The sequence below is a fragment of the Megalodesulfovibrio gigas DSM 1382 = ATCC 19364 genome (genome assembly GCF_000468495.1).
GTDB lineage: Bacteria > Desulfobacterota > Desulfovibrionia > Desulfovibrionales > Desulfovibrionaceae > Megalodesulfovibrio > Megalodesulfovibrio gigas.
The window spans coordinates 2,188,493-2,246,163 of record NC_022444.1 but is presented as its reverse complement, the minus strand read 5'-3'; the positions used below and the strand labels follow the sequence as shown (position 1 = coordinate 2,246,163).

Annotated in this window: 47 protein-coding genes and 1 tRNA gene (1 of these 48 cut by a window edge); 24 read left to right on the top strand and 24 right to left on the bottom strand. The window is 62.7% G+C overall.

Annotation, left to right across the window (positions count from 1 at the left end):
* A protein-coding gene (locus DGI_RS09860) for a hypothetical protein (RefSeq protein ID WP_021760844.1) crosses the window boundary here: on the bottom strand, window positions 1-299 show its 5' portion. 139 nt of this gene lie to the left of the window's left edge; the window shows 299 of its 438 coding nt (coding positions 1-299); the start codon lies at window positions 297-299; its stop codon lies off the left edge, out of view.
* Between the two features lie 148 nt (window positions 300-447).
* Here DGI_RS09860 and DGI_RS09855 point away from each other — a divergent pair, with 148 nt between their 5' ends.
* The 3 genes from DGI_RS09855 to DGI_RS18780 all read left to right on the top strand — a co-directional run bounded on the left by DGI_RS09855 (window position 448) and on the right by DGI_RS18780 (window position 2,456).
* A complete protein-coding gene (locus DGI_RS09855; protein WP_144284165.1) occupies window positions 448-1,041 on the top strand; it encodes a hypothetical protein in 594 nt (197 codons plus the stop codon).
* Between the two features lie 88 nt (window positions 1,042-1,129).
* A complete protein-coding gene (locus tag DGI_RS18785) occupies window positions 1,130-2,059 on the top strand; it encodes a hypothetical protein (RefSeq protein ID WP_027193248.1) in 930 nt (309 codons plus the stop codon).
* Window positions 2,040-2,456, top strand: coding sequence for a PqqD family protein (locus tag DGI_RS18780; protein ID WP_021760841.1), 417 nt, complete (start codon window positions 2,040-2,042; stop codon window positions 2,454-2,456). The genes DGI_RS18785 and DGI_RS18780 overlap by 20 nt, the downstream gene beginning before the upstream one ends.
* Before the next feature lie 9 nt (window positions 2,457-2,465).
* Here the strand turns inward: DGI_RS18780 and DGI_RS09840 are convergent, their stop codons facing one another.
* The 4 genes from DGI_RS09840 to DGI_RS09825 form a co-directional block, all read right to left on the bottom strand.
* Window positions 2,466-3,128: a potassium channel family protein gene (locus DGI_RS09840; protein ID WP_021760840.1), complete on the bottom strand. Its 663-nt coding sequence runs from the start codon at window positions 3,126-3,128 to the stop codon at window positions 2,466-2,468.
* Between the two features lie 30 nt (window positions 3,129-3,158).
* Window positions 3,159-4,520, bottom strand: coding sequence for a TrkH family potassium uptake protein (locus DGI_RS09835; protein WP_021760839.1), 1,362 nt, complete (start codon window positions 4,518-4,520; stop codon window positions 3,159-3,161).
* Window positions 4,521-4,677: 157 nt separating this feature from the next.
* Window positions 4,678-5,355, bottom strand: coding sequence for a DUF47 domain-containing protein (locus tag DGI_RS09830; RefSeq protein ID WP_021760838.1), 678 nt, complete (start codon window positions 5,353-5,355; stop codon window positions 4,678-4,680).
* A 32-nt stretch (window positions 5,356-5,387) separates the two neighbouring features.
* The gene (locus DGI_RS09825; protein WP_021760836.1) at window positions 5,388-6,623 is read right to left on the bottom strand and encodes an inorganic phosphate transporter; all 1,236 of its coding nucleotides are present in this window, start codon (window positions 6,621-6,623) and stop codon (window positions 5,388-5,390) included.
* A gap of 248 nt (window positions 6,624-6,871) precedes the next feature.
* Between DGI_RS09825 and DGI_RS09820 the strand changes: the two genes are divergently transcribed.
* Window positions 6,872-8,677: a sensor histidine kinase gene (locus DGI_RS09820; protein ID WP_021760832.1), complete on the top strand. Its 1,806-nt coding sequence runs from the start codon at window positions 6,872-6,874 to the stop codon at window positions 8,675-8,677.
* Between the two features lie 124 nt (window positions 8,678-8,801).
* Here DGI_RS09820 and DGI_RS09815 read toward each other — a convergent pair whose 3' ends face one another.
* Window positions 8,802-12,383: a two-component regulator propeller domain-containing protein gene (locus tag DGI_RS09815; protein ID WP_021760830.1), complete on the bottom strand. Its 3,582-nt coding sequence runs from the start codon at window positions 12,381-12,383 to the stop codon at window positions 8,802-8,804.
* Window positions 12,384-12,592: 209 nt separating this feature from the next.
* Entirely contained in the window at window positions 12,593-12,853 is a 261-nt protein-coding gene (locus DGI_RS09810) for a ferredoxin (RefSeq protein WP_021760828.1), read from the bottom strand.
* Between the two features lie 121 nt (window positions 12,854-12,974).
* On the opposite strand from DGI_RS09810, the gene DGI_RS09805 reads away from it, so the two are divergent.
* From DGI_RS09805 to DGI_RS09770, 8 genes are all read left to right on the top strand, one after another.
* Window positions 12,975-14,159: an AI-2E family transporter gene (locus DGI_RS09805; protein ID WP_051286626.1), complete on the top strand. Its 1,185-nt coding sequence runs from the start codon at window positions 12,975-12,977 to the stop codon at window positions 14,157-14,159.
* Between the two features lie 120 nt (window positions 14,160-14,279).
* On the top strand, window positions 14,280-15,806 hold the full coding sequence (locus DGI_RS09800; RefSeq protein WP_268741853.1) for an alkaline phosphatase: 1,527 nt from the start codon (window positions 14,280-14,282) through the stop codon (window positions 15,804-15,806).
* Between the two features lie 92 nt (window positions 15,807-15,898).
* On the top strand, window positions 15,899-17,059 hold the full coding sequence (locus DGI_RS09795; RefSeq protein ID WP_021760822.1) for a YibE/F family protein: 1,161 nt from the start codon (window positions 15,899-15,901) through the stop codon (window positions 17,057-17,059).
* Between the two features lie 133 nt (window positions 17,060-17,192).
* Window positions 17,193-18,389 (top strand): MFS transporter, encoded by a 1,197-nt coding sequence (locus DGI_RS09790; protein WP_021760820.1) that lies wholly within the window; start codon window positions 17,193-17,195, stop codon window positions 18,387-18,389.
* Window positions 18,390-18,500: 111 nt separating this feature from the next.
* Window positions 18,501-19,748, top strand: coding sequence for an EAL and HDOD domain-containing protein (locus DGI_RS09785; RefSeq protein WP_021760818.1), 1,248 nt, complete (start codon window positions 18,501-18,503; stop codon window positions 19,746-19,748).
* Window positions 19,749-19,824: 76 nt separating this feature from the next.
* Window positions 19,825-20,535, top strand: coding sequence for a Smr/MutS family protein (locus DGI_RS09780; RefSeq protein ID WP_021760816.1), 711 nt, complete (start codon window positions 19,825-19,827; stop codon window positions 20,533-20,535).
* 120 nt (window positions 20,536-20,655) lie between these two features.
* Window positions 20,656-21,153: a DinB family protein gene (locus DGI_RS09775; RefSeq protein ID WP_021760814.1), complete on the top strand. Its 498-nt coding sequence runs from the start codon at window positions 20,656-20,658 to the stop codon at window positions 21,151-21,153.
* Window positions 21,154-21,491: 338 nt separating this feature from the next.
* On the top strand, window positions 21,492-22,094 hold the full coding sequence (locus DGI_RS09770; RefSeq protein WP_034607889.1) for a class I SAM-dependent methyltransferase: 603 nt from the start codon (window positions 21,492-21,494) through the stop codon (window positions 22,092-22,094).
* A gap of 93 nt (window positions 22,095-22,187) precedes the next feature.
* Here DGI_RS09770 and lon read toward each other — a convergent pair whose 3' ends face one another.
* From lon to DGI_RS17230, 9 genes are all read right to left on the bottom strand, one after another.
* Complete coding sequence (gene lon / locus DGI_RS09765; RefSeq protein ID WP_021760812.1) at window positions 22,188-24,647, bottom strand: endopeptidase La; 2,460 nt, start codon at window positions 24,645-24,647, stop codon at window positions 22,188-22,190.
* Window positions 24,648-24,855: 208 nt separating this feature from the next.
* Entirely contained in the window at window positions 24,856-26,112 is a 1,257-nt protein-coding gene (gene clpX, locus DGI_RS09760; RefSeq protein WP_021760811.1) for an ATP-dependent Clp protease ATP-binding subunit ClpX, read from the bottom strand.
* A 15-nt stretch (window positions 26,113-26,127) separates the two neighbouring features.
* Window positions 26,128-26,745: an ATP-dependent Clp endopeptidase proteolytic subunit ClpP gene (gene clpP, locus DGI_RS09755; RefSeq protein WP_021760810.1), complete on the bottom strand. Its 618-nt coding sequence runs from the start codon at window positions 26,743-26,745 to the stop codon at window positions 26,128-26,130.
* A gap of 239 nt (window positions 26,746-26,984) precedes the next feature.
* Window positions 26,985-28,298, bottom strand: a complete 1,314-nt coding sequence (gene tig, locus DGI_RS09750) for a trigger factor (protein ID WP_021760809.1) — start codon at window positions 28,296-28,298, stop codon at window positions 26,985-26,987.
* A gap of 80 nt (window positions 28,299-28,378) precedes the next feature.
* A tRNA-Leu gene (locus DGI_RS09745) sits at window positions 28,379-28,463 on the bottom strand.
* A 157-nt stretch (window positions 28,464-28,620) separates the two neighbouring features.
* Window positions 28,621-29,127 carry a hypothetical protein gene (locus tag DGI_RS09740; RefSeq protein WP_021760808.1) on the bottom strand — a complete coding sequence of 169 codons (507 nt, stop codon included), beginning with the start codon at window positions 29,125-29,127 and terminating at the stop codon, window positions 28,621-28,623.
* Between the two features lies 1 nt (window position 29,128).
* Window positions 29,129-29,545 (bottom strand): hypothetical protein, encoded by a 417-nt coding sequence (locus DGI_RS09735; RefSeq protein ID WP_021760807.1) that lies wholly within the window; start codon window positions 29,543-29,545, stop codon window positions 29,129-29,131.
* Complete coding sequence (locus tag DGI_RS09730) at window positions 29,542-31,227, bottom strand: ArnT family glycosyltransferase (protein WP_021760806.1); 1,686 nt, start codon at window positions 31,225-31,227, stop codon at window positions 29,542-29,544. The genes DGI_RS09735 and DGI_RS09730 overlap by 4 nt, the downstream gene beginning before the upstream one ends.
* Window positions 31,228-31,419: 192 nt before the next feature.
* Window positions 31,420-32,781 carry an OmpA family protein gene (locus DGI_RS17230; RefSeq protein WP_051286624.1) on the bottom strand — a complete coding sequence of 454 codons (1,362 nt, stop codon included), beginning with the start codon at window positions 32,779-32,781 and terminating at the stop codon, window positions 31,420-31,422.
* 413 nt (window positions 32,782-33,194) lie between these two features.
* On the opposite strand from DGI_RS17230, the gene DGI_RS17225 reads away from it, so the two are divergent.
* Window positions 33,195-35,090 carry a PEGA domain-containing protein gene (locus DGI_RS17225; protein ID WP_021760803.1) on the top strand — a complete coding sequence of 632 codons (1,896 nt, stop codon included), beginning with the start codon at window positions 33,195-33,197 and terminating at the stop codon, window positions 35,088-35,090.
* Window positions 35,091-35,256: 166 nt separating this feature from the next.
* Here the strand turns inward: DGI_RS17225 and DGI_RS17960 are convergent, their stop codons facing one another.
* Window positions 35,257-35,778, bottom strand: a complete 522-nt coding sequence (locus DGI_RS17960) for a C40 family peptidase (protein WP_158407316.1) — start codon at window positions 35,776-35,778, stop codon at window positions 35,257-35,259.
* A 333-nt stretch (window positions 35,779-36,111) separates the two neighbouring features.
* On the opposite strand from DGI_RS17960, the gene DGI_RS09705 reads away from it, so the two are divergent.
* The 5 genes from DGI_RS09705 (at window position 36,112) to argB (ending at window position 42,253) form a co-directional block, all read left to right on the top strand.
* Window positions 36,112-37,404, top strand: a complete 1,293-nt coding sequence (locus tag DGI_RS09705) for an NAD(P)/FAD-dependent oxidoreductase (protein ID WP_021760801.1) — start codon at window positions 36,112-36,114, stop codon at window positions 37,402-37,404.
* A gap of 271 nt (window positions 37,405-37,675) precedes the next feature.
* Window positions 37,676-38,221, top strand: coding sequence for a hypothetical protein (locus DGI_RS09700; protein ID WP_021760800.1), 546 nt, complete (start codon window positions 37,676-37,678; stop codon window positions 38,219-38,221).
* A gap of 121 nt (window positions 38,222-38,342) precedes the next feature.
* A complete protein-coding gene (locus DGI_RS09695; RefSeq protein ID WP_021760799.1) occupies window positions 38,343-39,803 on the top strand; it encodes a DegQ family serine endoprotease in 1,461 nt (486 codons plus the stop codon).
* Between the two features lie 130 nt (window positions 39,804-39,933).
* Window positions 39,934-41,334, top strand: coding sequence for an ATP-dependent protease ATPase subunit HslU (hslU, locus tag DGI_RS09690; RefSeq protein WP_021760798.1), 1,401 nt, complete (start codon window positions 39,934-39,936; stop codon window positions 41,332-41,334).
* A 34-nt stretch (window positions 41,335-41,368) separates the two neighbouring features.
* On the top strand, window positions 41,369-42,253 hold the full coding sequence (gene argB, locus DGI_RS09685) for an acetylglutamate kinase (protein ID WP_021760797.1): 885 nt from the start codon (window positions 41,369-41,371) through the stop codon (window positions 42,251-42,253).
* Between the two features lie 225 nt (window positions 42,254-42,478).
* Here the strand turns inward: argB and DGI_RS09680 are convergent, their stop codons facing one another.
* Complete coding sequence (locus DGI_RS09680) at window positions 42,479-43,093, bottom strand: Uma2 family endonuclease (RefSeq protein WP_021760796.1); 615 nt, start codon at window positions 43,091-43,093, stop codon at window positions 42,479-42,481.
* A gap of 379 nt (window positions 43,094-43,472) precedes the next feature.
* Between DGI_RS09680 and DGI_RS09675 the strand changes: the two genes are divergently transcribed.
* Window positions 43,473-44,057, top strand: coding sequence for a hypothetical protein (locus DGI_RS09675; RefSeq protein WP_027193390.1), 585 nt, complete (start codon window positions 43,473-43,475; stop codon window positions 44,055-44,057).
* Window positions 44,058-44,127: 70 nt separating this feature from the next.
* On the opposite strand, the gene DGI_RS09670 is transcribed toward DGI_RS09675, so the two are convergent.
* Complete coding sequence (locus DGI_RS09670) at window positions 44,128-46,281, bottom strand: polysaccharide lyase family 8 super-sandwich domain-containing protein (RefSeq protein WP_021760794.1); 2,154 nt, start codon at window positions 46,279-46,281, stop codon at window positions 44,128-44,130.
* Window positions 46,282-46,442: 161 nt separating this feature from the next.
* Between DGI_RS09670 and DGI_RS09665 the strand changes: the two genes are divergently transcribed.
* Genes DGI_RS09665 through DGI_RS18775 form a run of 4 tightly spaced genes read left to right on the top strand, consistent with a single transcriptional unit; the run spans window position 46,443 to window position 51,071 of the window.
* Entirely contained in the window at window positions 46,443-47,561 is a 1,119-nt protein-coding gene (locus DGI_RS09665) for a glycosyltransferase family 4 protein (RefSeq protein WP_158407315.1), read from the top strand.
* Complete coding sequence (locus DGI_RS09660; protein ID WP_021760792.1) at window positions 47,558-48,964, top strand: flippase; 1,407 nt, start codon at window positions 47,558-47,560, stop codon at window positions 48,962-48,964. The genes DGI_RS09665 and DGI_RS09660 overlap by 4 nt, the downstream gene beginning before the upstream one ends.
* Window positions 48,961-50,034, top strand: a complete 1,074-nt coding sequence (locus tag DGI_RS09655) for a glycosyltransferase family 2 protein (RefSeq protein WP_021760791.1) — start codon at window positions 48,961-48,963, stop codon at window positions 50,032-50,034. Before DGI_RS09660 ends, DGI_RS09655 begins: the two co-directional genes overlap by 4 nt.
* The gene (locus DGI_RS18775) at window positions 50,031-51,071 is read left to right on the top strand and encodes a polysaccharide deacetylase family protein (RefSeq protein ID WP_021760790.1); all 1,041 of its coding nucleotides are present in this window, start codon (window positions 50,031-50,033) and stop codon (window positions 51,069-51,071) included. Before DGI_RS09655 ends, DGI_RS18775 begins: the two co-directional genes overlap by 4 nt.
* 151 nt (window positions 51,072-51,222) lie before the next feature.
* Here DGI_RS18775 and DGI_RS09645 read toward each other — a convergent pair whose 3' ends face one another.
* The 5 genes from DGI_RS09645 to typA all read right to left on the bottom strand — a co-directional run bounded on the left by DGI_RS09645 (window position 51,223) and on the right by typA (window position 56,371).
* The gene (locus DGI_RS09645) at window positions 51,223-51,918 is read right to left on the bottom strand and encodes an amino acid ABC transporter permease (protein ID WP_021760789.1); all 696 of its coding nucleotides are present in this window, start codon (window positions 51,916-51,918) and stop codon (window positions 51,223-51,225) included.
* A gap of 9 nt (window positions 51,919-51,927) precedes the next feature.
* The gene (locus tag DGI_RS09640) at window positions 51,928-52,629 is read right to left on the bottom strand and encodes an amino acid ABC transporter permease (protein ID WP_021760788.1); all 702 of its coding nucleotides are present in this window, start codon (window positions 52,627-52,629) and stop codon (window positions 51,928-51,930) included.
* A gap of 97 nt (window positions 52,630-52,726) precedes the next feature.
* Entirely contained in the window at window positions 52,727-53,542 is an 816-nt protein-coding gene (locus DGI_RS09635; protein ID WP_021760787.1) for an ABC transporter substrate-binding protein, read from the bottom strand.
* Window positions 53,543-53,617: 75 nt separating this feature from the next.
* Window positions 53,618-54,346, bottom strand: coding sequence for an amino acid ABC transporter ATP-binding protein (locus DGI_RS09630; RefSeq protein ID WP_021760786.1), 729 nt, complete (start codon window positions 54,344-54,346; stop codon window positions 53,618-53,620).
* 183 nt (window positions 54,347-54,529) lie between these two features.
* Entirely contained in the window at window positions 54,530-56,371 is a 1,842-nt protein-coding gene (gene typA, locus DGI_RS09625) for a translational GTPase TypA (RefSeq protein WP_021760785.1), read from the bottom strand.
* A gap of 221 nt (window positions 56,372-56,592) precedes the next feature.
* On the opposite strand from typA, the gene DGI_RS09620 reads away from it, so the two are divergent.
* A complete protein-coding gene (locus DGI_RS09620) occupies window positions 56,593-57,606 on the top strand; it encodes a diguanylate cyclase (RefSeq protein ID WP_021760784.1) in 1,014 nt (337 codons plus the stop codon).
* Window positions 57,607-57,671: the final 65 nt, after the last annotated feature.

Here is a 57,671-nt window from a genome sequence, read left to right as displayed (position 1 = left end):
TGGGCCGTGGCCTGCTTGCTGGCCGGATCGATATACCAGTACCAGGTGGCAGCCCCGCCCAGAAAGACCACCATCAGCCGCTGCGCCTCGTTGGAATACACCTTGCGCTGGCATTGGGCGATGGACATGTCCTGCATGCAGGCCATGTCCTTTTCCTCCACCAGGGCAAAGCCGCGCAAGTCCGGCATGGGGCGCATGGTGTCTATGCGCACCGCTTCCTTGGGAATTTCCAGCGCATCGAACGCGCCGGCCGGCGCGGCCCAGACCATGGCCACAACAAGAGCGAGAATAAGGCGCATGTGGAATCCTTCTGAAAGAATGTTTGCGCTGCCTTGTATTCTAGTGCGCCGGCCGGCAATTGGCAAGGCAGGATCAGAACAGTCAAGGTGCCCAAAGCGCATGGACATTTTTCCGCAAAGTCGCTATCGTCCTCCCATGAAAAAATTGTTGCTGCCACTTCTTCTGTTGCTGGTGTTGCCAGGAACGGCGCAGGCGCAGTTGCCTTCGGAACTGTTCGGCATTGTGCTGGGGGAACCGGTGGAGAAATACCGATCCCTCCTGAACATGGAAACCGATGCGCGCGACCGGGACGCCCTGTACGTTAACGAAGTGGATCTCAAAAGCGACCTGCTCCCCGGGATTCGCGGCGGCAGTATTTCATACGGCAACTGCGCCAATCCTGGCGTGGTGGTGGGCGTGAAGCTCAAACTGGACGATCCGGCCCAGAGCACCTTCAATGCCCTGTACACCCGCTACGAAAAAGCCTTCGGCAAGCCCGACGAGTACCAGGGCGACGCCTTCAGGACCGTCATCGCCTGGAAATGGCGGTTCCGTAAGGACAACATGGAGGTGCAGGTGGTGCTCACCTGGTCCAAGGATCCAGAAATGCGCCCCGGCACATCCATCAAATTGCGCCAGCGCACCCTGTGGGAGGCGGAATACTTCTGCCAGCAACAGCAGCGCGGCAAGAGCGGGAGCACAGATGCCGGCACCCCCCTCGCCCCCCAGGATCTGGACCGGTTCCTGCCGAAGACTCCGTAACCCGTACCCTCGCGCATCTCTGGCCGCGCCCCGCTGATCCCCCCATGATCGCGCCCGGGCAGAGGTGGTGCGCCTGGACGATGTGCCTATGGTCGCAGCACCCTCCGTGCATTGGGCCTGGCAAGGGCTCTGCTTTGCCTTGCCGGCCGACTGGGACGTCACCGTGCTGGAGAAGGCCTATCTCCGGGCCGACGACGCTGCCGGACCGCGGCTGGAAATCGTCTGGCGGCAGAACACGCCCATGGCCGAGGCGGCCCTGCGCTCCCGCCTGCAACGGCTGCTGCCTGATGCAACCTTCGATTTTTCCTCCGGCCCGACCCTGCACGCGCTCCCAGGCGTGCTGGCCTTTCGCTTTGCGCGGCCGCCCGAATCCCGCAGCCCTGCCGGCGTGGGTCTGGTGCTGGATCTGCCTAACCAACGCTCGGCCATGCTGCTGGTGCATCAGCCCCATCCCGACGGCGAAACGCTTCGGGCCGACTGCACCGCCACCGCCGCGCTGCTGGGCAGCCTGACCGTGGCGCCCGCCGGCGCACTGCAGCCATGGCAGGCCTTCGGCCTGCGGCTGGCCGTGCCGGCGACGTATGCGCTGCAACGCTTTCATTTTCAGCCGGGGCATTTTCATCTGCAGTTCAACGGCCCGGCCCGGGGGCTGTTGCGACGGCCCGAAGGCATCGTCACCTTTGATCGATTGGGGCCGGCCAGCATGCTCTTGCGCGGTCGATCTCTCCAGGAATGGGCCGCCACCTTTCATCCCGGCCTGCCCCTGGACGAGCGCACCCGGGTTGCCCACCCCGGGCCATGCAGCGCCCGCTGGCGCGCCTGTTCGCGCTGGTCCGAAACACAAACCGGGAACTGGTGGCGGACCATCTGGGGAGACCCCGGAGACGACATGGTCCTTTCGTTATGGCTTGATGACGAGGACACCAAGATCATGGCCCTGCTTGCCCGCGGCGCACCTGCCCGGGAGGAACCCCTGCTCCGGGAGCTGTGCGCCCACTATGCCATCGTCCCTGCATGATCCCAGCGCCCCCCCCACCCGGGAGCAGGCCATGGCTGCCGTGCCTGTACCGCATGAACAGGTGGAGACGGTGGTGACCGAAGCCGGCGCCACCCGGCTGGTGTTTCCCCTGGCGCATCGGCCGTGGGTCAAGCGCTTGGCTGCGTTCACCCGCACTGCCTTACCCTCGGCCGGCACCAAGGCCCTGGAACTGGACGAACTCGGCGCCTGGACCTGGCGGCTCATCGACGGGCAGCGCACCGTGGCCGACATCTGCGCCGAATTCGCCGCATCCTGGCGACTGCACCCGCGGGAAGCCGAACTGGCCGTCACGGCCTTCCTCCGCGAGCTGGGCAAGCGCGGTCTGGTGCTGCTGCGAATGCAGAAAGTGGATGGCCCGCGCACCCGGGAGAAGTGATTTTGCCCCTCAGCTCTCGATGCGGTCCAGGCGATCTTCCGCCCCGATGATGAGCAGCATATCCCCGACATTGAGCACCTGATCCGCCTTGGGAATGTAGGAATAGTCCTTTTCATCCGGACGTTTGATGCCCACCACCTGAAGGTGGAAGCGGTTGGTGAGGTTCAGATCGCGCAGGGTGCTGCCGGCCCACTTTTCCACGATCACTTCCTGCAGGGCCACCCCGCTGCCCAGGGGAAAATAGTGCACCAGACCCGGCACGGCCAGGTGGTGGGCAATCTGTTTGGCGACGTACTGTTCCGGAAACACGACAAAATCCGCGCCCAGCTTGCGCAGGATCTTCTCGTGCTCCTCGCTGATGGCCTTGCACCAGACCTGCGGCACGCCCAGTTCCTTGAGATTCAGGGTGGCCAGCACGCTGGCTTCCAGGGAATGCCCGCTGGAAACAACCGCGTGGGTCAGATCGCCAAATCCCAATTGGCGCAGGGCGGCCTTGTCCGTGGCATCCGCATGGTACACATGCTCCAGGATGTCGCGCATGGCGCCCACCCTGCTTTCGGAACGGTCCAGCCCAATCACCGTCACCTTCATCTCCACCAGCCGCTCGGCCAGGGCAGACCCGAACTTGCCCAGGCCCACAATGCCCACTTCCAGCCCTTTTTTTGCTGCCATCGCAAACGCTTCCTGTCGCAAGTGCCTGAATCAGCCGATCATGCAGCGCTCATCGGCCCAGCGGTACCGCGGCGACCGTTGCCAGCTCTGCATGACGGAAAGGAACACGATGGGCCCCAGCCGGCCCGTGAACATCAACAGCATGATCACCACCTTGCCCGGTGCGCTCAGGGTGGGCGTGACACCCGTGGAGAGCCCTACGGTGCCGAAGGCCGACACCGCCTCGAAGGCCAGATCCAAAAACCGTTCCCGCACCATCCTGTCCGTCCCGCCTGCCTCGGTGATACATAACGCCATGATGGCCGCCAGCACGGCGAGCACGGAAAAGATGGTCAGAATGATGGCTCTGTTCAGGGTATCGGCATCCACGGCCCTGTTTCCCACCACGGTTTGTTCGCGCCGCCGCAGTTGGGAACCGATGAACCCCAGAATCACACGAAACGTGGTGGTCTTGATGCCACCGGCCGTGGACCCCGGCGAACCGCCCACGAACATCAGAAACATCATGAACAACAAGGTGATGCTCGAAAGGCTGGCGATGTCCACGGTATTGAATCCGGCGGTGCGGCAGGTGACGGACTGGAACAACGCCGCCAGCAGAAAATCATCCGTTTCCAGATGGCCGATGCGGATGTCCGTCATCACTTCCATAAACAGAATGGCCACCCACCCGCCCACGATGAGCCAGGCCGAGGCGCGCAGCACCAGCCGCGTGTGGAAACTCAACCGCGGCTGCAAGGTCATGTGCCGGTGCCGCAATCGACGGGGCAGCACCATGGCCAGTTCCGTGAGGGTGGAAAACCCCAGCCCGCCGAGGATAATAAGGAGCATGACGATGCCATTCACCGCCCAATCGCCCCGCCACTGCATCAGGCTGTCCGAATACAGCCCGAATCCGGCGTTGCAAAAGGCGGAAATGCTGTGGAACACGGCGCCGAAGACGGGAAATCCCTGGGGATCCGCCAGGTGCAAGGCCAGGGCCCCCAGGGCCTCGATGCCAAACACGCCGGCAAACAGCGCCACCAGGAACCGGCCCAGGTGGAAGCCCTGGTCGTGCAGCAGGGTCTGTCCCACGGCAATGCGATCCGTCAGGGACACCCTGTGTCGCCACAGATAGAATGCCAGACTGGCGAAGGTCATGATGCCCAGCCCGCCGGCCTGGATGAGGGACAGCAGTACCCCATGCCCAACAGGACTGAAGGCTGTGCCCGTATCTACCACAGCCAGGCCGGTGACGCACACGGCAGAAGTGGCGGTGAACAGCCCGTCCAGCAGGGAAACCTCCGTGCTGCCTTCACTCACCGGATGCGCGAGCAGAATGCCGCCCAGAAGAATGGCGGCGGCAAAGCTCACGATGGGGAGCATCAACGGAGAAGCAAGGGATACCCGCATGCATGCCCGGACCTGTTCGCTCGTTGCCTCGGCTCAAACAAGCGGAAGCGCCAGCCATATGCCACTGAATCCCAATACTGTCCAGCCGCCCGGCAATCAAGCAATGGAGCGGCTGGGCAGATGGGTGCGGAATGGCCCGGCAGGGGCATGCGCGGTGCTACTTGGCGATCATGGCGCGCAACAAATCGGCACAGCCCTCGGTATTGTGGCTGACGGAGTACATTTCTTCCACAAATTCAAGGAGCTGGTGGAAATCCTTGAATCCTACCTCGGCATTGTAAATGTGTGAGGTGATGCTGTGATACCGCTTGAAGACCACTTTGTGGCTGGTCCTGACAGTGCGGATCAGGTTCTTGGTGACGGCCCTGTCGTAGTGCTTGCCGTGGAGCAATTCCACAGTGGACTCCAGGGCAGGCCGCAGCAGCTTGACGGTCTCCGTCACCTCCCCCACAAACTCCAGCATTTCCTTGTGAAATTCCAGCGGGATGGCCAGTGGACGCACAAAGAGCACGTTGAGGGCTTTTTGCCCTTCATCAAGAATGTTGTCCTGCCGTCTGGTGTAGTCGAAAAACACCGTCCGATCCACGGGCAGAAACAGCCCCCTGGGTAAGTGATTGCGGATGGAGCGTTTGATCTTATCCGCCTGATCTTCCAGCACATCCACTTCACGGGTCAGGTCCTCAAATGCCTTGCAGTGCCCTTCGCCGCCAATGTAGCATTCAAGTGACTCTTCCATGAGCTTCACGCCATCGGAGATCTTGTCGTAATGATCAAGCAACTGCCGCAATGGAGAATGGCTCGAAAGCAGCCCAAAAAACGGAACACGCAGAAACATGATGGGTCTCCTTGAGAGTCAGGCAGAATGCACTACAATATCATCCAGCGCAGCAGCTGGAAAATAACAATACAGGTAAACGCCGCCACCGGCACCGTGAGCACCCAATACAGCACAATCTTGAACAGGATGCGGAAATCCACCGCTCCAAACCCGCGGGCAAGCCCCACGCCCACCACAGAACCCACCGCCGCATGCGTGGTGGAGACGGGCAACCCCAGCACCGACGCGCCAAGCACGGTGGTGGCGGCGCCGAACTCCACGGAAAAGCCCCGGCTGTTGTTGAGTTCTGTTATTTTTTCGCCCATGGTCACCATCACCCGTCGGCCAAGCAAGGCAATGCCCAAGGCAATGCCGCCGCCACCGATCATCAGCAGCCAGATGGGCACTTCCACCTGCGAGGCCAGGGAATGATCTCGCGCCACCATATACACCGCCGCCACGGGCCCAATGGCGTTGGCCACGTCGTTTGCCCCTTGCGTCAAGGCCACAAAACAGGCCGTTCCCACCTGCATGCGGCTGAAAATCGTCTCCACGCCAGCATAGCACGCCGATAGGTTCCTGCACCAGATGATGACGAAATACCGGCCCACATACCAGGCCAGGGCAGAAATCCCCAGGGCAACCAGCAACTTGATTTCCGCAGCCCAGGTCAGGGCCTTCCCGGCCGGCGTCTTGTACATCAGCGAGAACACCACCAGGGACGCGGTGATGGCAATCCAGATGGGCGCCCAGCGCCGCGCCTGAGGAATGATCTGCGGATGGTGAAAAATCTTCTTACGGATGAGACTGAAAACAACAAACCCCAGCAGCCCACCAAAAAACGGCGAGATGATCCACGAAATCACAATGCCGACCATTTTCAGCCAGTTGACAATATCCGGTCCGCCTGCAACCAGGCCGAAGCCAAGAATGGACCCCACAATGGAATGCGTGGAGGAAACCGGCAACCCCGTCAACGTGGCTGCCAGCACCCAGAGGGCTGCGGAAAGCAGCGCCGCAAACATCCCAAGAACCAATATCTTGGGATCACTGATCATGTCGATATTGATGATGCCCTTGCTGATGGTAGCCGTCACGTGCGAGCCCAGCAACACCGCGCCGGCAAAGTTCAACACCCCGGCAATCAACAAAGCCTGCCGAACAGTGATGGCCTTGGCGCCCACGGAGGACGCCATGGCGTTGGCCACGTCGTTTGCGCCAAGGTTGAAGGCCATCAAAAAGCCTGCAAGCATGGCCAGCACAATGAAAATTTCGTAAAATGTCATGCATGGTTCCAGGCGGTGGGCTTGGCAGTGTTGGGGAGTCCGCTGGTTTCCTCGCCCCTGTGCATTCCGCGCTGCATTACCCTTGGCCGCTTTGTGTGTCAAAAGGTTTGTCACCGAATCGTAACAAGCCGGGCGTATCGCTTGTTTATGTTACAGTTTAGTGACATATTGCGCCACAAGCAACGAATAATCACGACAATACAATAAAATAAATGATGAATAATTTTTGTCACAATCACTCGCCACAGATGCAGGCCGGCACGCGCACCCTTTCCTTCCGCATGCGGATGTTCATTTCCTTTGGGTTGTTGGCCATTGTGTGCCTGGCCCCCATGCTGGTGTATTTCCATTCGTCCATGGGAGTCATCGCCATTCAGGATGCCGAAGACCGCGCCAGGCGGGACATGCGGCTCTTGCTGTGGCTGCTGCAGCAGCACGGTCCTTTTGGGGTGGAAGAGGACCTGGACGCATGGTGCAAGGCGGCAGGGGCGCAGCTCGGATTGCGCATCACCTACATGGAGCACGGCGTGGTCCTGACGGACTCGGAGATCGGCAGCGCCAGGCTGCCGTTTCTGGAGGATCACTCCTCGCGCCCCGAGGTGGAACAGGCACTGAAACATGGCGAAGGCCTGGCCATGCGCCAAAGTGCCACCCTGGGCAAAAGCCTGGTGTACGTGGCGCGTCTGGTGGAGCCCGGCCTGCAGGGCGAGCGAGGCGTGCTGCGTCTGGCCATCCCCTTGTCCCAGGTGCAGGCGCAGGAAGGCCGCCTGCTGCAGGCCATCAATTGGCTTGTTCCCCTGAGTCTGGGGGCCATGCTGCTGCTGGGCTTGTGGCTGTCGCGTTCCCTGGCGGCGTCCATCCTGAAGTTTTCATGCACCGCCCTGGCCATCGGCAACGGGGACTACTCCCGCAGACTGTACACCAGCCCGGGCCGCGAGTTTCTCCCGCTGCAACAGTCCGTCAACACCATGGCGGAGCAAATCCAGGCCACTATTCTGGGCCTTGCGGAACAAAAGGGGCAGCTGGAGGCGCTTTTCAACGGCCTGGCCGAGGGTGTACTGCTGCTGGACGCCTCCGGCACGGTGGAGTCCTGGAACAATGCCTTCCGCCAGGTTTTCAAGGACATGCCCCCAAAAGCAGGCCGGCACCTGCTGGAAATCACCATGGAGCCTGCCTTGCAGCACGCCGTGCACCGCATTGTCGCGGGTGAGATAGCCGCGGTCACCATGGCCTTGCCCCGGGGAGACAGGGAATACGAAGTGTCCATCACCCCCTTTCGGGATGCCCATGCCGTGCGCAAGCTGGTGCTGGTGTTTCGGGATGTGACCGAAGCGCACCGCCTGGAGCGGGTGCGGCGGGACTTCATCGCCAACGCCTCGCACGAAATGCGCACCCCCCTGACCACCATCGCCGGCTATGCCGAAACCATGCTCGAACAGGAACCCCTGGACCAGACCATGGCGCGAAAGTTTCTGGGAATCATCCACAAGGCAGCCTGGCGCATGGCCGGGTGCGTGGACGGCATGCTGGCCCTGTCCCGCATCGAGGCCGGCGCCTGGCATGCAGACATGGCCTCCCACTCCCTGGCGGCACTGCTGGAGGAAGGCGTGGAGGAAATCCGGCCCAATGCCGAGCGGCATGCCGTGCAGGTGACATGGCATCTGGAGGACGATCAGATGCTCGTGTATGCGGATGAGGAAGGCTTCAGGACCGTGCTCAAAAACCTGCTGGAAAACGCCGTGCGCTACAGCCCTGCCGGCGGAGTGGTGACTGTGAAGGCCAGCCGTGCCGAAGACCGCGTGCGCATTGCCGTGGCGGATCAAGGCCCCGGGGTACCTTCAGAAATCCGCGGCCGGGTTTTCGAGCGGTTCTTCCGCGCCGCAGACCAGCAAGGGCGACGCTCCGGCGGGGCGGGGCTGGGCTTGGCCATCTGCAAGCACATGGTCCAGAGCATGGGCGGGACTATTCGGGTGGAGGGATCAAGCCGGCCGGATGGGCAGGGGGCCACCTTTGTGCTGGAACTGCCCAGCCCCCAAAATGGATTCGAAATTTAACTATAACAAGCCATTAGAGCACGTTTTTTTGAAAAAGACCTTCGGGGGAAAACCTTTCTAAAGAAATGTTCTTCCCCCGAACCCAAAGACTTTTTATTATGATNTTTTTCAAAATTAAAATGCTCTAAACACTGCCATCCTGCGCAAGCGCCGGCAAGTCCACCTGCACCACGGTGTAGCGGCCTTCCTCGCTCGCCACGGTGAGCAGGCCGTCGTGCCGCGCGACGATGTTGGAGCTGATGGAGAGTCCCAGCCCGGTGCCCTCGTTGCGGGGCTTGGTGGTAAAGAATGGCTGGCAGACCTTGCCGAGGTGTGCCGCCGGGATACCCACGCCCGTATCGTGCACCTCCAGCCGTACATGGTCGGACTTTTCATCCGGCACATACACCCGCACCGTGCATGTCAGCCGAGTGGCATCGTCCTTGAGGCGTTTTTCCTTCAGGGCATGGAACGCGTTGGACAGCAGATTCAACAGCACCTGCTGCAATTCCCGGGCGCGGCACTGCACGTGGGGTAGTGTGTCAGGCAGTTCCACTTCCACGTGGAACCCTTCCTTTTCGAAGCGATAGCGGGAAAGGGACAGGCTGTCTGTCACCACCTCGCGCAGGTCTGCGGGCTTGGGTTTTTCGCGGTCGCTTCTGGAGTAGGACAGCAGCCCCCGGGCAATGGTGGCCACGCGATCCGCAAGCAGCAGGATCTTCTGCGTCATGTCGGGGATGTCACTGCCATAGCCGTCCTGAAGCAGTTGCGTGTAATTGATGATACCGGTGATGGGATTATTGATTTCATGGGCCACGCCCGCGGCCAGCTCGCCGATGCTGGCCAACTGCCCGGCGCGCAGGGCTTCGGCCTCCAGCTGTTTTTTCTCCGTCACATCCAGAGCAATGCCGCACAGGGCATAGGGTTCGCCATGGGCATCGCGAAAGGCCACCTGTTGCACCAGGAGCAGACGGTTGGCGTATGCCATTTCAAAGATGGCACTTTTGCCCAGGTCCCAGGCTTCCTGGTCGGCCGCGCTCAGCAGAGCGACAGTCTCCTTGTCGAATATCTCGGCATCCGTCCGCTCATGCACAATATCCTGACATGTCTGGAAAAAATTCTCGAATTGCGGATTAATGAGCGTGTAGCGCCGCAGGGCATCCTTGAGGGCAATGGCGCATGGCGCGTGCTGCATGATGCCCTGCAGTTGCGCATGGGTGATGGCCAGGCTCTTGGTGCGTTCGGCCACCAAATCCTCCAGCCGCCTGTTGTGCTGCTTGATGAGCCGCACGCGCAACGAATAAAACAAATACAGCGCCGTCAGGGCTGCCACCCCCAGCAGCACGCGGAACCATGCCGTCTGCCAGAACGGCGGCAGAATGTGCACCACCAGTTGCAGTTCCTGAGGATTCCAGGCGCCGTCGCTGTTGGCTGCCCTGGCCCGGAAGCGGTATTGCCCCGGTTCGATGCTGGTGTAGCTGGCGCTCCAGCCTGGACGGGTGGTGATCCAGTCCTGGTCGAATCCCTCCAGCATGTAGGCCACGGTATTCTTGAAGGGGGCTGAGAAATCCAGGGCCGCGAAGGAAAAACGGAACAGGACATCCCGATGCGACAGCGTCACCTCGCGCAGCAGTGTGACGTTCTCCTTCGTCGCCATGGGCGCATTCATGATGGAAACGCCCGTCAGCACCACCGGCGGCAGGTGCGGGTTGGGAAGAATGCGGTCCGGATGAAACCAAGTGAGTCCTTTGAGACCGCCGAAAAACATTTCCCCCGTGGCGTTGCGGAAGGCACTGCGCTCCATGAACTCGTACCCCTGGAGGCCCTCCAGGGGGGTGTAGTTGCGTACCTCGCGGGTCATGGGGGTAAATCGGCTCAGGCCCTTGAAGGTGCTGACCCACAAATCGCCCACACCATCCTTGAGCATGGCGGCAATGAACAGATTGGGGAACTCGCAGCCTTGCGCCGGGGTGAAGGGAAAGAACTGTTCCGCGGCCAGATCGAACAGGCACAGCCCGCTGTTGGTGCCCACCCAGAGCGTGTCTGGCCCGGGCCCGGCCAGCAGGGCGGTGACTTTGTCATCCAGCAGGCTGTGAGGATTCTTGGGGTCGTGCTCCCAATGGCGGAAGCGGCCGGTTTCCCGATCCAGCAGATGCAGGCCGCCGCTGGTGCCGAGCCACAGACGGCCGCCGTGCTCCAGGATGACGCGCACCCGCTTGTGTTGCAAGGCATCCGGATTGCCGGGATCGGCATCGAAGCGTTCCACCAGTCCGGTGCGTTTGTCCAGGCGGTTGAGGCCTGCCTTGCTCAGGCCGATCCAGAGACTGTCCTGCCCGTCGTCATATATGCAGTAGACATTGTTGTGGCCGAGGGACTGCGGATTTTTCTTGTTGTGCGCATGCTGGATGAACTCGCCGGTGGTTCTGTCCAGTTGCAGCACGCCGGCGTCGGAAGTGCCCAGCCACAGACGGCCCTCCTTGTCCAGGGCCAGGGAGCGCACCTCCTGCGCAGGGAAGGAGCCCATACCGGCGCGGTAGACTTGCACCTGGCGGGTGGCGAGGTCCACCCGGTTCAGACCGCCATAGGTGGTGCCCAGCCACAGGATGCCGTGTTCGTCCTGCAGCACGGCATTTACGTTGCTGTCTGAAATCCAGTCTTCGTGCCAGGGCTCGCTCCGGATGAGATGAAACTCCTGGGTGCGCGGATTCATCTTGCACAGGCCTTCGGTGTACGTGCCCAGCCAGAGGATGCCGGAATCGTCTTCCAGCATGCTGTACACATCGTCGCTGCTCAGGCTGTGCGGATCAAAGGGATTGCGCCTGTATCGCAAAAAGCTGTCGGTTTCGCCGGCAGTTGCCGCAGGCAGGCGGCGTGCCAGGCCGGCATCCGTGCCCACCCACAGAATGCCCCGGCTGTCCCGGAACAGAAACTTCACCGAATCGCCCGCCAGATACGACGCCCCCTCCCCTGCTGCAGGGTCCAGGTGGTACAGTCCATCGCTGCCGCCGATCCAGACGCCATCGCGCGATTCGGTCAGCAGGCATTGGATGGTCCCCACAGCCAATGGCTTTCCCGACGCACCAGGAGCCTGCCCGTACTCGGCCAAAACCTCCCCTTGGGGGGTCAGGCACAGCAGCGATTCTTCGCTCCCGGCCCAGATGCGGCCGTGCTCGTCCTGGGCCAGGGCCTTGACGGCCCGCAGGTGCACCGGCGAACCATCGGCACGGCTCGGCTCCAGATGCACAAAGGAGCCATCCGGCTGCATCCGGTCGATGCCATTGGATGTTCCCACCCACAACACCCCCTGGGCATCCACCAGCAGGGCCTCTATTTCGTTGCTGGAGAGACTGCCGGGATTGTTCGGGTCGTGCATGAACGCGGTGAAGCTGTCGTCCTCACGATTATAGCGATTCACCCCTCCCGCGCTGGTGGCGGCCCACAGGACGCCTTGCGCATCGACCACGAGGGTGCGGATGCCGTCGTCCGACAGCCCTCGACCGGACTCGTCCCGGGACTGGTAAACATGAAAATTGAGGCCGTCGTACCGGTTCAGGCCATCGTAGGTGCCGAACCACAAAAACCCTTGCGAATCCTTGACGGATGAGAGCACCGAGGCCTGGGACAGCCCCTGCTCCAGGCCGATGCGCTCGAACCGGAGGTCCACCGGCAAGGTGGAGGCCGTGCCCGGACCGGCCAGTCCCGCGCCCATGACGACCAGCAGCACCATCAGGACAAGAACGCGTTTCGCGTGCCCGTGTTGGGCTGGGTGGCGCAGGCCGGGGGATGCAACACGAGGCGGGCGCATTGCGTTTTCAGCAGCAAAAGGTGCTGGCGAATCGTGGCGTATAAATCATCTGCACCACCAACCACATCTGCCCGCGCTTGTCCAGCACCCCGGATTCCGGCGGAGAATACCCATTTCTTTCGGGGGGGTGATCAGACATCCTGGCATTCTTCATCATCAAAGCTGATGCAGTCCTGGGGGCAGAAGCTGATGACTTCCTGGGCTTGATCCTGGGGCACGAGCTCCTTGAGCAGGCGGGGGCGCTCCGTGTTCTCGTCCCAGCCGAAGACGTCCGGGGCCAGGCTGGTGCAGGCTTCGCAGGCGGAGCAATCGCCGAGATCCATGGTGATGCGGCGCAGGCGGGGGGCGACGACAGTGGAAGGCTTTGGGGACATGGGGGGCGTGGGGGACATGGGGGGGCGCTCTCCTGTGGTTCATGTCTTGGTATTGCGGCGTTCTTTTGGTAGAATAGCCCATCCGCCGGGTTCCGCAAGGGCGGAAAGCCTGTTCCCTCATCCTTTCAGGAGATTTTCCGTGACCACCCCCCAAACGGATGCCGCCGAAGCCCCGTCGCCAGTTGAACTCCCCGCCCCGCCATGCGAGGTGCATGCCTCCCAGGGATGGATGCAACTGTTCTTTCATCGTGGCATCCGGCCCTTTCTGCTGCTGGTGCTCTGCTATGCCTTGTACATGGCGTACGGCGTGCTGGAGCCCTTCCTCACGCAGCTCATCCTGGCCACGGTGCTGGCGGGATTGTTCTCCCCGGTCCAGGAGCACCTGTCCACACGACTCAAGGGCCGGCGCAGCCTGGCATCCTTGTGCGTGGTGCTGCTCATCTGTCTGGTGATCATCCTGCCCCTGTACCTGGTAACGGCAGCCATGGTGCAGCAGGGGCTGGAGTCCAGCGCGAAGGTGAAGGAATGGGTGGACCAGGGCGGCCTGGACGCCTACACCACCAGCGACTGGAAATCCCAATGGCAAGAATGGGTGGCAGCGCACGTGCCCTATGTGAACGTCAAGGAGCTGGATTTGGAAGGCAATCTGCTGACCATCTTCCGCACCGCCTCGGAACGCTTTCTGGCCCAGGGGGCGAATCTGATCGGCAACGCCGCCGGCCTGCTCTCCAATTTCTTCATCACCATGTTCCTGGTGTTCTACCTCTCCCGCGACGGCGCCGCGCTGATCAAAAAAATCAAGGCCCTTTCACCGCTGCGCGAAGAGCAGGAAGACCGCATCATCGCCCGGGTCCGGGCTGTGGCGCGCTCCGTGCTGCTGGGCTCCCTGGCCACCGCGGTGCTGCAGGGCATTGCCGGGGCCATCGGCTTTGCCATTGTGGGCATCCCTGCGGCCTTCTGGGGCGTGATGCTGGGGTTTGCATCCTTCATTCCCGTGGTGGGCACGGCCCTCATCTGGATCCCCGCCGTGGCCTATCTGGCGTTGATGGGTTCCTGGACCATGGCCATCTTCCTGGCCATCTGGTGCGCCGTGGTGGTGGGATCCATCGACAACTTTGCCCGGCCCTATCTGATGCAGGGCGAGGCGGAGATGAGCCCGTTTTACATCTTCCTGGCCCTGCTGGGCGGCTTTCAGACGTATGGCATCCGCGGCCTGCTGTATGGCCCGCTGGTGCTGGGCTTCGCCATGGTGATGCTGACCATCTATGAAGAGGAATTCCGCGAACAACTGCCAGTGGATGCGCTGGAGCCGCCCGGGGAGTGACGCCGCAGACGGGCGGCGCAACAAGTTCACCTGGTCGTCACGGTATCTCCACATTCACCGTGCACAAGAGCGGTGTTTGAGCCTCTTCATAGAATTTTTTTTGCATTGGAGGAGAAATCCATGATCGCGCGCTTCCCGGGCATGACCCGCCTGGCCCGTGTCGTTTGCATGGCGGCTCTGGCCGCCTGCGTGGCCTTGCCTGCCGCTGCGGCCCCTGCTGCGCAGCAGGCCAAGTACATCTTTCTGTTCATTGGCGACGGCATGGGCATGCCCCAGCGCACTGCCGCCGAACAGTTCCAGGGCAAGCCCCTGGTCATGAACACCTTCCCGGTGCAGGGCATCGCCGCCACGGATGCCGTGGATCGCTTCATCACCGATTCCGGCGCCGCCGCCACCTCCATGGCTTCCGGCGTGAAGACCCTGGTGGAAAAGATCGGCGTGAACACCGCCCTCAAGCCCGTGAAGACCGTGGCGGAAATGGCCAAGGATCGCGGCATGAAGGTGGCCATCCTCTCCTCCGTGTCCATCGACCACGCCACCCCGGCCTGCTTCTACGCCCATGTGCCCAGCCGTGGCGGCTACCATGAAATCGACATCGCCCTGGCCAAGTCCGGCTTCGATTTCTTCGGCGGCGGCGACATGCGTGACCCCGACGGCGCCCGCGCCAAGAAGAAGGACGAATCCTACCAGCCCCTGGGCGACGCCGTGGCCATCGCCAAGGAAAACGGCTACAAAATCATCACCAGCAAGCAGGACTTCATGGCCCTGAAGCCCAGCGACGGCAAAGTCATCGCCTGGAATGACTGGCGCCAGGACGCCGGGGCCCTGCCCTACCAGATCGACACCCGCGCCGAAGATATCAACATCGCCGAATTCACCGAAAAAGCCATCGAAATGGTGGACAACCCCAAGGGCTTCTTCATGATGGTGGAAGGCGGCAAGATCGACTGGGCCTGCCACGCCAACGACGCCGCCGCGGCCATCCACGACACCCTGGTGTTCGATCAGGCCATCCAGAAGGCTGTGGACTTCGCCAAGAAGCACCCCAACGAGACCCTGATCCTCGTCGCCGGCGACCATGAATGCGGCGGCCTGACCCTGGGCTACGCCGGCACCAAGTACGACACCGACTTCGAAGTGCTGGGCTCCCAGAAAATCTCCTTCCAGAAATTCGACGCCGAAATCTTCAAGGACTTCCAGGGCGACTTCGACGCTGCCAAGGCCCTCATCACCGAACACTTCGGCCTGAAGTTTGAAGGCGACGCCAAGAAGGACGTGCTGGTCCTTTCCGAATACCAGATCAAGTTGCTGCAGGACGCCTTCGAAGCCACCAAGATGGGCAAGAAGGAACGCGACGCCAACGAAGAAACCTACGTCCTCTACGGCGGCTACAATCCTCTGGGCGTGGCCATCACCCACGTGCTGAACCAGAAGGCCGGCCTGTCCTGGACCTCCTTCTCCCACACCGGCGTGCCCATCTCCGTGTCCGCCATGGGCGCCGGCGCCGACAAGTTCACCGGCTCCTACCACCTGGCCGACATTGCCCTGCGGACCATGGAAGTGATGGGCGAGCCCGGCAAGCCCGTGATCATGGAATCCGCTGCTGCTGCCCCCGTGGCCGTGCCTGCCGCCGTGGCCGCCAAGTAGTACAGTAGTACCCATTCCTCTGTTGCACCCTCATGCCGGGCGGCGAGGCCACATGCCTTGCCGCCCGGCCTTGTCTTGCGGAGCCTCCCATCATGATTCCCTCTGCCCCCTGCAGCATTCGCCGCGATGCCCTGGTGGTCGCATTTTTTGTCCTTGTCTGCACCGCGTTGCTGTTCCTCCCCACCGGCTTCGAGGAACGCAGCCAGGGCGGGGATGCCGAGCGCATCCGTGGCCGCATCATCCACGTGGACGACACCCATGTGCAACGCTTCGGCATTCTGCGTCAGGGCGAGCAGCTCGTCATCGTGGAGGCCCTGGAGGGCCGCTTCAAGGGGCAGCAGTTCCGGGCCCAGAATATTTTGCAGGGCCGCATGGATCTGGACAAGCTCTACCAGCCCGGAGACACTGCCTTGCTGGTGCTGACCATCAATGGCGAGGGTGAAGTCATCTTCGTCAACCCGCAGGACCATTATCGCCTGGGGCTGGAATTCCTGCTCCTGGGGCTCTTTGCGGTGCTGCTGCTCGCCTATGGCCGCTGGACCGGCCTCAAGGCGCTGCTGTCCTTTGTGCTCACGGCCCTGATGCTCTGGAAGGTGCTGGTGCCCAGACTGCTGGCTGGCTGGGACCCGTTCTGGCTTTCCATCGCCGTGGTCACCTTCCTGACCATCTCCATCATCACGCTGGTGGCCGGCCTCACCCGCAAGGCGCTGGTGGCCCTGCTCGGTTCCCTGCTGGGCATCCTGTGCAGCGCGGCGCTGGCCTATTACTTCACGCTGCAGTTCCGGGTGCATGGGGCGGTGCTGCCGTTTGCGGAAACCATGTTGTACTCCGGCTTCGGGCATCTGGATCTGGTGAAGCTCTTTGTGGGATCGGTCTTCATCGCCGCCTCGGGCGCAGTGATGGATCTGTCCATGGACGTGGCTGCGGCCATGGATGAAGTGGTCTGCAGCAAGCCGGACATCACCCGGCGGGAGGCCCTGCGCTCGGGGCTCAATGTGGGCCGGGCCGTGGTGGGAACCATGACCACCACCCTGCTGCTGGCCTATTCCGGCGGCTACATCACCCTGCTCATGGCCTTCATGGCCCAGGGCGTGCCGCTGACCAACCAGTTCAACCTGCTCTACGTCTCCGCCGAGGTGCTCAAGACCCTGGTGGGCAGCTTCGGGCTGGTCACGGTGGCGCCCTTCACGGCCGCCATCGGCGCGCTGTTGTTCGTGCGGCATGCCCCTGCCTGTGCCACCCCTGAACGCTGAGTGCCGGCCACGTCCCTGCACCGCGCAGGAAGGCCGCGCAGATTGTCGTTGCTTTCTCGCGGGATTCAGCTAGGCTGAACGGCTTTGGATTGTCGCTCCCACTCGCGGGAGCACGGATGCTCCAGGTTGCCACATGTCCATCACCTTCCCAACGTCCGATCTGCGCCCTGCCCTGCCCTGGCTCACGGCCGTGGCCGGCATGTTTTTTTTGAACTTCGGCGCGCGCGTCATCTTCCCGCCCCTGTTTCCGGCCATTGAGGCGGACATGGGCTTCAGCCATGCGGAAGCCGCACGCATGCTGCTGATTTTTTCCGTGGGCTACAGTGTCTCGCTGTTCTTTTCCGGCGCCGTGGCCTGTCACATGCGACACCGGACCATGGTCTGCGTCTCCACCTTTTGCATGGGTCTGGTGATGCTCCTCACGGGCCTGTGCCATGACGAGTGGCTGCTCTTCGCCGGGCTGCTGCTCTTCGGCGTGTTCGGGGGCTGGTACTTGCCGTCCGGGCTGGCCACGCTCACCTCCCTGATTGATCCGCAGCATTACGGCCGGGCCATGGCCATCCACGAGGTGGCGCCCAACCTGAGCTTCATCCTCACCCCGCTGCTGGCCGAGACCGTGCTGCGTGTGGCGGACTGGCGGGCCGTGCTCATGCTTTTCGGGACCCTGATGATGGTCGCCGCCCTGGTCTTCTTCAAATGGGGACGCGGCGGGGAGATGCGCGGCGCGCCGTTGCGCGTGGCCAACGCTCGCCGGCTCGTCGTGCGGCCCACCTTCTGGGCGCTGCTGTGCCTGTTTGCCGTGGCCGTGGGCGCCAGCATGGGCCCCTACGCCATGCTGCCGCTCTTTCTGCACGAAATACACGACTACACGCGCAGTCAGGCCAACCAGTTGCTGGCGGTGTCCCGACTTTCCGGACCGGTGATGGTGCTGTTCGCCGGCGTGGCCACGGACAGGCTGGGCGCACGCCGCACCATTGCCGTGTATCTGATCTTTTCCGCCATCACCACCGCCGCGCTGGGATACGCCCAGGGCTGGTGGCTGGTGGCTGCGACGGTGCTGCAGCCGCTCAGTTCAGTGATCTTTTTTCCCGCAGGATTCGCATACATCTCCCGGCTGTTTGCGGAAGAGGACCGGGGCCTGGCCATCTCCCTCATCGTGCCGGCGGCCATTGTCATCGGCAACGGGTTGGTGCCCCTGGCCCTGGGGTGGATGGGCGACCGCCACTGGTTCCACCTGGGATTCTACTCCATCGGAGCCCTTGCCTGCTGTGGCCTGCTGCTGGTGCGACTGCTGGAGGAATCCCCCGCTGCCGGGTCACCAACGGCGTAACTTGGGAGTTTTCAGCAGGGCGCAGTTGTGTTGTAGTGCAGCCAGCCCGCAGGCCCAGGCCCGCCCTCCCCTTCGCGGGACTCCATGATGATTTAGCAAGGCAGGAGTATTGTGGAAATTCTTGCGAACCACCAGGCCTTCCAGTCGATCTTCGTCGCCCGGCAAGCCATCTATGACCGCAACGGCAAGGTGTACGCCTACAAACTGCTCTTTCGGGACAGCGCCGAGGCGCAGCAGGCCGTGTTTGATGATCCGGACAAGGCGACGGCCCAGATTATCGCAGACGGCTACGCCCTGGCCCGGCATGGCGTACGGCCCGAGCTACCCCTGCTGATCACCCTGCCGCCCAACCTGCTGCGCAAGGAAATTGCGATGGCGCTGCCCCCGGAGCAGACCATCATCCAGGTGATGGACGCCAAGACTCCGGACCGCACCACCCTGAATGCCTGTGCCCTGCTCAAGGAGGCCGGATTCACCATTGCCCTGTCCCTGCCGTCCTATGCCGCGCTCATCGAACTGGCGGACATCGTGTCCCTGGATCTGCGCGGGCGCGAAGACGGGGATGTTATCAAAATGGTGCAGCGTCTTTCCGGATTTTCCAACCTGCACATGATGGTGGAAAAGGTGGAAGACAAACGCACCTTCCAGATGGCCCGCAGCGCCGGGTTCCACTATTTCCAGGGATATTTCTTCGCCCGGCCGATGGTGGTGCCCGGCCGCAAGCTCCAGCCTGCCGCCGCGGCAAAAATACAACTCATCCAGGAAGTCTCCAAAGAAGACTTTGAGCTTACCGCCCTCTCGCGCATCATCGGCGCAGACCCGTCCCTGAGCCTGCGCTTGTTGCATTTCATCAATTCCGCCTCCATGGCCAGGACCAAAAAGGTCGAGTCCATTTCCCAGGCCGTCACCCTGCTGGGCCAGCGCCCCCTGCGGCAGTGGCTCATGGCGGTGCTCCTGGCAGACATGAACCAAACGGCCGAGACGGAAGAGCTGTACTACATGAGCGTGCAGCGCGCCCGGTTTCTGGAACTGCTGGCGGAATGCACCACCCGTCCGCCCCTCCCCAAGGACGCCCTGATGCTGGTGGGCCTGTTCTCCAAGCTGGATGCCCTGCTGCGCATTTCCATGGAAGAAATTCTTAATGGCGCACCCCTGGACGACGCCGTCCGCGCCACCCTGCTTGGCACGCACGCGGCATCCCAATGGCTCACCCTCAGCGAAGCCGTGGAAGACGGCCGCTGGGCAGACATGCAACAGACCCTGACGACGTTCGGCCTGTCCCCGGTCAAGGCTGCCGTGGCCTACAACAAGGCCTCGGTCTGGGCCTCGGAACTGCTGCAGGACACCCAACTGTCGTAAACTCACTGTAAAAACACACAACACAACGCCCCCGTACAGGGCTTGACCTGAGGCAACTTCCGCCTATCCTCTGCCCATGGCCAAATCTCCCCCCGACAATCCCTTTGCCAGCCTGGACCGCCGCCAGTTCCCCAAGCGCCGCGGACCGGAAAAGCCCGTGCATGAGCCGCGCATTGCCGCGGTTGTCCAGGACCACCCCGACGACGGCTCCCTGTTTGGCCACGCCATGCAGGACGTGGCCCCTCTGGGTGGCAAGGCCCGCAACGCGCCAAATCTGGCCGCCCCGGCCCCGCCGCCGCCCCCGCCAGACCCAGACGAGGAAGCCCGCCGCGCCCTCAAGGCCCTGGTGACTGGCGAGGCGGAATTCACCCTGGAACATCTGGATGAATACCTCCTGGGCTACATTGCCCAGCTGGATCGTCGCATCCTGCAGCGCCTGCGCAATGGCGAGTACAGCCCCGAAGCCCATCTGGATCTGCATGGCCTGAACACCCTGCAGTCTTTCGATTCCCTGGTGGCCTTCATCCGCCATCATTACATGCACAGCAAACGGTGCGTGCTGGTGGTCACCGGGCGAGGCAAAAACTCCCCCGACGGGCAAGGCATCATCAAGGATCGCGTCCAGGGCTGGCTCACCCGGGATCCCTTCAAGCGCGTGGTGCTGGCCTTCTGCACGGCCCTGCCCAAGCACGGCGGCGCCGGCGCCATCTATATCCTGCTCAGAAAATTCAACAAGACCAAGGGAAAAATCGCCTGGGAACGGACGATCTGGGACGAAGACGTGTAGGGCAAGTTATCTTTGAAAGGAACTCTCGGAGGACACCCTTTCTGGTCTTTCCAAGAAGGGGGCTTGGGGGAAAGGTTTCTGAAAATTATGGTGATTCAGGGAAACTATTTGGAGTTCGCCATGCTATCCATGTTTTCATCCCTGGCCCGGTATAATGGCTGGGCCAACGCCATCCTGTTTGAAGACGCCGCCAAGGCCGATCCGGCCTGCCTGATGGCGGCCCGGCCGGTGGACTTTGGATCCATGTTTGGCGTGCTCAACCATGTGCTGCTGGCGGACCGGCTCTGGCTGCACCGCCTCACGGGTGAGGGCGTGGCCCCGGCCGGCGTGGGCGGTCTCGTGGCGGATTCCCTGGAGGCCCTGCTTGCCCTGCGCCAGGCCGAGGATGCCCGGCTGCTGGCCTTTGCGGCCGGCCTGTCCGCCTCCCGACTTGAGGAAACGCTGCACTACCACACCATCAGCGGCCAGCCCATGGCCCTGCCTGTGACCGTGTGCGTGATGCAGCTCTTCAACCACCAAACCCACCATCGCGGCCAGGTGCATGGCCTCCTCGGCCTGTGCGGCGCGGCTGTCCGGGACATCGATTTCGTCTATTTCGCGCGGGATCATCAAGGCTGATTCCAATTCCGCCGCGAGAGATCCGTATTCTTGGAGCGGAACGGGTGGTCCTCCCCTATCAGCCATTGCGCACGTCGGCCGTTCCAGGTACACCCCTTGGGCATCTTTGTGCGTGGCCTCAACGGCTGTGCCGATGTGGCGAAATGGTCCTTCCCGGGCTTTTTCATCGCTGAAACTCCGGGCTCTCCCAAAAACATCCCGGTCGTGATTCAATTGCCACAGAACGCACGATACTGTCGCGTCGGCATGCCTGCGCGCCGTGTGGCGCAGGGGAAAGAATGCGCGAAACACGCGCCCTGGCTGCACCCTGGAACCGCCTTTGCTGTGTGGAGCAACACATGACGGACTCACTGCGTTTTTTCTTCGCCTGGGCGACGGACCCATTGCGGGTTGCGTCCGTCATCCCTTCCAGCCGCGCCCTGGCGCGGGCCATGACGGCTGAGATTCAGTGCGAGAGCGCCCCCGTCATTGAGCTTGGGCCGGGCACTGGCGTCTTCACGCGGGCGCTGCTGGCCAGAGGGGTGCCGCAGGAACATCTGATTCTGGTGGAGTACGGGCAGGAATTCGCCGATCTGCTGCGGAAGCGCTACCCTTGCGCAGACGTCATCTGCGCCGATGCTGCCCGGCTGTGCAAACTCAGCGGGATCGGCGCCACCAAGCCTGGGGCCGTGGTGAGCGGGCTGCCGCTGCTGGCCATGCCCAGGCGAAAGGTGTACGCCATCCTGCGCGGCGCGTTCCAGCAACTGCGCGAGGACGGCGCCTTCTATCAGTTCACGTACGGCTTCCGCTGTCCCATCCCCCGGGAAATCCGCACCCGGCTGGGACTGAAGGTGGAACGCATCGGCTGGGTACTGGAAAACTTCCCCCCGGCACAGGTGTACCGGGTGACGCGACGCACGCCCCCCGCTGGACAATGCCCCACGCCGACGCTGCTGCAGTAGATTCTCTTTGAGAAAACATTGCGAGAGGGGAAACCTTTTGCAAAAGGTTNGAAAGGTTCTTCCCCCGAGAGTTCTTTTCAAAAACAACGTGCTCTAATGCCGCTGCTGCGGATGATGCCCGTCATCCTTGAGCAGGGTGGAGGCGATGGGCGCGCAGTGCTCCAAGGTGGAGAAGATGGCGCGATCCGTGGGCGGGATGAGGGCGTGCTGGATGACCTCGTCCATGTGCTCCACCTGGATGATTTCCAGGGACTTGACGATTTCCTCGGGCACGTCTTTCAGGTCCTTGGCGTTGTCCTTGGGAATGAGCACCGTGGTGATGAGCCCGCGATGCGCCGCCAGGAGCTTTTCCCGCAGGCCGCCGATGGGCAGCACCCGGCCGCGCAGGGTGATTTCGCCAGTCATGGCCAGATCGTTGCGCACGGGGATGTTCAGCAGGGCCGAGATCATGGATGTGGCCAGGGTGATGCCTGCCGAGGGGCCGTCCTTGGGGATGGCGCCTTCGGGCACGTGAATGTGCAGGTCCGCCAGCTTGTAGAAGTCGGACTTCAGGCCGAAGAGATCCGACCGGGAGCGGATGTAAGACCGGGCCGCGCGGGCGGATTCGGTCATCACGTCCCCCAGCTTGCCGGTGATCTCCACCTTGCCGTCCCCGGGCATGAGGGCAGTTTCCACCACCAGCAGTTCGCCGCCCATCTCGGTGTAGGCCAGACCGGTGGAAACGCCCACCTGAGGCTGCTCTTCCTTTTCGCCATAGCGGAACTTGGGCACGCCCAGATAGGTACCCAGATTCTGCACGCTCACGCTCACGGTCTTGGCCAGCTCGTCCTTTTCCACCAGGTTGCGGGCCACCTTGCGGCAGATGGAGGCGATTTCCCGCTCCAGGTTGCGCACGCCGGCTTCGCGGGTGTAGCGACGGATGACTTCCAGCACCGCATTTTCCGAAAGCTGGACGTTCTCTTCCTTCAGGCCATGGTGCTCCAACTGCTTGGGCAGCAGGAAAGACTTGGCGATCTTCTTCTTCTCCACTTCCAGGTAGCCGGGCAGCTGGATGATTTCCATGCGGTCCTGCAGGGGCAGCGGGATGCTGTGCAGGGTATTGGCCGTGGTGATGAAGAAAATCTTGGAAAGATCGTAATCCAGATCCAGATAATGGTCGCTGAAGGCGTAGTTCTGTTCGGGATCCAGCACTTCCAGGAGGGCTGCCGAGGGATCGCCGCGGAAGTCCATGCTCATCTTGTCGATTTCATCCAGGCAGAACAACGGGTTATTGAAGTCCACCCGCTTGAGGGACTGGATGATCTTGCCGGGCAGTGCGCCCACGTAGGTCCGGCGATGCCCGCGGATTTCCGCTTCGTCCCGCACGCCGCCCAGGGAGAGGCGCACGAACTCGCGACCGGTGGCCCGGGCCACGGACTTGGCCAGGGAGGTTTTGCCCACGCCAGGAGGGCCCACCAGACAGAGGATGGGGCCTTTCATGGTCTGCACCAGCTTCTGCACGGCCAGGAACTCCAGGATGCGTTCCTTGGGCTTGTCCAGGCCGTAGTGGTCTTCGTCCAGGATCTTGCGGGCTTCTTCCAGATCGATGGAGGTTTCCTTCAGGGTGTTCCAGGGCAGATCCAGAATCCAGTCCACATAGTTGCGCACCACCGTGTACTCTGCGGAGGACGGCGGCATGGTGCGCAGTTTTTTGATTTCCTTGAGGGCCTTTTCCCGGGCCTCGTCAGACATGACCTTGGCCTTGAGCTTTTCTTCCAGCTCGGCGGTTTCGGCCACGGGATCGTCCTCGCGGCCCATCTCCTTGGAGATGGCCTTCATCTGCTCGTTCAGATAGTAGTCGCGCTGGTTGCGCTCCATCTGATTTTTGACGCGGTTTTTGATTTTCTTTTCCAGGGCCGTGATCTCGATTTCACCTTGCAGCAGGGCAAAGGCTTCCTCCAGACGGGACCTGGGATCGGTCTGCTCCAGGATCTCCTGCTTGCGCAGGTAGTCCACCTTCAGATGCGGCATGATGGCGTCGGCCATTTTGCCGGGGGTGGTCAGGGAGGAGACGGCCAGGATGGTTTCCGGGGCCAGCTTCTTGTTCACCTTGCCGAATTCTTCCAGGGCCTCCTGCGTGGCGCGGATGAGGGCCTTGGTTTCGGGGGTGTTGTAGTCTTCTTCCAGCATCTTGCGGGTGGCGATGACCGGGTAGAGCTGGTCGGCAGGGAAGGTCTCGCCGTCCGGGGTCCAGATGGCGCGGTACAGCCCCTCGAAGAGCACCTTGATGGTGCCGTCCGGCAGACGAAGCAGCTGGAGAATCTTGCTGACCGTGCCCACCTGGAAGAGATCCTGGGGCTCGGGTTTTTCAATTTCCGGCTCGCGCTGGGCCACCAGAAAAATCTTTTTGTCGTAATGGGCCAGGGCGTGCTCGATGGCCTTGATGGAGGCTTCCCGGCCCACAAAGAGGGGCACGATGGACCGCGGGAACATGACCACCTCACGCAGGGACATGAGGGGCAGGCGCAGGGCCTCGGTCTGGGAATCGCCGTCCAGCAGGTACGGTTTAGACATGGAACGCTCCTCTCGAATCGAAGGATGCGCCGCCAGGCCGGCCCGGACGCGAGGCCGCCGGGCGGGCGGGCGGCTGGAAATGTCAAAGTAACGCCCGAAGGCGAAATGTCAAACACCAGAATGTAAAAAAAAGTCCTGTAAAAAAAGCCCGGACGCGACCACGTCCGGGCAAGGGAACAACGACTGCGCCTGGTGCGAAGAAGCAGGCTCAGGAATTCGCAGAGCGCGCCTCCTGCTGGTAAATAAGCAGGGGCTCCATGCCTTTTTCCACCACGTTCTTGTTGACCACGCATTCCTTCACGCCCACCAGCGAAGGCAGAGCGTACATGATGTCCAGCATGATGTTTTCCATCACGTTGCGCAGGCCGCGGGCGCCGGTCTTGCGCTCAATGGCCTTCTGGGCAATGGAGCGCAGGGCATTGTTGGTGAAGCGCAGGCGGACCTTATCGAGCTCAAAGAGCTTGTGATACTGTCGGGTGAGCGCGTTTTTGGGCTCGGTGAGGATGCGCACCAGATCGTCTTCGCTCAGTTCTTCCACGAAAGTGAGCACCGGGATACGGCCCACAAACTCGGGGATGAGGCCGAATTTGATGAGGTCGATGGGGTGGACTTCCGAGTAGATGCTGGACAGATTGACCTTGGCGGGCGTCTCCACCGTGGCGCCGAAGCCGATGGACCGGCCGGCGCGGCGTTCCTGCACGATTTTTTCCAGCCCGATGAACGCCCCACCCATGATGAACAGGATGTTGGACGTGTTCAGGCGGATGAATTCCTGCTGCGGGTGCTTGCGGCCGCCCTTGGGAGGAATGTTTGCTTCCGTGCCTTCGATGATCTTCAGGAGGGCCTGCTGCACCCCTTCGCCGGAGACGTCGCGGGTGATGGAGGGAGAGTCCCCCTTGCGGGCGATCTTGTCGATCTCGTCAATGTAGATGATGCCGCGGGAGGCGGCTTCGATGTCGTAGTCCGCATTCTGCAGCAGCTGGACGAGGATGTTTTCCACGTCTTCGCCCACGTAGCCGGCTTCGGTCAGGGTGGTGGCGTCCGCAATGGCGAAGGGCACCTTGAGCACCCGGGCCAGGGTTTTGGCCAGCAGGGTCTTGCCGCAGCCGGTGGGGCCCATGAGCAGGATGTTGGACTTTTCCAGTTCCACGTCATCGCTGACCTGGCCGGAAAAGAACACGCGCTTGTAATGGTTGTGCACGGCCACTGCCAGGATTTTCTTGGCGTGCTGCTGGCCGATGACGTATTCATCAAGCTTTTTGTGAATTTCCTCGGGGGAGAGCAGCCGGCCGTCCTCCAGGTCTTCGTTGATGCTTTCCTGGGCAATGATCTCGTTGCACAGCGCCACGCACTCGTCGCAGATGTACACGTCGGGGCCGGCGATGAGGCGCTGGACCTCTTCCTGGCTTTTGGAACAGAACGAGCAATGCAGCTCCGGGGGGGTGCCGAGCTTCTTGGTGGCCATGGTCCCTCTCTTTTCCTACTTGGCGGCGCCGGCCTCGTCCTTGTCCAGGCGCGAGGTCAGGATGTGATCCACCACGCCGTACGCCTTGGCTTCTTCCGCGGTCATGAAGTTGTCGCGGTCCGTGTCCTTGGCGATCTGGTCCACATTCTTGCCGCAGTTTTCGGCCAGGATCGTGTTGAGCGAATCCTTGAGCCGCAGCACTTCGCGGGCGTGGATTTCGATATCCGTGGCCTGGCCCTGAAAACCGCCCGAGGGCTGGTGGAGCATGATGCGGCTGTGGGGCAAGGTGTAGCGCATGCCTTTGGCCCCTGCGGCGAGCAGGAATGCGCCCATGCTGGCTGCCTGGCCCAGGCACAGGGTGACCACCGGGGCAGAGATGTACTGCATGGTGTCGTAGATGGCCAGGCCAGCCGTCACCAGGCCGCCGGGGGAATTGATGTACAGATTGATTTCCTTTTCAGGATTTTCGGACTCCAGAAACAGCAACTGCGCGCAGACAAGGCTGGCGACATGGTCGTCAATGGCGCTGCTGAGCAGTATGATACGATCCTTGAGCAAACGCGAGTAGATGTCATACATCCGCTCGGTGCGGCCGGTCGTCTCAATGACAAAGGGCACTGCGCCCCAGGCCATGGCATTCTCCTTGTGGCTCCTGCCGGTCCGGGCATGGCGTGTTCCGGGAGGAACCCGCGCAAGGGGCCGGGCCGGGCGTGGATGTGGCGGCAGCGTGCGCGGACGCCCAGGGCGTCCGCGACACTCGCTCCCGTGGAATGCAAACCCTACACCAGCGGTGGGCGAGTCGTCCACTCCCACGCCGGTGTTTCGGTATAATTAAGCAAGCAGCGTGCCAGACTCGCATCAACTCAGGCAGTTTACGCCTGGGCTTCGGCCGCGCTGGCGGGCACTTCCACCACGTTCACCTTGGAGTACATCCGCTCCATGGCCTTGTCTGCCAGCAGTTTGTCGCGCACTTCAAAGATCAGGCCATGCTGGGAGTAGAACTGCTTGAGCTCGTGGAAATCCTGGCCCATGCGTGCAGCCAGCTGGCGCAGGTGGAAATCCACTTCCTGTTCGGTCACTTCCAGGCCTTCCTTGCGGGCCACGGCCAGCAGGAAGATTTCCGCCCGGGCAAGTTCTTCCGCCTGGGGCGTCACATGGGCGCGGTAGGCCTCGGGATCCATGCCGGTCACGGCTTCCAGGGTCTTGCCCTGGCGCTCGGCCCGATGCACGGCTTCGCCCACCTGGTTGTCCAGGTGGCGGCCCAGCAGGGAGGGCGGGATCTCGAAGCTCACCTGGGCCAGCAGGGCATCCAGGAACTTCTTCTGCGCGGTGGCGCGATGCAGCTGCCGGCGGCTTTCCATGTACGACTTGGTGATGGCCTCGCGCATCTTCTCCACGCTTTCAAATCCGCCGGCCTTCTTGGCCAGCTCGTCCGTCAGCGGCGGGAGCTTCTTTTCCTTCACCGTGTACAGGGTGAGGTCCATTTCCACGGTCTGGCCGGCGAGTTCCGTGTTCAGGAAGTCGTCGGGGAACGTCATGGGACCGACGGTGGACTGCCCGGGCTCCAAGGTTTTGACCATCTCCTCGAAGGGCTCCAGGGCATGGCCCTCGCCCAGGGAGAGCTCAAAGTTTTCTGCTTCCAGACCCGGGATGACGGCGCCGTCCTTGCGGGCCTTGAAGCTGACCACCACAATGTCGCCGTTCACGGGCTTGCGGGGCGTTTCCACAGGCACCACTTCCGCGGCATTGTTGCGGATGCGGTCCATCACAGCCTCGATTTCCGCCTCGTTCACCACGGGAGTTTCTTCTTCCACCGTGGTGCCCTCAAAGGCAGGCAGCTCGATCTCGGGCATGACTTCAAAGCGGATGGTGTAGTCGAAGGTCTGGCCTTTTTCCATCTCCCCGCCGTCGAAATCGATGCGAGACACCGGCGACACCTTGAGCTCGCCCAGGATCTCATTGATGTGCAGGTTCACCAGATCCGTGGTCGCTTCGGCCGCGATCTGCTTCTTGAACTTGCCTTCGATGATGCTCGTGGGGGCCTTGCCCTTGCGGAAGCCCTTGATGTCCACATCCTTGCGGTACATGGCCGTGGTGGCGGCCAGGGAGGCGTGCACCTCGTCTTCAGATACGTGAACCTTGATGCTGCGCATTACAGAGGTGACGGCTTCAACAGTGTATTCCATTCGAGAGATCTCCTTGCACTCGATTCATGACACGCATGGCGCCGGAAAGGCCGGCAGCCCCAGGCAGTGCGGGTGGTTCCTGGTGCGAGAGGGGAGACTCGAACTCCCACGCACAGAGGCGCCGGATCCTAAGTCCGGTGCGTCTACCAATTCCGCCACTCTCGCACGGTGGTTGCTGCGGCGGCATCGCCGCGGGAAGCGACGCCTGCCCCGCGCATGCCGCCCCCCCCCTGCCAGGGCCGTTGCAACGGCGTCTTCGGGTAAAGGTGAGTCACCTACCAGCAAGCGCCGCCAAAGGCAAGACACTGTGCTGGCGTTTCGGTTAGAGGCTGGTGCGCATGTATTCCCTGAATCTGCGGACCTGCTCCCGCGTCAACAAATCCAGCTCCAAGCGAGTCTTGGACATGTTCGGCTCGGTATCCTTCAGAAACAGCATGCGGTCCCAGGGATCCACAATGAGCCCCAGTGATTTGTTGTCCGGATACACCGTGGACGAAGCGCGGGACCACTGATCGCCAAAGCGTTGCAACGAAACCCACAAGCGATATCTGCCATTGCTCTTGTCGCGCAGGGAGACGATGCCCCAGGCAAAGTTGGCCTTGCCTGGCCCCAGGGTGCGGAAATCGCTTTCCAGGATGCCATCCAGGCTCATCCCCACCGAAACCGCATACAATGCCGACGCCTTGAGGATGACCTTCTCATAGTCCTCGGCCGTGAAGCCGTCGAGCCCATGCGTTGGATACACCACGGCATTGAACGCGCCCACCCCCACGCAGGCAAGCACCACCAGCAACACCGCGAGCCGGATTCCCCAGCGAATGTACGCCATGTTACAGGCCCTCCACGGGCTGAGGATCGCGGGCGGTGCCCATGGTCAGCGCGTATTGCCGCTGGAGGCGCTCGAACTTGAAGCGCAGCAGGTTCGCCTTTTCCACTGCGCGTTGCTTGCGGGCCACCATCTTGCGCATGGCTGTTTTCAGCGAGCCGTCATTGTGCAGCACCATTGGCTGTGGCTGATGCAGCATCTCTTCCAAAAATGCCTGGGAACTGCTGGTGTAGACGGTATCGCGCTCGGCGTACACCATTTGCCGGCCGGTCCAGAACAGCTGGTTGTCGAAATACATTTCCGGGATAAGGCGCTGGGCGATTTCCGGCGTTCCCAACGCACCAGCCACAACAATACCTGCCAGCAGCACGGTCACGGCCCAGTACTGCGCCGGCCTGGGGATGGCGAAGTTCCAGCTCATTGCCTGTCCCTCAAATCTTTGCGCCGGTACACCACCAGCGCTTGGTACGGTTCTTCCTGGGGCACAAACTGATGGTAGTACGGGTCCGCCCGGTTCCCGAACATGTCGTCCGCCGCATCAAGATCAATGCGGTCGTAGTCGCGCTCCAGATGCAAGACATTCAGGATGACGTCGTCAGACTGGACAAGAAAGCCGTCACGATCCGTCCGGGAGACGCTGCGCTTGACCAGCCACTCCGGATTGTTCACGGCGTCCGGATCGTCCGCACGCAGCCCGCCGAGGATTTTGAAATCCGTGTAGAACTGCAGGGGCAGGTCGCCATAGCTGATGAGAATCGTGTCATCCTTGCGCGCATGTTCCTTGAAAAAATCAATGAGCCGCGCATTCACGTCCGGATACCCATGCACCATTTCCGTCAGCAGCAGGCGAATGGGGATATTGGGATAGGCCAGCATCTGGGGATCGGTCTGCCAGGGGCGGTTCACAATACCCAGCACTTCCATGGGGATGATGTGCATCCAGTTGGTCAGCAACAGCAGGCCGGCCAGCAGCGCGCCGCAGGGCTTGTGATTGCGCCAGATCTTCAGGCACAGCCAAGCCAGCATCACCGCCAGCAACGGATACAGATGCACCAGATAGCGCAGGAAGCGCTGCGGAATAAGTGCCAGGATGAGCACGCTGCCCAGCATGGTCAGGGCCATGAGCAGCACCATGCGTTCCCCGCGGTCTTCCGGCGCATGCTTGAGCATGCAGGCCAGGAAAAACCTGCGCCAGCGCCATACCAGATACACCGCCACGGGCAGCGGCAGCATGAACTGCACAAAGTCCGCGAAGTAATTCCCTATATTTGCCGGAATCTTGGTGAAATCCAGCATGCCCCCCTGCTTGCCGATGCCGTACATCATGAAGCCCGGCACAATGATGACCATGGCGCACCCGCCCATGATCAGCAGATCTTTGAATCGGGGCAACTGGCGTTCCACCAGGCACTTGGCCACCACAATGGCCGGACCAAAGCTGAACAGCAGCAAATAGTTGGCGTGAAACATCAACCCCATGGAAACCCCGGCCAACACGTTGGCCGCCGAGGTGGCCCGTCTGGGGATGAACGCCTCCAGGCTCAGGATGGTCAGGATGGCGCCCAGGGTATAATAGCGGTTCTGCCGGCCGAACAATAAAAACGGCACGCACAGGGTCAGGAACAGGGCGGCCAGACGCGCCCATTGCACATCCCGGAAGTGCACCCGCACCAGCCGATACGTCAGCAGCACGCAGATCACCCCGGCCAGGGCAAAGGGAAACCGGCCGGCAAAGGTGTTCAGCCCGCCAATTTTCAGGCCCAGGGCCGAGACGTAAATCTGCATCCAGGGGGACCAGGCCCAGATGAGATCCGGCCCGTATTCCCGCCCCTGTTCCTGCGAGATGATGTTCACGCCGTCCGTGACGCGGGGCAGACCGTACTTGAGCACGTTCTTGGCCAGGCAGGCCGTTTCGGCCTCGTCCTGCCAGAAGGGCCGCTGCCCGAGCTGGTAGAACAGCAAAAAGGCGGACAAGGCGACAATGGCCCAGCACCAGGGGTCGGCAAACCATCGGGATGCCGAACCCTCAGCAGACGCGGATGCAGCATGGACAGACTGGCCGGCGGCGGGGTCGGCAGCGGAAACGGCGTGTTCGGGGGTCACTCGGGGCTCCGGAAAAAGTCAGCGGCATTTGCAGATCAGGCGACAACCGATGCAGCATTCGGCGCAGCATCGACGCAGGCACGGGCCAGGCATGGATCCGGTTATGGATCAGACGTTGGATCAGATGCCAAGCCCGCACGCCTGTACCACTTCCCGCCACGTTCGTCGAGTCCCGGCCTGACGCGCGAACGGCTACGGCAATGGCGGCAGAATCCGCAATTCCACCCGCCGGTTGCGCTGCCGGCCCTCGGCGGTCTCGTTGGAAGCCACCGGCATCTGGGCGCCGTAGCTGCGCACCTCCAGCCGCGCCGGGGCAATCTGGCAATGCTGTTCCAGCAGTTGACGCACCGCCTCGGCACGCATGAGGGCAAGCGCCTGTTCCTGCTGCATGTCTCCCAGCACGTCACAATGCCCGAGCACAATCACCCGCAATTCCGGCCGCTGGACCAGATAGGCGGCAATGCTTTCCAGCCGGCGCTGCATTTCCGGCGCAGGCACGGTTTCGCCCTGGCTGAATTCCACCACCGAGGCCTGCCCCTGCACCGCCACCAGCGAGGCGTGCCGATCGCGCCAGACGCCGGCCGGATCCCGGGCATGTTCCTCCAGGGCCTTGGCCTTGGCCAACACCGCCTCGGGCGACCAGCCGCGATGCAGCCGCACGCTCACCCGATGATTGAGTGCCCGGCCATGCAGGCTGGCGTGTTCGGCCAGGGGCACGGCATCCCCCAGCGCAGCCACAGCCAGCCGCTGCGGCGCAATGCCCCAGCGCTGCATCAAATACTCGCGCACGGCCTCGGCCCGCAGGCGGGACACGGCCAGATGGGACTGGCGGTCGCCCATGGCATCGCTGTGCCCCTCCAACATGGCCACCACATCCGTATCCGCTTGCATATGCCGCCCCAGGTCGTCCAACCGCAGGCGGGCAAGGGCGTCAAGGGTGACCGTACCGATGCCGAACAGCACGTTGTATGGCCGATTCAATGCCAGCCAGCCCCCATGCGCGGCATACAACCCCTGCACCGAGGCTTCCACCCGTTGATTGCGAGCCCGGCCGACCAAGGTATTGTTGGTCACCAGCGGGCGCGAGCTGCCGAACGCCCGCAGATGCAGACGGTGCGCCGCCACACCGTAGCGGTCCACCAACACGGCCTGCACCTGCTCTGCCCGCTGGCGCGAGCGCTGCAAATTGCGTTGCGAATCTCCCATATTGTCCGAATGGCCTTCCAGAACGACGTCCAACTGCGGGTTGTCCCGCAGCAGATCGGCCAGTTGCTGCAGCCGATCCTGCTGCGCGGGAGCAATCTCGCCAGCATCCATATCGAACATCACCTGGAAATGCAGGAAGCAGCGCAGGGGACACCCACGGGAGTCCACAGCCACGCCTGCCGGTGTGCCGAGGCAGTAGTCGATGGCATCGGCAATGCCGTCCTGGTCCTGATCTGTCTGCAGCTCCGCCGCCGCGGCCGCACAGCCCCCTCCGGGCTGCCCGAAGTCGGAATGGTCGAACTCGGCAGTTCCCTGTGCCGCATCATCAGTCAGAGAATGGGAAGACATGCTGCATGCACCGCCCCCCAACGATGACAACGCCAACAGCAGCAGCAACACATGACGCATACGTGCACCTCGGCTTCTCCAACGTCCTGGACACATTCAGCATGATTTTTTCTGCACCTTACGTGAAAATGAAATCCATGCAATGAGGATTTGAACGAAGATGTAGTGCTAGATATTATTAAGCATTTCTCTTATGCAGTGCCAGGACTGCGCCTCAAAGGTCAGCCCCAATCCAAGCCGCACGGAAATATGACCGGGGTCCAGGGGGGTGCACACTCCTGAACACTGCAGTGCCCCCCCTGCCCTTGCGCGTTTTCCTCGCATGCTGCATGATAAAGGCGTTTGCGACGACAACACCGATGGCACTGCCCACGAAAAAAATGACGGACCAGCCAACCATTTCAGGAGTTTCCATGCGTCCTCTCGCTGTGTGCATGCGCAGCCTGCTATTGCTGGCTATCGTCCTGTGCGGCATCTCGCTGCATGCTCCCCTCGCCTGTGCCCAGGAGGAGGGAACTCTCATGGTCAAGACGGACCCTGCAAACGCCAAGGTCCGCCTGCTGTATGTCAAACCGAAATTTGTCCAGGGCATCAAACTGGCGCCGGGCAACTACATGATTGATGTCCAGGCGGACGGCTACGAAACCACCTTCAAGGAATTTTCCATCGCGGCCGGCAAAACCACCGCCGTGGAGGTGGTGCTCAAGCCCTTGCCCGGAACCACGCCCGCGGCACAGACACCAGCAGAGACTGCCCCGAAACCGGCAGACGAGTCCCCCTCTCCGGCCTCCCCCGGCACCGCAGACCAGGAACCCCTGGGACAATTGTTCGTGGAGGTCGCCCCCGGGGATGCCACCATCCGCATCCTGAGCATCAAACCCAAATTCCAGCAAGGCATTGAACTCGCTCCCGGCACGTACCGCATCAATGTCACCAAGGCAGGGTATGTGTCCCAGGAATTGCCTGCCGAGATCAAGCCACGCGAAAAGACCACCATCAAGGTCCGCCTGGAAAAGGAAGCGGCCCCAAAGCAGGAACTGCCGCTGAACCGCAAGGGGTACGGCCGGCTGTATGTGGATGCCATACCGGACGATGCCGACATCCGCGTGCTGCGCATCAAGCCAGTGTTCGAACAAGGCATTGAACTCAAGGCGGACAAATACACCATCGATATCCAAAAGGATGGCTACGAAAAACAGGTGCTGCGCGTGGACATCAAGGACCGGGAGGCCACCCGCCTCAACGTCACCCTGGTGCCCCTCGCCACTGCAGATGCCCCTGCCCCCCCAGCCGAGACGCCTGCCCCGGCCAATGACAACAACGGGTCCACGCCTGTGGTCGTTCCGCCGGTCGAGGCCACCGTGGTCTCCACCACCAACCAGACTGGAGCCCGGGACGCCATGGCCCCCGGCCACGGCAAGCTGCTCCTGAACATGACGCCGCCAGAGGTGGAAGCCACCATCGCGGAACTGGAAGTCCGCTACCAGCACGGCATGGCGCTTCCCGTGGGCAATTATACCATCCACTTCCTCAAGGAAGGCTATGCCGACCATTCCGTTCGGGCGAGCATCCAGGACGGACAAGCGCTGACGCTGGACGTCACCCTCAAGCCGGAAACAGCCCCCGCAGCCTCGTCCTTTTCCCGAATCAAGGAAGTTGACGCACCGGACCTCAAAGGCAACATCGGCAAGCTGTTCCTGGAGACTTCGCCCCCGGACGCCGCCATCATGGTGCTCAACATCAAGCCCAAGTTTGAGCAGGGCATTGAATTGAAGTCCGGCAGCTATCGCCTGGACATCCGTCACGACGGCTACGAGCCCATGCGCGTGGTGGTGGTCATTGCCCCCCGCAAGGCCGTGACGTACCGGGTGGTGCTGCAGCCGGCCGCAGAGCAACCCGCCCCAATCCCGCAAAAGGGAGAACCCGCGGCGCCCTCCCCGGTGTCCACCCAGCAGGCGGAACAAGCCAAAGCGCGACTGCAGGAAGGCCGCACCCTGCTGGAGGACGGCAACGCCCAGGGGGCGCTGGAAGCGCTCAGCGCCGCCGTCACGTTGGATCCGTCCCTGGTCGATGCGGTTATTCTGCGCGCGGCCGTGCACACCCGGCTTGAGCAGTTTGATCAGGCGCTGGAAGACTACAACCGGGCCATCAAACTCGCCGGCAAGACACCGCATGCCTTCCTTGAACGCGCCAAACTCAATGAAACGCTGCAGCGTCCCGACGCAGCCTGCTATGACTACTGGATGGCCTGCTCCCTGGATGCGTGCGACGGCATCCGCGATGCGCAAAAGCGAGGGCTGTGCCAGTAGTTGGCCGAGTCTCCTTGCCTGCTTCCCGTCATCACCAACCCTGTCGGTCTCCGGCAGGGTTTTTTCATTTCACAAAAAATGCTGCCGGCAAGGAGCGTTCTCCTCGCCGGCAGCACAGAGATGCAACACCGCCTGACTACTCGACTACCCCATTGCGGGGCCAGGCCTATTTCGTGGCCGAGGCCGTCAGCGCCATGGCTTCCACCTGCGGCAGCCGGCGCGCGCCGTAATAGTGCCTGTTGTAGTAGTTATCGCCAAACACGCGATCAATGGTCACGCCTTTCTGAATGGAAGCGTGCACCATCTGGTCGTTGCCGATGTAAATGCCCACATGGGTCACCACGGCGCGGCGGGAAATTTTGAAGAAGAGCAGATCGCCGGGGCGCAGGTCGCCCTTGGCCACAGGCTTGCCCAGGGGAAGCTGATTGTAGCTGCCGCGGGGCAGCTTGATGCCAAATTGCTTGTACACGTATGCGGTGAAGCCGGAGCAATCGAACCCGCCGGGGCCGGTGCCGCCATACTTGTACCGGGTGCCAAAATGCGGCGTGGAGAGGGCCATGATTTTGGGAAGAAATTCCTTGGGGAGCGGCGGGCAGACGCCATCCACTTTCTGTGCCCCGTCAGGTCCCAGGGGGGGGCAGGCCTTGCCCGAAGCGCCAAGCGAAAGGTCGCTTGAAGACTGCATCATGGAGCAGCCGGAAAGCAGCGTGGCGAGAAGAAGAGAAGCAAGTATGGCGAATTGGCGGCAGCGTCGTGGGAGGAACAGGCTTTTTCGGCGCATGTCGTCTCTCTTGTAACTGTTGACTTAGGGAGGCCGCGCTGGACGCAGGCAGGCATGTTCTCAATACGTTTCCGTGAGATACATGGACTGCGTGCATTTGTAAATCATTTGTTTCCGCAATACAACGCATCAGAACCGTCAAAAAAGCCATGCAATTTCCAATTACTGCATGAGGCTGGACTTTCCCGCCAGCCTGCCGTATGGAGAACGACCGACATTGATTCAAGGGAGTTGCACTGCATGCGTTACGTCATCATCGGCAACGGCGTCGCCTCCATCGGCGCCATCGAAGGCATTCGCGCCAACGATCCGCAGGGAGAAATCCTCGTCGTCAGCGAAGAAGCCTTCCCCACTTACGGCAGGCCCCTTATTTCCTACTATCTTGCAGACAAGGTCGCCGAGCGCCACCTGCCCCTGCGGCCGGACAGCTTCTATACGGACCACCACGTGGCCATGAAGCTGCAAAGCAAGGTGACGGCCATCGACCCCGTAACCCAGACCCTGACCACCGAGCACGGCGAATCCATCGCCTACGATCGGCTGTTGCTGGCCCTGGGTGGCGCGCCGTACCTGCCCGCCATTGCCGGCATTTCCGGTCCGGGCGTGTTCACCTTCACCCAGCGTGGGGATGTGGACGCCCTGCGCACCGCCGTCAAACAGGCGCGGCGCGTGGTGGTGGTGGGTGCAGGGCTCATTGCCCTGAAGGCCGCCGAGGCCCTGGCCGCCATGGGCAAGGAAGTGACCCTGGCCGTGCGGTCCCGCCTCATGCGCAGCTATTTCGACGAACACGCCAGCGAGCTGCTCAAGCGTCACCTGGAGCAAAAAGGCCTTGCCTTTGCCCAGGGCCACTCGCCCCAGGCGCTGCTGCGCGACGAAAACGGCGTGCTCACCGCCCTGGAGACGGACAAAGGCCAGCTGCCGGCCGATGTGGTCATCATGGCTGCCGGCGTGCGGCCCCAGACCGATCTGGCCAAAACTGCCGACATCAACGTTGGCCTGGGCATTCAAGCGGACGACCACATGCGCACCTCGGCCCTGAACATCTTCGCCGCGGGCGATTGTGTGGAAGCGGCGGAAATGCTCTCCGGCTCCCCCGTGGTCATGCCCATCTGGCCCAACGCCTTCAACCAGGGCTACAACGCCGGCGCCAACATGGCCGGGGCAGACCTCAAGTACCCTGGCAGCCTGAACATGAACTCCATTTCCTATTGGGGCCTGCCCACCACCTCCGTGGGGATGGTCAATCCCCCGGCAGACCAGGGCTACGAAGTGCATCTGGAGTCCGACCCGGCCCGCTTCGCCTATCGCAAGCTCGTCTTCAAGGATGATCGCCTGGTGGGCTGCATCCTGCTGCAGGATGTGGACATGGCCGGCTTCTATACCGGCTTCATCCGCTTCCGCATCACCCTGGATGCCAAGGCCAAGGATTCCCTGCTGCAAGGCAGGCCGTCGCCCCTGGATTGGCCCGAGCCACTCATCCAGGCCGAACTCAAATACGGCGGTGCCTATGCCGCCGGCGAACTCATCGCCTAGGGCATCGTCATTTTGAAAAAGGACGTTGCGGGGGAACACCTTTCGGTAGAACGGTGTTCCCCCGAGAACTCCTTATCAAAGATGCTTTGCTCCACCGGCAGCCGCCTCCCGCCCCCTCCTGCCGACTGCGGTCGATCCCGCTTCCGGCCCGGCCCTCTCCCCGGGGCAACACCGTTTCCGCTGCGGCGCAGGACGCGCATTTTCCGTTGACGCCGCGGGCTGCGCCTGCCATGGGCACGGAATCGCAGTCACTCAAGAAGGATGACGACACATGGTGGATCTGTATCTCGGACAAGCGCAGGACGTGTTGCTGGGCCAGGACTTTCTGACCTGGCTGTGGTGCATGAGCGAACGCACGGGCGGGGCCTTCCGCACCGCCAAGGGCGAATCCTTCCAGTGCGTGCTGGAACAGCGCGTGGTGGTACAGGGCGGCCAGGGCGATACCCTGGAAACCGCTACCGTAACCGGCGCCTTGAGCGAACTCAAGGAAGCCCGTCTGGGCCTGGCCACGGGCAAAAAAGTCACCCGCGCCCTGATCCGGCTGGCGGTGGACGAAGAGGAATGGTCCGTGACCCTCAAGGCCGAGGACTTCGCCCTCAACAGCCTGAAGACACCCAAGATTGAGGCCGGACGCGAGGAAGGGGACGACCCCGACGCCATCTACCTGGAAAAATTCTACCTGCTGGAACGGGCCATGGAGTTTCTGGACTCGCTCTACCTGCAGTTCCTGCAGGCCAGAATGGCGGCAGACTGGCCCGAGACGGTGAAGATCGTGCGGCAGTGGATCGCCAGCAGCGGCGCAAACCAGCCAGCCTGAGCAGACGGCACTGGCAGCGGTTTACTTGCCGCCCAAAACCACTATACTCCTGCCGCATCCACCCGCCATTTCCCGCGCCGGCAGCCCCTCCGGCAGCCGGCGTGTCCAAGGAGTGTTCCGTATGATTCGCAAGCCGTACATCCACCTGCTCCTGCCCCTGACAATCCTGCTGCTGGCCGCCCTGTCCTCCCCCCCGGCCATGGCCACAACGGCCCTGCCAGAGTTCACCACCCTGGCCAAACGCACGGGCGCAGCCGTGGTGAACATCTCCACCGTGCGCCGGGTGGAAACGCCAGACCTGCAGGACTTCTTCCGCTTCCGCAAGCCGGAAGGCGACAACCGCATGGAAGAATTCTGGAAGCAGTTCGAGAAATTCTTCAAAACCCCGGAAGGCAACCGCAAGGATCGCTCCCTGGGATCCGGCTTCATCATCTCGCCGGATGGCTTCATCGTCACCAACAATCACGTCATCAAGGATGCGGATCAGATTGCCGTGAACCTCCAGGGCAAGGACAAGGAATCCGATTCCTACAACGCCACCGTGGTGGGGCGCGATCCGGAAACCGACTTGGCGTTGCTGAAAATCGAGACCACCGCTCCCCTGCCGGTGCTGGAATTCGGCGATTCCGACGCCATGGAGGTGGGGCAATGGGTCATCGCCATCGGCAACCCCTTCGGCCTGGACCACACCGTGACGGCAGGCATCGTCTCTGCCAAGGGCCGCACCATCGGCGCCGGGCCCTTTGATGATTATGTCCAGACCGACGCCTCCATCAACCCCGGCAACTCCGGCGGCCCGCTGCTGAACATGGATGGCAAGGTCATCGGCATCAATACGGCCATCATCTCCTCCGGCCAGGGCATCGGCTTCGCCATTCCCAGCAACATGGCCCGGCGCATCATCCAGGATTTGAAGGACAATAAGAAGGTGCAGCGCGGCTGGCTGGGGGTGACCATCCAGGATGTGGACGAGAATTCCGCCAAGGCCCTGGGCATGCAGCAGGCCCACGGGGCGCTCATCAGCTCCGTGCGGCCCGGCGACCCTGGCGACAAGGCCGGCATCAAGCCCGGCGACGTGGTGCTGACCATCAACGACCGTCCCGTGGCCGACGCCGGCGAACTCCTCAAGCATGTGGCCGCCCTGCTCCCCGGTGAAAAGGCCGCCCTGCAGGTGTGGCGCGAGGGCAAGACCCTGCCCCTTTCCGTCACCCTTGGGGAACGGCCCACCTCGGAAGAAGCGCTGCTGGGCGAGGGCGAGGAAGAGCAAGCCCCCGAGGCTTCGGAAATCGGCCTTTCCCTGCGTCCGCTGACCAAGGACGAAATCAAGGAACAGAAACTGGAGCGCGGCGGGCTGCTGGTGCTGGAGGTGGATCCCGAATCCCCGGCCGGCGAGGCCGGCTTGCGCAAGGGCGACATTGTGCTGGAACTGAACCTCAAGCCCGTGGAAACCCTTGACGCCTTCGCCGAGCTCATGGAAAAGGACGCTGCAAAGAAAGGCGTGGCCATGCTGCTGGTGAAACGCGGCAAGCAAACGATCTTCCGCACCATTCCCCTGGATGCGGCAGCGCAGGACGCGGAATAGGGCACGTTATCTTTGAAAGGGGAGAGCGAGAGAGGGAAGAATCTTTTGTAAAAAGGTTTCCCCTCTCGCAACGCCCTTCTTCAAAATTACAATACGCCAGTCCACTGCAGCCCGTCCAATGGAGTCTCGTATGCATGCACTCACGCCGCGGCAGATTGTCGCGGAACTGGACAAGTTCATCATCGGTCAGGAAAAGGCCAAGCGCATGGTGGCCATCGCCCTGCGCAACCGCTGGCGGCGGCAGCAGCTGCCCCCGGCCCTGCGCGAAGAAGTGGCCCCCAAAAACATCATCATGATCGGCCCCACGGGCGTGGGCAAGACCGAAATCGCCCGTCGCCTGGCCCGGCTGGCCGGCGCACCGTTCTTCAAGGTAGACGCCACCAAATTCACCGAGGTGGGCTATGTGGGCCGCGATGTGGAAAGCATGGTCCGCGACCTCATGGAGTTCGGCGTGGCCATGGTCCGCAAGGAAGAGCAGGAACGGGTGAAGGAAAAGGCCGCCGCCGCCGCGGAAGAACGGCTGCTGGATCTGCTCCTGCCCGCCTCCGGCCGCAGCACGGACATCCCCACCGCCACCGCCTCCATCAGCGATGTGCCTGCTTTTGCCGCGCCACCGGCCCAGGCGGGGGACCTGTCCTCCACGCGGGAAAAGCTGCGCGATCTGCTGCGCAAGGGCCTCCTGGACGACCGCGACGTGGAGATGGAAATCTCCGTCTCCGGCGGCGGAGTGGAGATCATGTCCATCCCCGGCATGCAGAACATGCCCGGGGCCGAGGACATGCAAAGCCAGTTCAAGGACATCTTCTCCAAGGTCTTCCCTGCCAAGCGCAAGCGCAAGAAAATGAAGGTCAAGGAAGCCTGGGAACACGTGCTGCAGGAAGAGGCCGACCGCCTCATCGACATGGACAAGGTGACCGACATCGCCAAGGAACGCGTGGAGGAAAGCGGCATCCTGTTCATCGACGAGATCGACAAGATTGCCTCCTCCAGCCACAACAAGGGCGGGCCGGACGTCTCCCGCGAGGGCGTGCAGCGCGACCTGCTGCCCATCGTGGAAGGCACCGTGGTGCACACCAAGTACGGCCATGTGCGCACGGACCACATCCTGTTCATCGCCGCAGGCGCGTTTCACGCTGCCAAGCCCTCGGATCTGGCACCCGAACTCCAGGGCCGCTTCCCCCTGCGGGTGGAGCTCTCCCCCCTGGGACAGCACGAGTTCTATCGCATCCTCACGGAGCCGGAAAACGCCCTCACCAAGCAATACACCGCCCTGCTGGAGACGGAACGCGTGCGCATCTCCTTCACCGAGGACGCCCTGCAGGAGCTGGCCGCCTGCGCCCAGCGGGCCAACGAGGAGACGGAGAACATCGGCGCGCGCCGGCTGTACACCATCCTGGAGCATCTGCTGGCGGATCTTTCCTTCGAAGCGCCGGAACGCGCCGGTGAAGTGATTGTCATCGACCGCGACACCGTGCGCGGCAAACTCATGGACGTGTTGGAAGACCGTGACCTCGCACGCTACATCCTCTGATTTCTTCCCAGATTCCACTGCAAAGGACGATCCCATGGAGAAAGGCGCCCGCATTGCGCGCATGCTGATGGAGTCCCTGCCCTTTATCCGGCAGTTCCACGGGCAGACGCTGGTCATCAAGTACGGCGGCCACGCCATGAAGGACGAGGTGCTCAAAAGCGCCTTTGCCCGCAGTATGGTGATGCTGAAGTATATCGGCATCAATCCTGTGGTGGTGCACGGCGGCGGCCCGCAAATCGGCCAGCTGCTGCAAAAACTCTGTATCCCCACCACCTTCCGCGAGGGCCTGCGCGTGACGGATCGCGCCACCATGGACGTGGTGGAAATGGTGCTGGGCGGCAAGGTGAACAAGGAAATCGTCAGCCTGCTGAACCTGCACGGCGGCAAGGCCGTGGGGCTTTCCGGCATGGACGGCTGGCTGCTCAAGGTCCGCCGCATGGAACTGGCCGTGGACCGCGAAAATGCGCCGCCGGAAATCATCGACCTCGGCCATGTGGGCGAGCCCGTGGCCGTGGAGACTGCCCTCATCCGCTCGGTGGAGCGCGACGGCTTCATTCCCGTCATCGCCCCGCTTGGGGTTGATGAGGAAGGCAAAAGCTACAACGTGAACGCGGATTCCGCCGCCGGGGCCATCGCCTCGGCCATGAAGGCCAAGCGGCTGATTTTGCTCACGGACGTTCCCGGCATCCTGGACAAGAGCGGCCAGCTCATTTCCAGCCTCACCCTGTCCCAGGCCGCCCTGGCCATTGCCGACGGCACCGTCTCCGGCGGAATGATTCCCAAGGTCAAATGCTGCATGGAAGCGCTGGATGCCGGCGTGGAAAAGGCGCACATCATCGATGGCCGGCTGGAAAACGCCGTGCTGCTGGAACTCTTCACCACCGGCGGCATCGGCACGGAAATCGTGCGCACAAAATAATCCCACTCTAGGGCATTTTAATGTTGAAAAAGGACTTTGCGAGAGGGGAAACCTTTTTGCAAAANAAGTCTTTGGGAGGGGGGTTCGGGGGGACCCCTTTCTACAGAAAGGGGTCCCCCCGAGAGTTCTTTTCAAAAACAACGTGCTCTATCCACCGCACAGGGGAGCATCGGCACGCGCCGGTCCTCCCTTGTGCTTTTTTGCAGCACGCCCGCGCGCGCCTTTTCAGCCGGCAAACACCTTGTGCAAGGGGATGGTCAGTCCCGGCACGGCCGCGCTCTCCAGCATTTCGGTGGCGGTCCAGGTCCGCACGTGCATCAAACTCGGCGGTGCGGGCGCGGGATCGGCGACGGCGTCCGGATCGGCCGTCTGACGCACGAACTGGTGCAGCAGCGCGCCTTCCGGGTCCACAATCCAGTATTCCGCCACCCCGAAGCGGTCGTACAGGGCGAACTTGGTTTGCGTGTCCCGCAGCAGTGTGGAAGGGGACAACACCTCCACCACCAGATCCGGCGCACCTTCCACGCCATGGGGCTTGATCTTGTCGGCATCGCAGATCACCAGCAAATCCGGCTCCACCACGGTACGGGCCAGATCCCGACCCAGGAGCGGGGCATCCAGCAGCACGGCCGTGGGGGCCAGCAAGGATTCGCAAGGTGAGTCTTCCAACTGTCTGTCCAACAACACCAGCAGCGTCCGGACAAGCCGCTGGTGCCTGACCGTAGGCGCTGCGGCCATGCGCACGGCCTCGCCGTCCAGGAGCTCGTAGCGCTGCTCCTCGGGCCAGGCGGCATAGTCCGCGTACGTGTATTCATCGATGATGCGGGCCGGGAGTCCCATGCACACCTCCTCGTTACGGGCTGGGTGGCGGCGGAACCGTGCCGGGGGGCTGCTCGGTCTGGCCGGGGGGAACCATGGTCACCTCAGCCCCACACTGCGGACACACTGGAATCCCCACGCCCACACCGAACGGCGGCAGCATGTACGCCAGTTTGTCTTCCCCGCCTTTCCAGGAACATCGGATGCACGAAAAAAGATATTCTGCCATCGGCCCCCCATTTTCGGTCTGTCCGTGGTGTTCATCTTGTGGTAAAATCCGTTGCGCGTTGTGTCAATATGAACACGCACAGCATCTTGTGCTGCGCGCCGCTTCATGCCATGAGCAGGAGAGCCGCGCCGCCGGCAGCGCTGTGTCCCCTAACCGTAGAGACCGAGGACCATGATGACCCTTCGACTGCTCGCCGTCCTTGCCCTGGTTGTGATCTGCATGCCCATGCCCGCCGCCGCTGCTGCGCACAAAACGCTGCCCCTGGAGCAGGGGTTCCAGGAGATTCCCTGGGGGGCGGATATCGCCCAATTCCCGGCCCTGGAAAAAATCGGCGTCAAGAACATGGCCGAATTCTACGTGGATCGATCCAAAACATACGTGGTGGGCGGTGTGGCCGTGCAGCGGGTGGTCTACGGCACAACCAAAGGCAAGGTGTTTGCCGTCTATGTGGACATCCCCTCCCAGGAAGCCTTTGACACTCTCAAGGCCTCCCTGGAAAAACAGCTGGGGGTGGACAAGTCCCGCCAGGACGGCCCGGCCACGGTCTGGAGCTGGCGCAAGGGGCCGGTGCGCGTGAAGCTCAAGCAGGAGCCGGGTCAGGCCCGCAAGCTGGCGCTGTATTACGAACCCCTGGCCAAGGACGTGGAGCTTTCCATCTTCGAAAAAGATGGCGACGAAACCCATCGCGGCCCGACGACCTGGTATTCCGTCAAGGACAACTCCCTGCCCACAGCCATCCCCCTGCTGCGGTTTTAGGACAGGTTATCGTTGAAAGGAGTTCTCGGGGAAGAACCTTTCTGCAGAGAGGCTCTTCCCTTTCTCCTGCTCACTTGCGATACACCACCGTGCGCGTGCGGCCGGCCTGTTCCGCAGCCGGCAAAGGAATCTCCAGGCGGACGCCATCGGCATCCGGCGTGGCGCCCTCCCCCGTCAGCGGCATGGAGCAGCGCAGGCTGGCCGTCATGGCGGCACTGCGCGGATTGGCCACGCTCACGGCCAGGGTCTGGGCATCCTCCCGAAGTAACACCAGGCACGGCTGCTCCACGGTGACGGTCAGCCCCTGACGCACGGTCAGGCTGCCCGGCTGATAGAACACGGCGGCGGTGAGTCCTTTTTTCGGATGCGACGCAGCCTGCAGGGCCGGCGTATTGGCCAGCACCTGCACCGGCGGCGCACCGGTCAGGCTGCGGAAGGCGGCTTCGTCATGCGCCAACCCCACCAGCACAGCATACGTATGATCCCTGGGGGAGACGCCGTGATCCTTCCAGATGCTCAACACCGGCTCGCGCACGCGGCGGGATTCCAGACTGGTGTTGATGTCCTGCCAGTCACCTTCCTGCACCGCCGCCTGTACCTGCAGGGGCGCTTCCTCCAAAGACAGCCAGCCGACGCCGCCATTCCAGATCCAGCGGGCGGGCGCGGCCATGGTCAAATCCTTGGGCAGGGGCTGGCCGCCCGGTCCTGCGCCGCTTGCGGCCGGTCCTGTCAGGCGGCGCTGATCCATGGTGGAATACACCGGCCCGCCGGCGTGGCCGATGCCTGCGCCCAGGAGCACGGCCAGGTCGTCAAAAAACATCCAGCTTTTGCGGGCCGTGAGGCCCTTGTATCGAAAGTCCATGGCTGCCGCGCCGTGTTCGCCATCGCTGACGCCGCCGGCAAAGTCGCTCTCGCCTTCCGAGCCGCGGCCCCAGGTGTACTGGGCAAAGGGCGGCGGCGCCTGCAGGGCCGTCACCCCGGGCACCATGCGCCAGTCCCAGGCCGGGAACAGACCGGCATAGTCATCCCCCCGACGCAGCAGGAAAAAGGACCCCTGGGAGAGGTGCTCGCCCTTAAGATTCTCGCCGTTGCCGCTTTCCGTGCCGCGGGTGCGGGTGGAGACCATCCGTACCGTGGCGAGCACGCCGGGCCGGCGATGGACCATGTATTCGGAGTTCCAGAAGTAGCGATTCCCGGCAGGACCGCCCCGGCCCGGGGCCTTGATCTCCTCGCGAAAGGCGGCGGCTTCGGCCAGCCGCGGGGGATTGAAGCCGGCCAGCAGTTCCAGCGCCCGATCCAGCAGGCCGGCGTTGTCTGCATCGGGCCGCGAGATGTTGCGCCCCAGGGTGGCCGGATCCAGCCACGGGCCACGCACCACCCAGCGTTGATGATCCAGCATGTAGCCCGTCAGGTGTTCCAGCTGGGCCGAGGTGAGCGCCCATTGCGTGCCCCGGGCAAAGCGGGCGATTTCCAGGATGGTGGCCGGATAGATGAGCCCGTAACCGCCGGTATAGAGCTGCGGGCCATGCATCTGAAAGCTCAGATCTGGCTGAATGCCGCCGGACTTGCGGGCCTCGGCAGGGTCCTGCCCCAGGGTGAAGGTGACGGAGGCGAAGGCCTCGGCAAGCATGTGCGGATTGTGTTCCAGACATCCTTGCAGAATGCGGACGGAGGCCCTGTCCACCTGGTTCAGGTTGGCCTCCCAGGCTTCATGCTTCAGTCCGGCCCAGCCCCGGCCCACGATGCCCAGCCCCTTGCGCCGCTGTTCGGCATCCAGCTGGGATTCCAGCAGCAGCAGCACCGAGCCCATGCGCCTGGGGATGGACAGTTCGTTGTACCACCAGTTCTTGGACTGAAAATCCTTGGCCAGCCAGAAATCCAGGGCCCGGCGGCAGGCATCCAGCACCGCGGGACTGCCCTTGAACGGCCCGGCAGGGGCGGCCCAGGCGCCGGCCATGGCCAGCAGCCGTTCCATGTGCGCCCGGGGTTTCCACCGCGCCGCGCTGACGTCCTGATAGTCCACATCCGGCCAGCGGCCCATGGCGCTCAGGTTCCTGACCATCCACTCCACATCCTTGGCCGCGGTCGTGCCCTCCTCCTCCAGAATGGCCCGGCGCACCTGCTCCCGCACCACGGCCACATCCGCATCGCCAGCCACGGCCAGGGCGGCCCAGGCCAGCACCAGCACCACGGCAAGGCAGGTCCGGAACACTTGTTGACGCATCGCGACCTCCTGGCATCTTTTGTTTTCCATATCCGGGCAATGTGTGGTACACACAGCCATACGCGACGAAAGGCCGTCGCGCCATCCTCAAATCCATTCGCGCACCCATGCCACCACGTGCTTCCCCCTCTCCCGCCAGCACGCCTGTCACTGTGGCGCACTTGCGCAGCGCTTCGGGCAGCGGCGGCGGGCCGGACAAGACCATCTTTGCCGAGGCCTCGCTGATTGATCCCGCCCGGGTGCGCCTGCTGTGCATCTACCTGCGCAAACCTGATGACAGCCTGGACGGCATCCGCCATCGCGCCCGGGATGCCGGAGCCTCCCTGCTGGAGATTCCCGGCAGGTCGCTCTTCGATTGCACCCAATTCCAGGCCCTGCGCCATCTGTTGCAACGCGAGCGGGTGGACGTGCTGCATTGCCACGAGCCCAAGGGCGACCTGCTGGGCGCGCTGATGCCACTGGCGGCGTCCCGGGTCCGGATCATCACCACCCTGCATGGCTGGACCGCGCCCCGATCCCGCAAGAGCGCCCTGTTTGCCCGGCTGGATCGCCTGTGCCTGCGCCGGTTTGAGCAGGTGCTGGCCGTGAGTCGCCCCCTTGAGCACGCCGCCCGGCAGGCCGGAGCGCGCAGTGTGCAGTATCTGCCCAACGGCGTGGATACCCTGCGCTGGCAGCCAGGACAGGCCGCAACACATCCGGCGCTGGCCATGCTTGCCCCTTCCTGGCGTTGGGTGGGATATGTAGGGCGACTGTCTGACGAAAAGGCTCCCGAGCGGTTTGTGCAGATGGCCGCCCGCGTGGTCCGGGCCATGCCCGATGCCGGCTTTGTGCTGGCCGGGGACGGGCCGTGCCTGGACGCCTGCCGACGCCTGGCCGGCGAACTGGGATTGGGCGATCATGTGGTGTTGACGGGACGTCTGGAAGAAACGGCCATCCGCTGCCTGCTGGACCGGCTGACGCTGCTGGTGAATCCCTCCCGCACCGAAGGCCTGCCCAACAACGTGCTGGAGGCCATGGCCATGGCCGTGCCGGTGGTGGCCACGGCCGTGGGCGGCGTGCCGGATCTGGTGCAGGACGGGACCACGGGAGTCCTCATTCCCCCCACGCAGGACGACATCCCCGACGCCCTGGCCCGGGCGGTGCTGTCCTTGATGCGCGATCCCGACCTGCTCCGCCGCATGGGGCAGGCTGGCCGGGCACGGGTGGAACGCGAATTCTCCTTCCATGCCCGGGTGGAAACCATGACGGCACTCTATGAAACGCTGACGAGGCGAGCATGACCGATCCGGCCCAGTCTCCCGCGGGCAATGAACCGCAGCGTTCCGCCCTGGATGCCGCCCTCGGCCGTCTCTCGGGCTTCGCCTTTATCACCCTGCTCACCACGGTGGCCAATCTGGTCGTGCGGGTGGGCAAAAACGTGCTCATCACCCGGGCGCTTGGTCCGGAAGCGCGCGGCATTTACAGCCTGCTGAACACCATCCCCGGCCTGTTCGTAAGCTTCGGCAACCTGGGCTTCGGCCTGGGCAGTCTGTATCTTGGGGCCACCAAAAAGGAACCCCTGGGCACGCTGCTGGGCAATGCCATCTGTTATGCCGTGCTGCAGGGTGCGGTGCTGGCCTGCCTGGCCCTGGCCATGCATCAGCTCGGGGCCGGATTCATGGCCAACAACTGGGAGGCCATCCAGGCCATCTCACTCTTCATTTTTCTGGGCATCCCCCTCACCCTGGCCATGCACCTATGCAGCGACCTGCTCATGGCCGCCAGCGACATCCGCTATCTGAACGTCATCCAGGTGGTGAACTCCGCAGCGCCCATCGTGGTGATGCTGCTGTTGTGGCCCCTGCTGGGGGAGGCCCTGGCGGCTGCCTGCTGGGCCTGGGTGCTCTCCCTGCTGCTGATGATCGGCATGTCCGTGCGCCGGTTGCTGCGTCAGACCCGAGGGCTGGGGGTGAGCCTGTCCCTGGCCAGACAGGCCATCGGCTACGGCCTGCGAGGCAATGTGAGCCAGTTTGCCGGCGCCGTGACCCGCCGCGTGGACATGCTCCTGCTGGCGCATTATCTGCCCGTGGAGGAACTGGGACAATACGCCGCGGCCGTCTCCCTGGCGGAAGTGCTGCTCTTTTTGCCCGATGCCGTGGCCCTGCCCTTCATGCCCCTGCGCATGGCCATGGCCGAGGATGACGACCAGACCACCGCCCGGGCCTTTTCGGCCACCATCATCAAATACACCGTGGCAGTGCTTGCGCCCATGCTGCTGCTGGCCGGTCTGCTGGCCAAGCCGGTCATTCTGGTGTTGTACGGCCGGGAATTCCTGCCCAGCCTGCCGGCCATGGTGCTGCTGCTGCCGGGCATTCTGTCCCTGGCGGTGTACCAGCTCATCAAGGCGGATTTGTACAGCCTGAACCGGCCGGGCTTGACGTCCTGGATCAGCGTCTGCTCCATGTTCCTCAATCTCGGCCTCAATGTGATCGCCATCCCCTGGCTGGGCATCGCCGGTGCAGCCATTACCTCCAGCATCTGCTACACCTTTTCGGCGGCGGCCTGCCTGATCTGCTTCTTCCGCATCACTGGCGCCTCCCCGGCCTCCATGTTGTTGTTGTCCAGAAAGGACGTCACCGTGATCCGTCGGCAGTTGAGCCAGGCGGTTCGCGCCAAGCTGCGCGGCAAAAAGGAACGGCCATGAAAACCGCAGTGATCGTGCCCATGAAAAACGAGTTGCGCGGCCTAGCCACGCTGCTCACCACGCTGTATGCCCAGCTTTCGCCCGGGGATGAGCTGGTGGTGGTGGATGCCGGGTCCGACGACGGCACATGGGAATTCGTCACCTGTTTTGCCGCCACGCATCCGCAGCTCAAGCCGCTTCGCGTGCCCGGCGCCTATCCCGGGGCGGCCCGCAACGCCGGCATCCGCGCCACGGATGCACCCATCATCGCCCAGGTGGATGGCGGCAATCTGCCCAACGCCATCTGGCTGGACACCATCCGCGCGCCCATCCTGGACGGTTCAGCCGAATACGTGACCGGCAACAGCAAGATCATGCCCATCTGGACGACTGTCCTGGGCCGTCGCATCGACCTGGGCTCCATCTACGGCGCCGTGTCTCTCCGCGGGCGATGGATCCGGCGTGCGCCGCCGCCGGATCTGCCCCTCGAACAGACCTCCTTCAAAGAGAACGCCGCCGGGGGCGATTCTGTGTGCTACCGGCGCGAACTATGGGAAAAGGCAGGCGGCTTTGCCGAGTGGTTGCGCTTTGGCGAGGATCCCCTGTTCGTCAACAAACTGGACAAGCTGCAACCCCGCTACACCTTTGCGGAGGACGCCGTGGTGTTCTGGCAGCTCGGGCCCGGGCTCTGGGACATCCTGGTGCGACGCTGCCGCAGCCAGCGCCGCGGCCTGCGCACGCGCGCCATGATTGCCAAACGCTGGCGGCAGGTGGTGCAATACATCGGCCTGGGCTCGCTGCTGGCGGCCAGTCTGGTTGTTCCCGCCCTGCAGCCCTGGGCTCTGGGCATCTGGGGGGTGGCGGCGGCGGTGCAGTGCGTCAAATCCTTCAAAACATGGTGCACCCGTGCGCACCCGGACATCGACCAGGCAGACAGGATTGCGCAGCGTGTCGCGGGCATCGTCCTCATCCCCGTGCTGGATATCCTGGGCGTGCTGGCGCGCATCGTCGGCACGGCGCAAGCCTTGTTTCAGTTGTCCGAAAACGAGGCCGACTGGGGCGACAGGGTGACGGAGTACCTGAATTCATGACCATCTCATTCAAGCGCCGCCTCAAGCTGCTGGGGGCCGCCGCCCTGACCCGCCTGGGCATGCCGCGGCTGGCCCGGCGCGGGCAAACCCTGCTGGTGCTGTGCTACCATCGCGTGGTGCCCGAGGATCAGGCGGCGGCAGTGCTCAGTTCGCCGTATATCGTGGTCCGGGAAGACTCCTTTGCCCGACAGATGGCCCTGCTGGCCGCCGAATGCGCCGTGGTGCCCCTGGAAGACGGGCTGGATCTCCTGGCCCGCGGGCAACTGCCGCGCCGGGCCGTGGCCATCACCTTCGACGATGGCTGGAAAGACACCCGCACCACGGCCCTGCCCATCCTGGAGCGCCACGGCCTGCCGGCCCTGGTGTATCTGACCACCGGCGTCATCGGCACGGGCAGGCTCTTCTGGCAGGAACGGCTGACGCATGCCCTGCGACTGCTGCAGGCCGTGGACGGCTCCCGCAATGCGCCGCCCCCGCTTCCACCGGACCTGGCCGGCCTCTGGCAGCGCGCGCACCACAACGGCGTGCTGGATTCGCATCGGCTGACCCGATTGCTCAAGCAATCAACCCCGGATGCCGGCGAGCGTCTGGCCACAGCCCTGCTGGACGGGCTGGGGCATCCTGCCCTGCCCCCGGAGGTCCATGCGGCCAATGCCATGCTGGATTGGGATGACGTGCACGCCATGCAGCGCCGCGGCGTGGCCTTCGGCTCCCACACCGTGGACCATGTGCTGCTGCCGGCCGCCACGCCCGAGGTGCGCGCCGCCCAGTTGGAGGAATCCCGCCGCGTGCTGCGGCAGCGGCTGGGGCAGGAGGTCCGCGCCCTGGCCTATCCCAACGGCGACCACTCCCTGGCCGTGCGCCGGGCGGCCATGGCGGCCGGCTACACCAGCGCCGCCACCCTGGAGCGCGGCTTCAATGACGAATCCCTGGACTGCCTGCGGGTGCGCCGCGTCAACGTCTACGAAGGCAAGACCGCCGGCCCCCGGGGCTTCTCGCCGGATCTGTTCCGCTTCATCCTGACGGCTGCCCTGTAGGACGCACCACAAAAAAAAGGAGCCGCGCAAAGCGGCTCCCCTAGAGCATTTTACTCTTGAAAAAGGACATTGCGAGGGGGAAAACCTTTCAAAGACAGCCTGCTCTCGTGTGACGGAGCCTGCGTCTCCGGGGCATCCTGCCAAGAGGTCCCTACCGTCCTCGCGCCTGATAGCGGGCCAGCTTCTTTTCCAGCCGGCGGGAAAACGCCGTCAGCACGTAGCAGATGACGAAATACAGCAGCGCGATGGCGATGAAAATTTCCGTGGGCGCGTTCATGGTCCGGTTGTTCACCTGGGTGGCGGTCTTGGTGAGCTCGTTCACGCCGATGATGAAGGCCAGGGAGGTATCCTTGGTGAGGCTGACGAACTGGTTCACGAAGGACGGGATCATGTTGAACAACGCCTGCGGCAGGATGACATGACGCATGGCCTGCCCGCGGGTAAGGCCGGTGGAGCGGGCGGCCTCCATCTGCCCCTTGGGCAGGGAGATGACGCCGGCGCGCACGATTTCGGCAATATAGGCGCTGGTGAACACGATGAGGGCGCACAGGGCGCTGTACGAGCCGGGCAGGCTGTGCCCCAGGAGCGCCGGCGCCAGAAAATAGAACCAGAAAATGACCATCAGCAGCGGCGTGCCGCGGATGATTTCGATGTACACAAAGGCCGACCAGCGGAGCCAGCCCGAGCGGGACATGCGAAACAGCCCCACCACGAGCCCCAGCCAGAACGCCCCGAAAATCCCCCCCACCGCCAGGAGGATGGTCATGGCAAGGCCGCCCAGCTCCCCGTTGGGCCAGGCTCCCAGCAAAAAGTACTGCAGGTTGTTGACGACGACATCCCAACGCATGATTATCCCCTACCGCGGCGCGATCTTGAGCACGCGCTTGTTGTACATGTTGACCGCGAAGGAGATCACGAGGGAAATGGACAGGTACATCAGCGTGGAGACGGTAAACGCCTCCAGGCCGTGGAACGTGTACGCCTCGATCTGCCGCGCCATGTAGGTCAGTTCCATCACCCCCACGGCCATCACCAGGGAGGAATTTTTCACCAGATTCAGGAACTGCGAGATCAACGGCGGGATGATGATGCGGAAGGCCTGGGGCAGGATGACGTACCGCATGGCCTGCAAAAACGAAAGGCCCGTGGCCCGGGAGGCTTCCAGCTGCGTCTTGGGAATGGCGAACACGCCGGAGCGGATGTCTTCGGCGATGAAGGCCGCCGTGTACACGGTGAGCGCGATGACCCCGGCAGCGAATTCAAAATCCCGCTTGTACAGCCACTCGTTCACGAAGTCCGGCAGCACGGAATACGACCCGAAATACCAGAAAAAAATCTGCACCAGCAGCGGCGTGTTGCGGAAGAACTCCGTAAAGGCAGCGCTGCCCCACACCAGGGGCTTGATGCGCGACAGCCGCAGCACCGCCACCAGCGTGCCCAGCAGCAGGGAGCCGACGATGGAGATGGCGGAAATGTGCAGCGTGGTCAGCAGGCCCTGGCGCAGCCACTCGCCATATTCGCCTGAAACCACGAGGCCAAAGTCAAATGAATAGGCCAAGGCGTTCCTCGTTCACTGTGGGGCCGTCAAAAAGGGAACAGGCATGGCCCGGCCGGAAAGGTACCCGGGCCGGACCATGCAGACAAGCAGCAAAGGCCTAGGGCCAGAGTTCCAGCTTCCAGTCCAGGGGAATGTAGTTCGGGGTGTCCTTGCCGAACCACTTGGTGTACATGGTCTGGAACTTGCCGGTTTCCCAGAGTTCCATGAGGGTCAGGTTGACGAAGTCGCGGAAGTCGGAGTCGTTTTCCACCATGCCCAGGCCGTACGGCTCAGGGGAGATGTATTCACCCACGATTTCATAGTCGCCAGACTTTTCGTCGCTGTTCTTGAGGCCCAGGAGGATGGATTCGTCGGTGGTCACAGCCTGCACCTTGCCCTGCTTGAGGGCCAGGAAGGCTTCGGGATACGTTTCGAAGGACACCACGGTGCACTCGGGCTGGGCCTTCTTGACGTTCTGCTCGGAGGTGGAGCCCTTGGCAGAGCCGACCTTCTTGCCGGCCAGATCGGCCACAGTCTTCACGCCGCCGTCTTTCTTCACCAGGAGCTTCTGACCAGTCTGGAAGTAGGTGATGGAGAAATCGATCTGATCCTCACGTTCCTTCTTGTGGGTCATGGTGGCGGCGATGATGTCGATGTCGCCCTGGGTGAGCATGGGGATGCGGGTGGCGGAGGTCACGGGCTTCACATCCAGCTTCACGCCCAGCTTGTCGGCCAGGGCCTGCATAAGATCGATTTCGAAGCCGACGATCTTGCTGGTTTTTTCATCCACGTACCCAAAGGGGACCTGGGAATCCTTCACGCCGGCCTTGAGCACGCCGGCTGCCTTGATGCTTTCCAGCTTGCCGGCAAACGCCGGGGCGGCCAGAACAAGCATGGCCAGGGAAAGAGCCAACAGCTTCACAACCTTACGCATTGCAGCCTCCTCGTCATGATGGTGCGGGCAGCCCGAGCCGCCCAGAAGCCGCGCCCGCAGGCCACGGCCGCCGCCTTATAAAATTTCGCGCAGAAACGCCTGCGTCCGTTCATGCTTGGGATTGGAGAAGAACGCTTGCGGCGCGCCTTCTTCAATAATCAGGCCGCCATCCATGAAGATCACCCGATCCGCCACTTCGCGGGCAAAGCCCATTTCGTGGGTCACGCAGAGCATGGTCATGCCATCGCGGGCCAGGTCCTTCATGACGTTGAGCACTTCGTTGATCATTTCCGGATCAAGCGCAGACGTGGGCTCGTCGAAGAGCATAATCTTGGGCTTCATGGCCAGGGCGCGGGCGATGGCCACCCGCTGCTGCTGCCCGCCGGAGAGTTCGGCCGGATATTTGTGGGCCTGATCGTGGATGCCCACCCGCTCCAGCAGGGCCAGGGCTACTTCTTCGGCCTCGGCCCGGGGCGTCTTTTTGACCTTGATGGGCGCCAGGGAAATGTTCTTGAGCACGGACAAATGCGGGTACAGGTTGAACTGCTGGAACACGATGCCGATGTGCGTGCGCAGCTCGTTCACATCCACGTCAGGGTCGTGAATGTCCTTGCCTTCGATGAGGATCGTGCCTTTTTGATACTCTTCCAGCCGGTTCACGCAACGAATGAGCGTGCTCTTGCCCGAGCCGGAGGGGCCGCATATGACCAGCACCTCGCCCTGCTCCACCGTCTCGGAAACGTCTTTGAGCACATGGAACTCGCCGTACCATTTATTGAGGGCTTTGATTTCAATCATGGCCATGTGGCAGGCCTTTCTCCTTGGGTCGTGACTCAGCCTCCCCGCGGGATGCACATTTTTGTAAAAAGATCGCCGCGCGTTGGCACCAATGATATGGACGGGAATCGGGGCGATGTCAAGACAATGACGGGGGTCTCCCCGCACCGTGCACGAGCATCAATCCCGATCCCCTCCGTGTTCCCGGTCCTATTTATCGGCCTTTTTCTTGGCACCGTCCATCGTGTGCCGCTTGGCCGCCGTCAGTTCCATTTTGCGCAGGCGGATGGAGAGGGGCGTCACCTCCACCAGTTCATCTTCCTTGATGAAGTGCAGGGCCCGCTCCAGGGTCATGGGCCGCACCGGCGTAAGAATGACGTGTTCATCCTTGCCGGAGGCCCGCATGTTGGTGAGTTTCTTTTCTTTGGTGGGGTTGATGTTGATGTCGTTTTCCCGGTTGTGCTCGCCCACCACCATGCCTTCGTACACCAGATCGCCGGGCTCCACAAACATTTCGCCGCGCGGCTCCAGGTTGAACAAGGCGTAGGCCACGGCTGCGCCCATGCGATCGCACACCAGCGAGCCGGTGAAGCGCGTGGGGAACTCGCCGCGGTACGGCTCATAGCCGTCCAGGATGGAGTTCATCAGGCCGGTGCCCTTGGTGTCCGTCAGGAACTCGTCGCGGTAGCCGATGAGCCCGCGCGAGGGGATGGAGAACTCAATGCGCACCCGGCCCGTGCCCTTGTTCACCAGATTGGTCATGCGGCCCTTGCGCTGGGAGAGTTTTTCCGTCACCACGCCCAGGAAGGCTTCGTCGCAGTCCACGTACAGCTTTTCGATGGGCTCATGGAGCTGGCCATTGATGTTCTTGAGAATGACCTGCGGCCGGCCCACGGTGAGTTCAAAGCCTTCGCGGCGCATGGTTTCAATGAGGATGGCCATCTGGAACTCGCCGCGGCCCTTGACCAGCATGGAGTCCTTGCCTTCGCCTTCCTCCAGGCGAATGGCCACGTTGCGCAGGGTTTCGCGCTGCAGGCGCTCGCGGATCTTGGCGCTTTGCACATGCTGGCCTTCGCGGCCGGCATAGGGCGAGTTGTTGGGCATGAACTGCATGGCCACGGTGGGCTCGTCCACGCGAATGCGCGGCAGGGCCACGGGGGTATCCTTGGCGCAGATGGTGTCGCCGATCATCACATCTTCAATGCCGGCCAACACGGCGATATCCCCGGCCTGCACTTCCACGGCATCAATGAAGCCGAGGCCGTGGCACTGCTGCAGTTTGGTCACGCGCAGGCTCTTGGGCTGGCCGGATTCCGGAATGCAGGCCAGCTCCGCCCCGGCCTTGGCCTGACCGGAAAAGACCTTGCCGATGGCCAGACGGCCCAGATAGTCCGAATAGCCCAGGTCCGAAACGAGCATCTGGAACGGCTTTTCCGGCTCGCAGATTGGCGGGGGGATATGGTCCAGAATGGTCTGGAACAGGACGGAAAGATCGGTCTCCTCGCCGTCCAGGCTGCGCTTGGCCAACCCATCGCGACCAATGGCGTACAGCACCGGGAATTCGAGCTGATCTTCCTCGGCGTCCAGGTCGATGAACAGGTCGTAGATTTCGTTGAGCACCTCGTCGGCGCGGGCGTCCTTGCGGTCAATTTTATTGATGATGGCAATGACCGGCAAATGTGCGGAAAGGGCCTTGCGCAACACAAAGCGTGTTTGCGGCAGAGGACCTTCGGCGGCATCCACCAGCAGAATGGCTCCATCGGCCATGGAGAGGGCGCGTTCCACCTCGCCGCCGAAGTCGGCGTGGCCGGGGGTGTCAATGATGTTGATCTTGATGTCGTTCCACGTTACGGCGCAGTTTTTGGCCGCGATGGTGATGCCGCGTTCGCGTTCCAGTTCCAGACGGTCCATGAGCCGGTCGTCCACGGCCTGGCCTTCTCGGAACAGGCCGGATTGCTTGAACAGCGCGTCCACGAGGGTGGTTTTTCCATGGTCAACGTGGGCGATAATGGCGACATTGCGAATGGCGGCATTGCGGCGCGAAGCCTGCATGTGATGCTCCTGCAGAAAACAGATGAAAGGGAAATTGGATTGCGGGGGCCATTTGTGGCGCGACTTACTTAGCAGGAAGCGGCGCGTTTGCCTAGGCTTTTGCACCAACCAGCCCCGGCACACCGCGTGACATTTTTGCGTCTCTCGCCGGGAACCCATTGACGCAGCCCTGCAACTGTGCGAATTTTTAAAAAAATATCCTATAACTTGCCGGGACATCCATGCACCGAATTCTTATTGTCGATGACTCCCCCGTGGCTGCCCTGCAGTTGGAACACTGCCTTGCCAAAAGTGGACACGACCAGCTGGATGTGGTGGATGATGCCCGCAAGGCCATGCAGTTGCTGGCCGAAACCTGCACTCCTGCGGCAGACGGCTCTCCCGCCTGCCGGCCCTTTGATCTGGTGCTCATGGACATCAACCTGCCCGGGCTGGACGGCATTACCGCCACCCGCATGATGAAGGCAGACCCGCACCTGCAGGATATCCCGGTCATCCTCATCTCCGCCAGCGACGAAAAAGACGTGCTGGAAGACGGCTTCAATGCCGGCGCCATCGACTTCCTCACCAAACCCATCAACCTGATGGAGCTGCGCGCCCGCGTGAAGGCCGCCTTGCGTCTGAAGGAAGAAACCGACCGGCGCAAGGCCAGGGAGCAGGAACTGCAAGCCCTGAAGGACAAGTTCGAGCTGCTCTCCAACCTGGACGGCCTCACCGGCATTGCCAACCGCCGCCGCTTCGACAAGGCCTATGCCGCCGAATGGCTGCGCGCCCGGCGCGACCACCGCCCCCTCTCCATCCTGATGATCGACATCGACCACTTCAAAAAATACAACGACACCTACGGCCACCTGCAGGGAGACAGCTGCCTGCGCGCCGTGGCCCGGGCCGTGGCCGGCTCCATGCATCGCCCGGCAGATCTGGCCGCCCGGTTTGGCGGCGAAGAATTCGTGGCCATGCTCCCCAACACCGACTCTGACGGCGCCCTGGCCATCGCCCAGCAGGTGCAGCAGCTGGTGGAAGAGTTGGAAATGGAACACACCTCCAGCGAAGTCAGCCCCCTGGTGACGGTGAGCGTGGGCGGCGCCTGCGCCCTCCCCGGCCAGGGCATGGACCCGGACGCCTTGATTCACGCCGCAGACACAGCCCTCTACGCCGCCAAAAGCGCCGGCCGCAACCGCATTGTCATGCACGCCAGCGAATCCGAAGACGGCTGCCTGCATCCCCGCGACTAGAGTAAGTTATCTTTGAAAGGAGTTCTCGGGGGAAGACCCCCCTTTCCAAAGACTGTTATTGTGAT

What these genes read in the sequence shown, in the direction of transcription:
- DGI_RS18785 (WP_027193248.1), top strand. Translation starts at nt 1,130, where the DNA reads ATGGTCGCAGCACCCTCCGTGCATTGGGCCTGGCAAGGGCTCTGCTTT.
- DGI_RS18780 (WP_021760841.1), top strand. Translation starts at nt 2,040, where the DNA reads ATGCCATCGTCCCTGCATGATCCCAGCGCCCCCCCCACCCGGGAGCAG.
- DGI_RS09840 (WP_021760840.1), bottom strand. Translation starts at nt 3,128, where the DNA reads ATGGCAGCAAAAAAAGGGCTGGAAGTGGGCATTGTGGGCCTGGGCAAG.
- DGI_RS09835 (WP_021760839.1), bottom strand. Translation starts at nt 4,520, where the DNA reads ATGCGGGTATCCCTTGCTTCTCCGTTGATGCTCCCCATCGTGAGCTTT.
- DGI_RS09830 (WP_021760838.1), bottom strand. Translation starts at nt 5,355, where the DNA reads ATGTTTCTGCGTGTTCCGTTTTTTGGGCTGCTTTCGAGCCATTCTCCA.
- DGI_RS09825 (WP_021760836.1), bottom strand. Translation starts at nt 6,623, where the DNA reads ATGACATTTTACGAAATTTTCATTGTGCTGGCCATGCTTGCAGGCTTT.
- DGI_RS09820 (WP_021760832.1), top strand. Translation starts at nt 6,872, where the DNA reads ATGCAGGCCGGCACGCGCACCCTTTCCTTCCGCATGCGGATGTTCATT.
- DGI_RS09815 (WP_021760830.1), bottom strand. Translation starts at nt 12,383, where the DNA reads ATGGTGCTGCTGGTCGTCATGGGCGCGGGACTGGCCGGTCCGGGCACG.
- DGI_RS09810 (WP_021760828.1), bottom strand. Translation starts at nt 12,853, where the DNA reads ATGTCCCCCACGCCCCCCATGTCCCCAAAGCCTTCCACTGTCGTCGCC.
- DGI_RS09800 (WP_268741853.1), top strand. Translation starts at nt 14,280, where the DNA reads ATGATCGCGCGCTTCCCGGGCATGACCCGCCTGGCCCGTGTCGTTTGC.
- DGI_RS09795 (WP_021760822.1), top strand. Translation starts at nt 15,899, where the DNA reads ATGATTCCCTCTGCCCCCTGCAGCATTCGCCGCGATGCCCTGGTGGTC.
- DGI_RS09790 (WP_021760820.1), top strand. Translation starts at nt 17,193, where the DNA reads ATGTCCATCACCTTCCCAACGTCCGATCTGCGCCCTGCCCTGCCCTGG.
- DGI_RS09780 (WP_021760816.1), top strand. Translation starts at nt 19,825, where the DNA reads ATGGCCAAATCTCCCCCCGACAATCCCTTTGCCAGCCTGGACCGCCGC.
- DGI_RS09775 (WP_021760814.1), top strand. Translation starts at nt 20,656, where the DNA reads ATGCTATCCATGTTTTCATCCCTGGCCCGGTATAATGGCTGGGCCAAC.
- DGI_RS09770 (WP_034607889.1), top strand. Translation starts at nt 21,492, where the DNA reads ATGACGGACTCACTGCGTTTTTTCTTCGCCTGGGCGACGGACCCATTG.
- lon (WP_021760812.1), bottom strand. Translation starts at nt 24,647, where the DNA reads ATGTCTAAACCGTACCTGCTGGACGGCGATTCCCAGACCGAGGCCCTG.
- clpX (WP_021760811.1), bottom strand. Translation starts at nt 26,112, where the DNA reads ATGGCCACCAAGAAGCTCGGCACCCCCCCGGAGCTGCATTGCTCGTTC.
- clpP (WP_021760810.1), bottom strand. Translation starts at nt 26,745, where the DNA reads ATGGCCTGGGGCGCAGTGCCCTTTGTCATTGAGACGACCGGCCGCACC.
- tig (WP_021760809.1), bottom strand. Translation starts at nt 28,298, where the DNA reads ATGGAATACACTGTTGAAGCCGTCACCTCTGTAATGCGCAGCATCAAG.
- DGI_RS09740 (WP_021760808.1), bottom strand. Translation starts at nt 29,127, where the DNA reads ATGGCGTACATTCGCTGGGGAATCCGGCTCGCGGTGTTGCTGGTGGTG.
- DGI_RS09735 (WP_021760807.1), bottom strand. Translation starts at nt 29,545, where the DNA reads ATGAGCTGGAACTTCGCCATCCCCAGGCCGGCGCAGTACTGGGCCGTG.
- DGI_RS17230 (WP_051286624.1), bottom strand. Translation starts at nt 32,781, where the DNA reads ATGTCTTCCCATTCTCTGACTGATGATGCGGCACAGGGAACTGCCGAG.
- DGI_RS17225 (WP_021760803.1), top strand. Translation starts at nt 33,195, where the DNA reads ATGCGTCCTCTCGCTGTGTGCATGCGCAGCCTGCTATTGCTGGCTATC.
- DGI_RS17960 (WP_158407316.1), bottom strand. Translation starts at nt 35,778, where the DNA reads ATGATGCAGTCTTCAAGCGACCTTTCGCTTGGCGCTTCGGGCAAGGCC.
- DGI_RS09705 (WP_021760801.1), top strand. Translation starts at nt 36,112, where the DNA reads ATGCGTTACGTCATCATCGGCAACGGCGTCGCCTCCATCGGCGCCATC.
- DGI_RS09700 (WP_021760800.1), top strand. Translation starts at nt 37,676, where the DNA reads ATGGTGGATCTGTATCTCGGACAAGCGCAGGACGTGTTGCTGGGCCAG.
- DGI_RS09695 (WP_021760799.1), top strand. Translation starts at nt 38,343, where the DNA reads ATGATTCGCAAGCCGTACATCCACCTGCTCCTGCCCCTGACAATCCTG.
- hslU (WP_021760798.1), top strand. Translation starts at nt 39,934, where the DNA reads ATGCATGCACTCACGCCGCGGCAGATTGTCGCGGAACTGGACAAGTTC.
- argB (WP_021760797.1), top strand. Translation starts at nt 41,369, where the DNA reads ATGGAGAAAGGCGCCCGCATTGCGCGCATGCTGATGGAGTCCCTGCCC.
- DGI_RS09680 (WP_021760796.1), bottom strand. Translation starts at nt 43,093, where the DNA reads ATGGGACTCCCGGCCCGCATCATCGATGAATACACGTACGCGGACTAT.
- DGI_RS09675 (WP_027193390.1), top strand. Translation starts at nt 43,473, where the DNA reads ATGATGACCCTTCGACTGCTCGCCGTCCTTGCCCTGGTTGTGATCTGC.
- DGI_RS09670 (WP_021760794.1), bottom strand. Translation starts at nt 46,281, where the DNA reads ATGCGTCAACAAGTGTTCCGGACCTGCCTTGCCGTGGTGCTGGTGCTG.
- DGI_RS09660 (WP_021760792.1), top strand. Translation starts at nt 47,558, where the DNA reads ATGACCGATCCGGCCCAGTCTCCCGCGGGCAATGAACCGCAGCGTTCC.
- DGI_RS09655 (WP_021760791.1), top strand. Translation starts at nt 48,961, where the DNA reads ATGAAAACCGCAGTGATCGTGCCCATGAAAAACGAGTTGCGCGGCCTA.
- DGI_RS18775 (WP_021760790.1), top strand. Translation starts at nt 50,031, where the DNA reads ATGACCATCTCATTCAAGCGCCGCCTCAAGCTGCTGGGGGCCGCCGCC.
- DGI_RS09645 (WP_021760789.1), bottom strand. Translation starts at nt 51,918, where the DNA reads ATGCGTTGGGATGTCGTCGTCAACAACCTGCAGTACTTTTTGCTGGGA.
- DGI_RS09635 (WP_021760787.1), bottom strand. Translation starts at nt 53,542, where the DNA reads ATGCGTAAGGTTGTGAAGCTGTTGGCTCTTTCCCTGGCCATGCTTGTT.
- DGI_RS09630 (WP_021760786.1), bottom strand. Translation starts at nt 54,346, where the DNA reads ATGGCCATGATTGAAATCAAAGCCCTCAATAAATGGTACGGCGAGTTC.
- typA (WP_021760785.1), bottom strand. Translation starts at nt 56,371, where the DNA reads ATGCAGGCTTCGCGCCGCAATGCCGCCATTCGCAATGTCGCCATTATC.
- DGI_RS09620 (WP_021760784.1), top strand. Translation starts at nt 56,593, where the DNA reads ATGCACCGAATTCTTATTGTCGATGACTCCCCCGTGGCTGCCCTGCAG.